This is a genomic window from Streptomyces sp. NPDC003016, from assembly GCF_053591455.1.
This window is the reverse complement of the sequence record NZ_JBSFTV010000002.1, coordinates 260726-303225: the sequence shown is the minus strand read 5'-3', so window position 1 is coordinate 303225 and position 42500 is coordinate 260726. Positions and strand designations below refer to the sequence as shown.

Below are 42500 nucleotides of genomic sequence, written 5' to 3'. Positions count from 1 at the left end.
GTCCGCGCTGCATGAGCCCTTCGCCCCGCTGCTCGCACACGTACAGCGCGGGTTCGGGATCGGCTGCAAGCACACCCTCGACCGGGGAACGGGCCACCGCCGTTGCCGCCTCATCACCGCTGCTGGTGCGGGCCGCGCTCTCAGCCGGTGAGGAAGTTGTGCAGGCCGGGGACCGTGAGAGTGCCGCCGAACTGGCCGGCCTGGGTCACCTTGACGTTCGTGAACATGGCGATCGGGATGTTCAGCGGGGGCGGGGTCTGCGGACTGAACGTGACCGGGATGAGGCCGAAGAGGTTGCCCTTCAGCTCCTCCGTGTACATGGTGACCGTGGAGTCGCGGAGGGTCGACGTGGAACCCTTCGCGGCCTGCGCGTGCATCGTGGTGCCGCCCGGCCCGACGACCTTCTGGTGCAGGTCCTTGATGTCGGTCTCCACCGCGGTGAACTTCAGGACCTTCTTGATCTTGCCGCTGCCGGTCCTGACCTCGACGATGCCCTTGTAGTCGAGCCCGCGCAGGGTGAGCATCGAACTCTCCAGGATCCACGGGTCGTCCGGCAGGGCCGGGATCCCCTGCTCCAGTTCGGCGTTCGCGAGCGCCTCGGGGTCCGCCGTCGGGCAGGGGAAGGGCTCCTTGCCGCCGGCGTCCGCGGCGGGGTCGTCGGCCGCGCCGTCCGTACCGTCCGCATCCTGCGCGCCGTCCGTGCCGCCCTTGGCCTCGTCGCCGAGCTCCTCGACCTGCACGCCCGCCTTGTCCGCCGCGTCCTTGATGGCGTCCTTGGTCCTGTCGGTCCTGTCGGCCGCGTCGCCCACCGGGTTCTCGGCGGCCGGGTCCTTCGGCTCACTCGCCTCCGGCTTGCCGGCGTCGGGCTTGCCGGCGTCGGGCTCGGTGGTCGCACTCTCGTCGGCGGCGGGCTTCGGCCCGGAGGGCTCCGGAGCAGCGGACTCCCTGTCCGGCCCGTCGAGTACGTCCTTGATCGCGTCGCCCACACCCAGCGGGTCGAGCGGGTCCCTGGTTTCGCTCTCCGTCGGCGTCGGCGTCGATGTCGGGGCAGACGTCGGTGTCGGGGCAGACGACGTAGTCCTGCCCGCCTCCGGCTCCTTGGCGGGCCCGGTGGCCGGCACGGTGCTGCTCGCGCTCGCCGACGGTGTCTCACCCGGCTTCGGGGTTTCCGTCTCCGCGGGCTCGTCCGGCGTCGCACCCGGGCCGGGTGTGGCCGTCGGTGACGAGGGCGCGGCCGAGGGGGACGTGGACTCGGAGGCGTCCGGGTCAGAAGCGTCCGACCGGGTTACGCAGGGGCCCGGGGCGAACGGGTTCGTCACCTGGTCGTCGGCGAGGGCCGGCTGGGGGGTGAGCGCCATGCCGACGAACACCGCCGTGGGCATCGCGGCCAGGGCCATCGCCTTGCCCGCGGGTATCTGCAACTTCGTCAGGAGCGACTTCCTGGGGGCCGCGTGGCGCGGCCCCTTCCTCTCACGGGTCCCGTCCCGGTCGGCCGCGGACTGCTCCGTCTCGTCACCCCGCACTGGTCCTCCCGCCATTGGCGTCAACAGATGGGTCGGTCGCGTACGAGCCGTCCTGGCCGGCCCTGAGTCCGGGGTGCACGGGGTCGACCGCTTCGCCGTCCGGGTCCGGCCGCTCGTCGGGCGCCTCGGTCAGCACGGGTTTCGCCGGCTCGCCCGGAGCCCAGGAGACCGACAGTGCTCCACCGGTCAGGGCCAGCAGGAAGCCCACCACCATGCCGCCGAAGTTGGACACCGGAATGGAGACCAGCGCCAGCAGGATCGACGCGATACCGGCGAACACCCGCACGATGTGGTGGAACCACATCGTGAGTCCCAGGGTGATCAGCAGTACGCCGATGATCAGCGAGCCCGCGCCCGCTGTGGTGGCCATCGTCAGCGTGAGATGGCCGAGCGTGACGTGGGCGTAGGGGACGTAGGCGATCGGCACGCCCCCGAGCAGCGTGAGCAGCCCCGCCCAGAACGGCCGGGCCCCCCGCCAGGCGCGGAAGCGGAGCCGCCAGTAGGTGAATCCGCGGGAACCTGTGGACTCAGTGCTCATGAAAACAGCTCCCTGAAACGATGTTGCCATGAAGAGAAGGTGGGAACGGGGCGGGTCGGGCGGCCTCAGCGGGCCGTCCGACCCGCCCCCACCGGAGTGCTCAGCCCTTGTAGCACTCGGCCTTGTCACCCGCGGAGAGCCGCAGGCTCAGACCGTTGAGCGTGAACGTTCCGGCCGTGGTGGCCCACGCCTTCTGCTCCACGTTGTTCAGCACGGCGCGGTCCGCCTGCTGGGCGAAACCGTTCTCCTGGATCCTGTCGCCCGGCTTGATCGCAGGGCCTCGGCCCCCCGCCTCGCCCGGCTTGGCCGTGTCCTTCGCCGCGACGCCGATGTCGATGTTCGTGAACGTCGCATCCGCGTCGAGCTCGGCGATGTCGAGGTACAGCTCCTTGGCGGTAACGGGGTTGCCCCCGCCGCCCGCCTCGAGCCGCATCGTGACCTTGCCGATGAGAGGCACGTCCGTCACGACGGACTGGCACATCTCCGTGATCTTGGCGTTCTTGAACGCCGAGATCGCGACCGGGCGCAGAACCTTCTTGTCGCCCGTCATTTCCGCGTAACCCGAGTCAATGCCGCCGTACTGCGCGAAGCCGGTTCCGTCGACCTGCTTGGCCTTGACCTTGAACTGCTGGCCGGAAACGCTGAACGAAGCCGCCAACGCACCCTGCGCGAGGGCGACGCCTATCGCGGCCGTCGCGGCCACACTCGGCACCATGACGACGGCGAACCGCCTCCATCTGGTACCACCACGAACTACAGACTCCATGACTTTCCTCCTTCTCGGACGTACATCTCCAGTACGGGCAGGGGCCCGCAGGGGGATGGGAGAAGTGCTACGTCCTCGGGAAGGAGAGCGCCCGCGCCGGAAGCGTGAAACGGCATCCGGCACACCGGCGATCACCCCCGAGCGACAACCACTGGCCACGCGTTCGCGCAACCTGCTGGACAGGCCCCGCCGTTGTCCGGCAGAGACCCCCCTGTCCACGGCCGGCGCCATTGCCGCCGGCCGGCTCGGTGGGGACCCACGGAACCGCGGCACCGATTGGCTGTCGGGCGGTGCGGTGTTGGACCGAGCGTGGCCGATCGTGGTGCATTCGCAGCCGGTGCACAAGTGGTTCGTTACTCACTAGTAACGGCCGTATAACCGAAGCGCGACCGCCCGGCATCGACGGGCCACGGACCGTGCCGTCAAGTGACGGGGAAAACGCAGTGATTGCCGCCCAGAACCGGGCAGACCGACGTGATCGACTTACTGCAAGTAACAGCGGCCGCGATTACCAAGTTTCGGTAAAGCGCGGCCGCCTCTTGTCACTGTGTCGGCAAATCAACGAGGGATGCCCCGAGGGCACCGCCGGTCAGAACAGCACCCTCGCCAGGGCCGTCCGCGCCGCCGTCACGCGCGGGTCGTCGCCGCCGATCACCTCGAAGAGTTCCAGCAGCCGCACCCGCGCGGCGTCACGGTCGTCACCGGCCGTACGGCGCACCGTGTCGATCAGACGCCCGAAGGCGTCCTCCACATGGCCGCCGACCAGGTCCAGATCGGCCGCGGCGGTCTGCGCGGCCACGTCGGACGGATTCCCGGCGGCGTTCTTGCGCACCTGCTGCGGGTCGAGGCCCTGGACGCGCGAGAGGAGTTCGGCCTGTGCGAGGCCCAGCTTGGCCTCGGTGTTGGCGGGGTCGTCGACGAGGACGTTCCTGTACGCCTGGGCCGCGCCGGCGAAGTCGTTCGCGTCCAGCGCCCGCACGGCCGCTTCGAGCAGCGCGTCGTACGGGCCGGCAGGCTCCTCGGCCGCTTCGGCCGGACCCTCGCCCTCGCCCGCCGCCGGGTCGACGGGGATGCCGGTCAGGCCGAAGCGCTCCTGGGCGACCTGGACCAGCTGGTCCAGCGTCGCGCGGATCTGCGCCTCGGGGGCCGCGCCCTGGAAGAGCGGCAGCGCCTGCCCGGCGACCACCGCGAAGACAGCCGGGATCCCCTGGATCCCGAACTGCTGCATCAGCATCTGGTTGGCGTCGACGTCCACCTTGGCGAGGACGAAACGGCCGTTGTACTCGAGGGTGAGGCGTTCGAGGAGCGGGCCGAGCTGCTTGCACGGCTCGCACCACTCGGCCCAGAAGTCGATGACGACCGGGACTTCGGTGGAGCGCTGGAGGACATCGCGCTCGAAGCCGGCCTCGTCGACATCGATCACCAGACTCGTCGGGGCGACGCCTCCGCCGCCCCCGCCGCTCCTGGCGGCCTCGGCGCGCGCCTGCTCCGCCTTCTGCCGGGCTTCGCCGGCCGCCTTCACCGCGGCGAGGTCGACGACGCCGCTCATGGACATGTTCCTAGGCTGCATGCGTACATCCTCCCCCTTTCGCGCGCGGTAAAGAAAAACTCGTGGCTGCTGCGCCGTCCGTACGTGCCGGCAAGGCCACCGAAGGGCCGCCGGATGCGCGAACCGCGCCCGTCCGCAGCCCCCCGCCGGATTGCGAGGCGTACGGACGAACACGGCCCGAGGTCCCGAGGAGGACCGGGTTCGGCGCGGGGTCCCCACCCTTGCGCCAGTGGTTGTCGCTCTTTCGCTACAGGTCGTAGCGTAACTCGGAAACCCGGCCGCCTCGTCCCCAGTGCCGGTGATCTCCCTCACGGAGACCCCCCGCCGCCCTGCCTACCGACCGGTATGGTCACGATCATGTCCCCCCGCCACACCCCCCGCACCCCTCCTGCTCCTGCCGCTCCTGCCTCCCGTACGGGCCGCCCGCGCAGCGTCGAGGCGCACGCCGCGATCCTCGACGCGACCAGGGCCGCACTGGTGGAGCTGGGCTGGTCGAAGCTGACGATGGGCGACGTGGCGAGCCGGGCCGGTGTCGCCAAGACGACGCTGTACCGCCGCTGGGCGAACAGGAGCGAGCTGGTCGTGGACGCGGTGGCCGTCCTCTTCGACGAGCTCCGGCTCCCCGACCGCGGCTCCCTGATGGCCGATGTCGAAGGTGTGGTGCTCCAGTTCGCGGCGCTGCTCGACCGGCCCGAGACGAAGACCGCGCTGATGGCGGTGGTCGCGGAGTCGACGCGCGACGAGGCGCTGCGGGAACGCATCCGCTCGGCGATCGTCGACCGCCAGAAGCGCCTCGTGCTGGAGGGCCGGGAACGCGCGCAGGCCCGCGGGGAGCTGCCGTACGAGGACGACCCCGCCCAGGCGGCCCGTAACGCGGACATGATCTTCGACGTCATCGCCGGCGCCGTCGTCCACCGGGCCCTGGTGAGCGCGGAACCGGTGGACGCCCAGTGGGCGCGCAGCTTCTCGCTGCTGCTGGTCAGCGGCCTGACGACGGCCCCGGGGACTCCCCCGCCTCCCCGGGCGCCCAACGGCCCGGCCTGACGGCCGGCAACGGGGTCGTCAGGCCGGGCCGGCGGCACAGCGCCTACCGCTGGGACTCCTGCCGCCAGGCGCAACCGCCCGAGGCCGCCCCGCCCGCCCGGACCAGCCGGCCTCGCGCGCCGGAAGCACGCCACTGCCGGACCGGCCTGCTGATCGCGCTGGTTGCGCGTACGGGCGCCCTCCTCGTACGCCGTGCCGACGAACCCGGGGACCGACTTGACCGGACTGTCGTCGGGGAAGGCCCACCACCTGCGCGGAGCGGTGATGGGCACGCGAACTCACCGACGGGCCGAGGCGCTCGGTCCCGGCCCGGAGCCGCCCCACCCCTCCTGCCACCGGAGTCGGGCGGGGGGCGCAGAGCCTGAACAGACCTGCGGGGCGGTCCCTCGGAAAGGCTTGCCGCCCACCGCCGGGGCGCCGTGAGTCCGACGCCTTTCTTTCCGCGCTCTCAGCCCTGGCTCCGGGAAGGCAGGCAGATCCGGCCGGTCTCGCCGTCGACCTCAAGGATGATGCACACCTCGGGAATCTGAGGGAGCCTCACCGTAACGCTGTGGCGCACTCCCGCTTCGACCGTCTGGCGCCTGGTGGAGAGGGTCTCGCCGTCGATCTCGACGGCGACCCCCACCGTCTTCGTCTCCCGGCAGTCCACCGAGCCCGTCACGGTGTCGGTGGAACTCACGAGCGTCGCCCGGCAAGGCCCTACTTCCACTTTCACCTCCTGCGGGGGCTTGGCCTGCGCAGTGGCGACGCCGCCTGCGCCGAAGACCGGGACGCCTGCAAGGAGTACGGCCCCCGCAAGGGTCGCTGAACGCGTGAACACGAAAGCCTCCAGTTTATCCGTCCAGAGTAATTCCCTGTTTTCCGAAGATAACGATGATCTGCGGAAATGCCCGCCGGGAGAGCCGATCGTGTATGTCGGACGGACGTAACCCCATCCCGTTGGAAAATGATGCGTTCCGCCACGGAAAGCAGAAACCGGAGGATCGGAGGGCCGAGGGCCGAGAGCCTCCACACCCTCCGCCGCCCTCCACGCCCTCCACCGCCCTCAGAACCCCGGCGGCTCCGTGTAGACCCCCCACTCGTCCCGCAGTACGCCGCAGATCTCGCCCAGCGTCGCTTCCGCCCGTACCGCCGTCAGCATCGGCTCGATCATGTTCGAGCCGTCCCGCGCCGCCGCCAGCATCGCGTCCAGCGACCGGCGGACCTTCGCCTCGTCGCGCGCCGCCTTGCGCTCCGCCAGCGTGTTCACCTGCACGCGCTCCACCTCGTGGCTCACCCGCAGGATCTCCAGGTCGCCCGTCACCGAGCCGTGGTGGCAGTTCACGCCCACCACCCGCTTGTCGCCCTTCTCCACCGACCGCTGGTACTGGAACGCCGACTCGGCGATCTCGCCCGTGAACCAGCCGTCCTCGATCCCGCGCAGGATGCCCGACGTGACCGGGCCGATCGGGTGCTGTCCGTCCGGGTGCGCCCGAAGGCCCCGCTCCTTGATCCGGTCGAAGATCTTCTCCGCGTCCGCCTCGATGCGGTCCGTCAGCTGCTCGATGTACCACGAGCCGCCCAGCGGGTCCGCGACGTTGGCCACGCCCGTCTCCTCCATCAGCACCTGCTGCGTGCGCAGCGCGATCTCCGCCGCCTGCTCGCTCGGCAGCGCGAGCGTCTCGTCGAGGGCGTTGGTGTGGAGGGAGTTGGTGCCGCCGAGGACCGCCGCCAGCGCCTCGACCGCCGTACGCACCACGTTGTTGTACGGCTGCTGCGCGGTCAGCGAGACACCGGCCGTCTGCGTGTGGAACCGCAGCCACTGCGCCTTGTCCGTCCGCGCGCCGTACACCTCCTTCATCCACCGCGCCCAGATCCTCCGCGCCGCGCGGAACTTCGCGATCTCCTCGAAGAAGTCGAGGTGCGCGTCGAAGAAGAAGGACAGGCCGGGGGCGAAGTGGTCCACGTCCATGCCCCGGGACAGGCCCAGTTCGACGTAGCCGAAGCCGTCCGCCAGCGTGTACGCCAGCTCCTGCGCGGCCGTCGCGCCCGCCTCGCGGATGTGGTAGCCGGAGACCGACAGCGGCTTGTACGCGGGGATGGAGCGCGCGCAGTGCTCCATCAGGTCGCCGATCAGGCGCAGGTGCGGCTCCGGCTGGAAGAGCCACTCCTTCTGCGCGATGTACTCCTTGAAGATGTCGGTCTGGAGCGTGCCGTTCAGCGCGGCCGGGTCGACGCCCTGGCGCTCCGCCGCGACGAGGTACATGCAGAAGACGGGGACGGCCGGGCCGCTGATCGTCATCGACGTCGTGACGTCGCCGAGCGGGATGTCCTTGAACAGGACCTCCATGTCGGCGGCCGAGTCGATGGCGACACCGCAGTGGCCGACCTCGCCGAGCGACTTCGGCTCGTCGGAGTCGCGGCCCATGAGGGTCGGCATGTCGAAGGCGACGGAGAGGCCGCCGCCGCCGTTGGCCAGGATCATCTTGTAGCGCTCGTTGGTCTGCTCGGCGTTGCCGAAGCCGGCGAACTGGCGGATGGTCCAGGTCCGGCCGCGGTAGCCGGTCGGGTGCAGGCCGCGGGTGAAGGGGTACTCCCCGGGCCAGCCGATCCGCTCGAATCCTTCGTAGGTGTCGCCGGGGCGCGGCCCGTACACGGGGTCGACCGGGTCTCCGGAGAGCGTGGTGAAGTCCGCGTCGCGCTTGCGGGCCTTGTCGTAACGGGCCTGCCAGCGGCGGCGGCCTTCCTCGATCGCTTCAGCGTCCATACCTCGAATTTACTAGGACGTCCTAGTAAATGTCGATGGCTCTACTGCGGGGCGGCAAAATGTCACACCGCCACAAGACGCGCTCGTGACGGTGGAAGAGTCGTGCGCGTTACGCCTTCACCGGCGCCGGGCGCGCGTCCGTGATCAGCGAGCGGGCCTCACGGGTGATCTTCGGCTCGACGAAGAACGAGGCGAAGGGGATGCAGCCGGCCGCCAGCACCCACAGCAGCTTCCCGAACGGCCACTTCGCCTTGGTGCCGAGGTCGAAGGCGAAGACGACGTAGATGATGAACAGCACACCGTGGATCTGCGAGATCAGCATGGTGTCGCCCACCTGGAACCCGTACTTGGCGATGATCGCCACGGTGAACACCAGCAGCCATACGGCGGTGATGTACGCCATCACCCGGTATCGGGACAGCACATTGGACTTCATGGCATCGAGCGTAACCGGACGCAAGGGGAGATCTTCGCGCGGGTCGCCGCCCCGCCGCCGCTCCTACTTCTCCTCGAAGTCGTGCGCCGCCACCCGCAGCGGCCGCAGCATCGCGAAGATCTCCGCGCACTCCTCCGCGTCGTACGCGCCGAGTCCGAAGTCCATCGCCATCAGGTCGCGGGTCGCCGCCTCCACCACCTCGCGGCCCTTCTCGGTGATCGAGGCGAGCGTGCCGCGCCCGTCGTTCGGGTTCGGCCGCTTGGCCACCAGGCCGGACTTCACCAGCCGGTCGACGGTGTTCGTGACGGACGTCGGGTGGACCATCAGCCGCTCGCCGATCTTGGACATCGGCAGCTCTCCCTCCTTGGAGAAGGTGAGCAGTACCAGCGCCTCGTAGCGCGCGAAGGTCAGTCCGTACGGCTTGACGACGGCGTCGACCTCGGCGAGCAGGATCTGGTGCGCGCGCATGATCGAGGTGATCGCGGCCATCGAGGGGACCGGCCCCCAGCGCTGCTGCCAGAGTTCGTCGGCTCTGGCGATGGGGTCGAACGGGAGGCTGAGCGGCTTCGGCACGGCATCGACCTTACCGGCCGGTCACATGGTGAACATCCCCGTCTCGCGCTTCGGTCGTTTCCGGTCCCCTGTGCGCCCCGGTACGCCGGACCTCCGCCAGCAGCACCAGCACGGCCACCGTGCCCACCACCCCGAACCCGGCCACGACCAGGTGCACGGGGAAGAACTCCGCGGCCGCGCCCGCCAACGCCATCCCCACGCCCTGCACCGTCATCATGCCCGCCGTCATCACGGTCATGGCCCGCCCCCGCAGCTCCTGGGGCACGGCGCCGACGAACCACTGGTCCAGGCCGAGCGTGTACGCCGACGCCAGCCCCGTCACCACCAGCGCCGCCACCGCGAGCGCCACCCCGGGGCGTACGGCGTACAGCACCAACGGCAGCAGGCACACCGCCGCCGCCGGTACGACGATCCGCTCCCGGGTGCGGGGGCCGAGCGCGGAGCCGGCCCAGACCTCTCCCGCGATGTGCCCCACCGGCATCGCGCACATCAGCAGTCCGACGGCGGCGGTGCCGGCGCCGAGCCGGTCGGCGTACGGCGCGGCGAGCGCTTCCGGCGCCACGACGAACAGGGGCGGCACCCAGAACATCAGCATCAGCGCGCGGATCCGGCGGTGTGCGAAGACCGCGCGGGCACCGGCGAGCGAGTCGCGCAGCAGGGTGGCGCCCCGGCCGCCGCGGGCGGGGCGGCGCCTGGTCCCGAGCCGGAGCAGTACGGCCGAGCCGAGGAAGGTGACGACGGTGATCCCGATGGCGGCTCGCGCGGGCACCAGCGCGAGCAGCACCCCGCCGGCGCCGAACCCGACGAGCAGCGCGCTCTGCGACACGATGCGCAGGAGCGAGCGCCCGAGGACGAAGAGGTCGCCGTCTCCGAGGATGTCGGCGAGCGTCGCGATGCGCGTCCCGTTGAACACGGGCGAGACGGCGGCGACCGCGCAGCGCAGGACGAGGAGTCCGGCGACGGGGGTGGCGGGCAGCACCATCAGAGCCGTGCAGCCGGCGCAGACGAGGTCGCAGACGACGAGCACGCGCCGGGTGGGGAAGCGGTCGGCGGCCCCGGCGAGGAGCGTCCCGCCGACGAGGTAGGGGAGGAAGCCGACGGCGAAGGCGAGCGCGCTCATGAGCGGGGAGCCGGTGAGCTCGTAGACGAGGACGGTGAGCGAGATCTCGCAGACGACGACGCCGAGGAGGGACATGAGGTGGGCGGCGAAGACGGCCCGGAACTCCCGGACGCGGAAGACGGCGCCGTAGCCGGTCTGTGGTTCGGCCGGCTCGGTCGGCACGGGTGACTCGGTCGGCACGGGTGACTCGGGTGGCACGGGTGGCTCGGGTGACATGGGTGGCTCGGGTGACATGGGTGGCTCGGGTGACATGGGTGGCTCGGGTGACATGGGTGGCTCGGGTGACATGGAGGCAGCCTGGCCGGGGTCCTGCGGCGTCCATAGACTTTCGGCTGCCGCCGAATCTCCGGCCCGTACGGGGGATTCGGCCCGTACGGGGGATTCGGCCCGTACGGGGGATCGGCGAGAGGTCAACGGGCGAGCGCGGGAGGGGCCCATGGCGTACCGGCTGCATTTCGCCGAGGCCGATCTGCTGCGCTGCCGGTTCGCGGTCTCGCCGCTGTGGGAGACGCAGGAGGCCGTACGGACCCTCGCGCGCCCCGAGCGCCACGGCTACCAGTCGCCCTGGCTGCGCCGCATCCGCGAGGCCACCGCCGGTCTCGAGCTCACACCGCTGTGGCTGCTGATGCCGCAGCGCGGGCACACCCCCGACTGCCTGGGACCGCCCCCGATCGGACCCGCCGCCACCTTCGAGGAGGAGATCGCGGCCGTACGGGCGGCCGATCCGGTGGCCGCGCGCGACGACATCGCGCGGTCACTGGCCTGTACTCCGGGGGCGTCGGACAGCGCGGTGGGGCGGGCGATGCTCGCGGACCCGGCGGGCGCCGTGCGCGATACGGCCGCGCTCCTGGAGCGGGCGTGGCGCGCCCTGGTCGAGCCCCACTGGCCCCGGCTGCGCGCCCTGCTGGAGGCGGACGTGGCATTCCACTCCCGGCGGCTGGCGGAGGTCGGTCTGGAGGGGCTGCTGGGGGAACTGAACCCGCGGCTCGCCTGGTCGGGTGACGGCCGCACGCTCACGATCGAACGGCCCGGCGCGCACGAGCGGACGCTCGGCGGCCAGGGGCTGGTCCTGATGCCGAGCGTGTTCTGCTGGCCTGAGGTGGTGAGCGGTTTCGAACCGCCGTGGCAGCCGACCGTCGTGTATCCGGCGCGCGGGATCGGCGGGTTGTGGACGCGGGCGGCCGAGCGTACGCCGGATTCGCTGGCCCGGCTGCTGGGGCGGGGGCGGGCGGATGTGCTGTGCGCGCTGGACGGACCGGCGTCGACCTCGGCGCTGGCGCACCGGCTGGGGCTGGCCCCGTCGTCCGTGTCGGCGCACCTTTCGGTGCTGCGCGGCGCGGGGCTGCTCGTCTCGCGGCGCTACGGCCATCAGGTGCTGTACGAGCGGACACCACTGGGCACCGCGCTGTCCACGGTGCCGTAGGCGCGGCCCGGACGATCGCCCGGACGGCAGAGCCGGAGGAAACCGGAGACAATTCCGAGTCGATCCCGGCTCGGACAGCATCGCGCCCGGCGCCGCACCATGAAAGCAGCGGCCTTTCACAAAAGGGCCGGCGCCCTCCTTTTCGATCACCCGGCTGCCCGTAATCATTCGCTTGCGTACACCGCTGCGATCACCCACGGCCCCTCGTCGGCCCGGCGGCAGCCCGCGCAGCCCTCACGCCGGGGCGCTCTTCTTCCTGCCCCCGGCCCAGCGGTGCAGACACCCCACGGGAAACGAGGAAAGAAAATGGAGCACTCGCGTTCATTCGAAAACGGGGGGACAGCCAATGGATGTCGATGGGCTCATTCCGTTCGGCACAGTAGGGCTGATCGTTATCGTGCTGGCCTGTTTCGTGCCCGCAGTCATCGCCTTCACGCGGGGAGTTCCGAACGCCGGTTCCGTGCTGGTGATCAACGTTTTCCTGGGGTGGACGGTGGTGGGCTGGGTGGTCGCGCTGGCCATGGCCGCCCGCAGCCGACAGCGCCCTTACGCGTAAGCGGACCGGCGCCGGGCGGGGGCGCGCCGTCGCGTGCTCCCGTCCAGCACGCTCGGCCCTTTCCCTGCCCTTTCGCTCCTCCGCCCTTTCATCCTTCCGTCCTTTCCTTCCCGCCGGTGTCGCAACCGAGGGCGTTATGCGCGCTATGCAACGATTGGCCGGTCCGTATCGTCGCCCAGTCGAACCGTTCAAGGGGGCTGGATGTCCGGCCGCAGACCGACCCGTCCGCTCACCGCCGCAGCCATCGCCTTCTTCGCGCTCATCGCCGCCGGCTGCTCCTCCGGCGGCAGTTCCGAGCGGCAGCCGGAGAAGGCCGTCGCAGCGCAGAACCAGGGGCAGAACCGGGACTCGTCCCCGTACTGGGTCGACCCGAAGAGCGACGCCGCCCGCCAGGTCAAGGCGTGGGAAGCCCAGGGCCGCAGCACCGACGCGGACGTTCTGCGGCGCATCTCCGAGCGGCCCGTCGCCGACTGGCCGGACGGGAACGACCCGGCACCCGGCATCAGGCGTGCCGTGCGGGGCGCCGCCGAGGACGGCCGGACCCTCGTACTCGTCGCGTACAACATCCCGCACCGCGACTGCGGCCAGCACTCCGCCGGCGGCGCCGCCGACGCCGACGCCTACCGCCGCTGGATCGGGACGTTCGCCGACAGCATCGGCGCCGCCCCGGCCATCGTGATCCTGGAGCCGGACGCCGTACCGCACATCGTGGACGGCTGCACCCCGGCCGAGGAGCACGACGAGCGCACCGCGCTGCTCTCCGAGGCGGTCGACCGGCTGAAGCGGCAGCCGAAGACCAAGGTCTACCTGGACGCGGGCAACCCGGCCTGGATCGACGACCCCGGCAAGCTGGTCGAGCCCCTCAAGCGGGCCGGCGTGGACCGGGCCGACGGCATCTCCCTCAACGTCTCCAACTTCCAGACGGACGACGCCGCCAAGGCGTTCGGCAACCAGCTGTCCGGCCTGCTCGGCGGCACCCACTTCGTCATCGACAGCAGCCGCAACGGCAACGGCCCGCTGTCCGGCAGCCGCGACGACGCCTGGTGCAACCCGGCGGGCCGCGCCCTCGGCACGCCGCCGACCGACCGCACCGGCGACCCGCTGCTCGACGCGTTCCTGTGGATCAAGCGGCCGGGCGACTCGGACGGCGAGTGCCGGGGCGGCCCGGCGGCGGGCACCTGGTGGCCGGACTACGCCCTGGGGCTGGCCCGCCGCGCGAAGACCTGAGCAGCCTCATGCCCTGAGCAGCCTCATGCCCTGAGCAGCCTCATGCCCTGGACAGCCTCATGTCCTGAACAGTCCTCATGTCCTGAACAGTCCTCGTGCCCCGAGCGGCCCTCGTGTCCCGAACGGCCCTCATGTCACGTGGATCCACTTCGCCTCCGACGGCGTCCCCTCGCCGTCCGTGACGAAGAGCATGTACCAGCCGGGCGGCACCAGCGTCTTGTCGTCCGGCACTTCCACCGTCACCTCGCCCTTCCCCTTCTCCAGGTCCAGTTCGATCGAGCGCTGCTCGACGTCCGTGGTGTGCGTGACCGCGCTCGGCCGCATCAGCCTGGCCCGCTCGATCCGCTCCGGGTGCGCGGTCTTGAACGTCGCCGTCCCGGAGGCGGCCAGCTCACGCGGCCCGGCCCCCAGCACCGGACGCAGCGCCTTGTCCCGGTAGAGGTACGGCGGCGTGTAGACCTCCATCCGCTGTTCGAACTTGCCGAGCTTGGTGTTGTCCTTGTCACCGAAGAGGGAGTCGGAGCCGAAGGTGACGACCCGGCCGTCCGGCAGCAGCAGCGCCTCGGAGTGGTAGTTGCGGCCCACCGTCGGCTCGGCCGCCTCCTTGAAGGCGTTCGCCTTCGGGTCGTAGAACTGCGCCTTGAGGATGTTGCTGGCGCCGCGCCCCCGGTAGTCCCGCGATCCGCCGCTGGTGAAGACGGTGTCGTCCGGCATGATCACGCTGTTCAGGTACCGCGTGCCCTGGGGGAGCCGGGGCCCGGACTCGAAGGCCGGGTTCTCCTCGTTCAGGTCGATGATCGCCGTACGGCCCGTCGCCTTGTCGGACTCGCCTACTCCGCCGCCGCCGAGGATCATCACCCGCTGGTCCTGCGCGGGCGGCAGGACCAGCGAGGCCGCGGTCTCGGTCTGGTCGAGGTCCGTGAGCCCGCCGACCTTCTTGAAGGTGTTCCTCTCCAGGTCCCAGATGCCGGGATCGCGGCCCTTCCCGGCCGGTCCGTACCCGGCGTTCGCGCCGGAGTAGAAGAGCCTGCCGCCCTTGGTGAGGAAGAGCGCGGGGTACGTCGGGAAGTACCGGAAGGGCGCCTTCGACCACTTCTTCGTCTCCGGGTCGTAGTACTCGTTGTCGCCGGACAGGATCGCGCCGACGTCGTCGAGCCCGGAGACGGCGAGCACCCTGCCGTCCTGGAGGGTGACCAGCGTCGGGTACCAGCGGGCCTCCTTCATCGGGTCGACGGGGATGTACTTCTCCGCCTTCGGGTCGAACTCGTACGCCGCCCTGATCCCCTGGAAGTCCTGCTTGTCCATGGTGATCGCCTCGGCGAGGCCGTACGCGTTGTCGGCGTCCTCGCCCTTCAGCCCCTCGATCTCGTACTGCGCGGACTCCTTGGTGACGGCCTGCGGACCCTCCTCCAGGGCCTCGACGAAGACCCGGGCCTCGGCCGCGGTGACCTTGGTCTTCCAGGGCAGCATGCGCCCGCTCTTGGCGTACGAGACCTTGAACTCGCGCTTGGCCTTCGGCACGGTCACGTCGAACTTCGACACGTACACGACCCCCGAGGGCGAGCGGAAGCGGGTGCCCTTCCTGAAGGTGACGGGCTTGTCGGGGTTCTCGTTCTTGACGCGCATTCCGCCGCCGGCCCGCATGACCTCGTCGCCCAGCACCTCGTAGCGCGCGGTACCGCCCGCCACCAGCAGCCGCCCGTCGGGCAGCTGGGCGTGCCCGGCGCAGAAGAAGTCCTCGGGGGTCGGGACCAGCTTGAAGGAGCCGTCCCGGGGGTCCCACAGGACCGTCTCGAAGGTGCCCTCGTCGAACTTCTTCTGCTCGTTGCCCGATCCCGCGATGATCAGCACCTTGCCGGTGTGGAGCAGGGCCGCGTGAATCGCGTTCGTACGGTACTTCTCGGGGATGTCGACGACGGCCCAGGAACCGTACCGCGCCTTGTAGGCGGGCTGGGCGATCTTGTACGCGTGGTACTTCTCCTCCGCGAAGGACAGCGCCGCCGGGGCGTTGAGTCCCGCGAGCACCACGACGGCTCCGCCGCCCATCAGCGTCTTCTTGAACTTCTTCGTGGGCCGGTAGGCCATGGTTTCAGTTCCCTCCGGTCGTCGTGGCGAACGCGGGCTCCGGCTCCTCGCCCGGCACCGTGCCGCTGCCGGCCTCCTTCACGGCCCTGACGCCCTGGAGATCCGCGCGCTCCCGGGCCGAGGTCCAGCACCACACACCGACCGGCGAGAGCGAGACGACCAGCGCCAGTACGGCCCAGGTGCGCATCGCCGCATGGGTGTGGCCGAGGATCACGGACGCGATCAGCGAGCTGACCAGCACCGCCGCCCAGGACAGGTGGATGCGGAAGGTCAGCAGCCGGTCGGGGCTCGCCTCGCCGCCCTTGGGCGTGACCACGAACCTGCCGTGCGTGCGCAGCACCGCCGAACCCAGCGACTTGGCGTAGATCGGCGCGCAGAGGGCGGACATCGCCATGCCGGCCAGGCCGCCGGAGCCCTCGGGCTCGTGCGGCGAGACGTTATGGCGCCGGTTCCACAGGTACAGCCCGATCTGGAGGGCGGCGGCGTCGCTGTAGAGCATCAGCCAGACCGAGGACGAGACCTCGGTGCCGGACGCGCCGAACCACAGGAACAGGACGCAGCTGAGGATGCCGAGCAGCCAGTTGACCGCGGTCATCGGGTAGTAGACGAGCATCAGCGTGTAGGTGAGCAGCCGGCCCGGCGGCACCCTGAAGGGCGCCTTCCAGAACTGCTTGAACAGCGTCTCGTACGTCCCGCGCGACCACCGCAGCTGCTGGGTGAAGAAGTCCGTCCAGGACGACGGGCCCTCCCCGACGGCCAGGACGTCCGGGGTGTAGACGGACCGCCAGAAGCGCCCGGTCTCCGGGTTCCTCCTGCGGTGCAGCTCGAAGCCGGTGGCCATGTCCTCGGTGATCGAGTCGTACAGGCCGCCGACCTGCTTCAGCGCCCCGACGCGCACGACGTTGTTGGTGCCGACGAACATGGGGGCGCCGTAGCGGTTGCCCGCGCGCTGGATCAGGGCGTGGAACAGGAACTGCTGCGACTCCGCCGCCTTGGTGACGCAGGAGGTGTAGTTCCCGTACACCTGCGGCCCGACGACGAAGGCGACGTCCGGGTCGCGGAAGTAGCCGAGCATCCGCTCCAGGAAGTTGGGGAGCGGCACGTGGTCGGTGTCGACGGAGGCGAAGAAGTCGTAGGCGTCGCCGTGCATGGCGAGCCAGGCGTTGTAGTTGCCGTGCTTGGTCCTCGCCCGGTGCGGGCCCTTCCTGGTGTTCCACTCGGGTATGCCGCTGCGGCTGAAGTGCCGTACGCCCAGCCGGGCGCAGAGCGCCTTCGCCTGCTCGTCGTTGCCCTCGTCGAGGAGCCAGATGTCGAGCATCCCCTCGTGCCGGAGCCCGACCGCGCCTTCGAGCGTGGCCCGCACCATGGACAGCGTCTCCTTGCCCGGTACGTACGTCGTGAGGAACGCGATCCGGGTCCCCGGCTCGGGCGCCACCGGCACCGGGTCGCGGGCGACCATCGTGGCGTGCGCGATCGACACCACGTTGACCAGCATGAAGAACATGATCAGGCCGATCGAGACCAGCATCACCGCGTCCAGACGGACCAGCCAGCGGTCACCTCCCTCACGTTCGGTCCAGTGAGTGGGCCAGACGAGGTAGACCAGCAGGAGCGCCGAGAGCAGCGGGGCAAGGGTCATCAGCAGCACCGCTCGTATTCGGTGCGGTTCCTGCGCCATCAGACTTCGGTACTGCACCCGGTACGCGCCGGCACACGGCTCCGTCAGTGGCCCGGCAAGCCTGCTGTGGGTCTCATAGTCGTAGCCTTCCGGCCGCACTGTGCCTCCAGCAGTCGAACGTGTTCGTAACACCACACAAAGGGACGCGGGGCGGTGTGTCGAACCGGGTCGTCCGAGCGGGCGGTTTTATCATCCGGCCGCGCACGGCGGACGGCCGGAACACGCATGACGAAGCCCCCGGCCGCCGCGCGGCGGCCGGGGGCTGTCTGCGGAGCCGGGTCAGGGCGTCCGGACGGGGGTCAGGCACCCAGATGGCGCTCCACCGTTTCGACCTTGGAGGTCAGGCCGTCGGTGACACCGGGCCGGATGTCGGCCTTCAGGACGAGCGACACGCGGGGCGCACGGGCCTCGACGGCGGCGACGGCGCGCTTGACGACGTCCATCACCTCGTCCCACTCCCCCTCGATCGAGGTGAACATCGCGTCGGTGCGGTGGGGCAGACCGGACTCGCGGACCACGCGCACCGCGTCGGCGACGTACTCCCCGACGTCCTCGCCCACACCCAGAGGGCTGACGGAGAAGGCGACGATCATGCGCCGACCACGCCTTCCTTGCGGGCGCGGGTGGCGATGACCGCGTCCTCGGCCTCGCGCTTGAGGCGCTTGTCGGCGAAGAAGCCGCCGGTCGGCAGGACCGACATGACGAAGTAGAAGGCCGCGGTCCCCAGCGACCACCTGGTCCGGTTCCAGGCGTCGGCCCAGAAGAGGACGTACAGGACGAAGAGCAGACCGTGGATCGCGCCCATGACGGGGACCGCGTTGAATTCCGTGGTGCGCTTGAGCACCGAGCAGACGAGCAGCAGCAGGAAGGAGACCGCCTCGGGTGCGGACACCAGGCGGAGGCGGCGGAGTGCGGAAGCGGTCTTGATGTCCACGGAGGGGCAACCTTCGTCGTCGCGGGAACGGGTCGTCGATCTTGTGAATGTGCGCACAAGCTCGTTCCCATTGTGGCAGCCCGCTCTGCCACCTCTTTGTCAGGGTCGGGGACGCGGGTACCGTCGGTCCCGTGGCTCAGTTCCGACTCCAAGGCAGCAAGGTGCTCGCCGTCGACATGACCGGTGATGCCGTCAGAGCGAAGAACGGCTCGATGGTCGCGTACGACGGCCACATGGCCTTCAAGAAGATGTCCGGCGGCGGTGAGGGCATGCGGGGGATGGTGACCCGGCGCCTGACCGGTGAGCAGATGACCGTGATGGAGGTGAAGGGCCACGGCACGTGCTATTTCGCCGACCGCGCGAGCGAGATCAACCTCGTCTCGCTGCGCGGCGAGAAGCTGTACGTCGAATCCAGCAACCTCCTCTGCACGGACGCGGGCCTGCGCACCGGCACCTCCTTCACCGGGCTGCGCGGCGGCGCGACCGGGGGCGGCCTGTTCACCACGACCGTGGAGGGCACCGGGCAGGCGGCGATCATGTCGGACGGCCCGGCGGTCGTCCTGCGCGTCTCCTCCTCGTACCCGCTCCAGGTCGACCCCGGGGCGTACATCGCGCACCAGGGCAACCTCCGGCAGCACTTCCAGTCCGGCGTGAACTTTCGCACGCTCATCGGCGAGGGCTCGGGCGAGGCGTTCCAGATCCGGTTCGAGGGCGAGGGGCTCGTCTACGTCCAGCCCAGCGAGCGCAACACCGTCGGGGGTGACGTCTGATGCCGTTCCGCGAGATCAACTCCCGGATGGTCGAGGCGCGGGTCGCGCCCGGCCAGAAGATGTTCAGCCAGCGCGGCGCGATGCTCGCGTACCAGGGCGACGTCTCCTTCACGCCGAACCTGCAGGGCGGCCAGGGCGGTGTGATGTCCATGATCGGCCGCCGCGTCGCCGACGAAGCCACGCCGCTCATGACGGTCGAGGGCTCGGGCACGGTGCTGTTCGGCCACGGCGGTCACCACATCCAGGTGATCAACCTGGCCGGCGACACCCTCTGCGTGGAGGCGGACCGCCTCCTGGCCTTCGACGGCACCCTCACCCAGGGCACGATGTTCATGGGCTCGCAGGGCGGCGTCATGGGCATGGTGCGCGGCCAGGTGACCGGCCAGGGCCTGTTCACGACGACCCTCAAGGGCCATGGCGCGGTAGCGGTCATGGCGCACGGCGGAGTGATCGAGATCCCCCTCTCGCCCCAGCGGCCGATTCACGTCGACCCGCAGGCGTACGTCGCGCACCACGGCGACGTACGCAACAAGCTCTCCGCCGCACTCGGCTGGCGCGACATGGTGGGCCGCGGTTCGGGCGAGGCGTTCCAGCTGGAGCTGTCCGGCCAGGGCGCGGTGTACGTACAGGCCTCGGAGGAAAAGCTGTGACCACCCCCGCGATCTTCGATCCGCACTCGCTCCCCTCCGACGACAACGTCAACCCGTACACCTTCTGCGTGGAGCTCGAGGGGAGCCAGTGGTTCCTCCAGAAGGGCAAGATGATCGCCTACTACGGGCGCATCGACTTCAACGGCATCGGCCACGGCCGCTTCGACCGCCTCGTGCGCACCAGCTTCCACTCGCCGCTGCACGCGAGCGACTGGGTGGTGGCGGAGGGCCAGGGCAAGATGCTGCTCGCGGACCGCGCGTTCGACGTCAACTCCTTCGACCTCGACAACGGCAACCTCACCATCCGCTCCGGCAACCTCCTGGCGTACGAGCCGACGCTCGCCCTGAAGCAGTCGATCGTCCCGGGCTTCCTCACCCTCATCGGCACCGGCAAGTTCGTGGCGGCCTCCAACGGCCCGGTCGTCTTCATGGAGCCGCCGATCCGGGTGGACCCGCAGGCCCTGGTCGGCTGGGCGGACTGCCCGTCCCCCTGCCACCACTACGACCACGGTTACCTGACCGGCGTGATGGGCGGAATCCGGTCACTGACCGGCATCGGCGGCACATCGGGCGAGGAGCACCAGTTCGAGTTCGTGGGGGCCGGTACGGTCCTGCTCCAGTCCACCGAACTCCTCATGGCCGAGCAGGCCACGGGCGCCGTCCCGTCCGAGCCCGGAGTGCCCGGCGGCCACGGCGCGGGGCAGGGCCAGTCCGGCGGCGCACCGCGCCTTCCCGGTCAGCTGGGGGACCTCCAGCGTCGCTTCGGCCTGTGAGCGGTAGTCTGCGGAGTGTGACGTCGAACGTCTGCGCCCTTGTCGCGTACCGACGTCACGTTCCGTGACTTCGTCCAGAATTCAACTTTTTAGGTAGAATCCATACATGGAGACCGAGACGGCCACCCCCTGGCTGACCGATGCCGAACAGTGCGCCTGGCGTACCTATCTGGACGCCAACCGGCTGCTGACCTACCAGCTCGAAAAGGATCTTCAGCCGTACGGGCTGACCATCAACGACTACGAGATCCTGGTCAACCTCTCCGAGTCCGACGACCGCCGGCTGCGGATGAGCGACCTCGCGACAGCGACCCTCCAGTCCAAGAGCCGGCTCTCCCATCAGATCACCCGCATGGAGAGCGCGGGGCTGGTCCGCAGGGAGAACTGCGAGTCCGACCGTCGCGGGCTGTACGCCGTACTGACCGACCAGGGCAGCGCGACCATGAAGCAGGTCGCTCCGCACCACGTGGACTCCGTGCGCCGGCACTTCATCGACATGCTCTCCCCCGAGGCGCTCGCCCGGATGAAGGACGCGCTGACCCCGGTGGTCGAGCAGTTGCGCGGCCGGCGGGGAAAGATCTAGGCAGCCGGCAGACGCGGCACGAAGAGAACGCCGCCACGCGCCCGGTCCCCGACGCACCACTCGGCCCCAGGGGCCTCACGGGCTTCGGCCCGCTGCGCCGGACTCCGTCCGCCGGCACGGGCGCCGCACCGCTCGGACCGCCGCCGTCAGAAACCCCCCGGAGCAGCCGGCAGACGCAAGGTGAAGAGAGCGCCGCCACGCTCCCCTTCATCCACGGTCAGCGCACCACCGTGCCGCGTCGCGACATCACGCGCGATCGCCAGACCGAGCCCCGCGCCACCGTCGTCGCGGGTGCGCGCGTCGTCCAGCCGTACGAACCGCTCGAAGATCCGCTCGCGCTCCGCCGCCGGAACCCCCGCACCGTCGTCCGCGACCCCGACCACCACCGCGCCACGATCACTGCGCACGGACACCTCGACGGAACTCCTCGCGTGGCGCTGCGCGTTGTCGAGCAGATTGCCGAGCACCCGCGCCAACTGCCCACGTGATCCGGCCACTTCGAACGCGCCCCCGCCCACAACCGTCACCGGCACCCGGTCGGCCCGCTGCGAGACCTCTTCCCTCACCAGTGCCCCCATGTCCACGCGCCCCGGCCCCGGCCGCTCCCCCGCATCCAGCCGGGCCAGCAGCAGCAGGTCGGCGGCCAGCCCCTGAAGCCGTACGGTGTCCCGTACCGCGCCCTCCACATCGAGCAGCTCCGGATGCGCCGCGCCCACCTCCAACTGCGTCCGCAGCGAAGCGATCGGGCTCCGCAGCTCGTGCGACGCATCGGCGACGAACCGCCGCTGCCGCTCCACCGAAGCCTCCAGCGCCGCGAGCGTCTGGTTGGTCGTCACGGCCAGCCGCGCCACCTCGTCGTGCGCGTCGGGCTCCGGCACCCGCCGCGACAGGTCCTCGGAGGCGGTGATCGCGGCCATCTCGCGCCTGATCCCCTCCACGGGCCGCAGGGACCGCCGCGTCACGAGCCAGGTGACCCCGGCCACCACCACGAGCAGCGCCGGCAGGCCGATCAGCATGGCCTCCCGCACCGTGCCGACGGCGTCCTGCTCCGCGGCCAGCGGCGCACCGGCGTACACCGTGACGGTCTCGCCCCGGGGCGTCGTCGCCTCGACGGCGGCGAACCGGTAGTCGGCCCGGTCGCCGTCCACGGTCGCGCTCCCCGACGACAGCCGGGGGTCGTCACCCGAGACCTCTCCCCGTCCGGGGTCGTCGTCGTCGCCGTCACCGTCCCCCGCGCCGCCCCCGACCCTGACCTCGGGGCTACCGGCCCCCTCGATCGCCTCCAGGTCCTCGCTGACGGCCACCACCTTCCCGTTCTCCCCCACCACCTGCACCGGACGGTCGTCGGGCCACTCCACCTCCCCGTACGGACGCCCCACGGCCACCTGCGAGGCCACGTTCTGGGCGTCGACCTCGGCCTGGAGGTCGGCCTGGTCGATCAGATTGGCCCGCAGCACCAGCAGCACGGCCAGCCCGGCGGCCACCAGCGCCACCGCGACGACCACGGTCGCCCCGAGCGCCGCCCTGGCCCGTACGGACCCGAAGAGCCGCCTCATCCCGCCACCAGCCGGTACCCGGCGCCGCGCACCGTCTGGATCCGCCCGGCGCCCAGCTTCCGGCGCAGGGCGCTCACGTACACCTCGACGATGTTCGGATCGCCTTCGTACGCGAAGTCCCACACGTGCTCCAGGATCTGCGCCTTGCTGACGACCTCGCCGGCCCGCACGACGAACTGCTCCAGCACGGCGAACTCCTTGGCGGTGAGCACGACCTCGGCCTCCCCGGCATACACGTGCCGGCCGGCGGTATCCATCCGCAGGTCCCCCACCACGACCACCGGCGAGGCCCCGGCGCTCGCCCGCCGCCGCAGCAGCGCCTTGACCCGGGCGACGAGAACCACGTACGAGAACGGCTTCGTCAGGTAATCGTCGGCGCCCGTGTCGAGCCCCTCCGCCTCGTCGTACTCCCCGTCCTTGGCGGTCAGCATCAGGATCGGCACGTCATTTCCCGCGGTCCGCAACGCCGCGCACACCCGGTAGCCGTTCATGCCGGGCAGCATGATGTCCAGGATGACGAGGTCGTACGAGCCCTCCCCGGCCCGGTGCAGCCCTTCGAGCCCGTCGTGCACCACATCCACGGCGAAGCCCTCGGCGGTGAGCCCCTTGGCCAGGGCCACCGCGAGCCGCCTCTCGTCCTCCACGATCAACAAGCGCATGCGCCAAGGTTCGCAAACCGAACCTGAAGACGCCTTCAGCCGGCTTCAGCTGCCCTTCAGCATCACTCGGCCAGATTGGTCCCCGTAGCAACCGACCACCCTGGAGGAACCCTCATGAAGCGCAAGCTCGTCATCGCCACCGCCGCCACCGCCCTGCTCCTCGGCGGCACCGCGACCGCGTTCGCCACGTCGGACGACGACGCGAAGCCGGCGCCGGCCACGAGCACCATCACCCTCGACGAGGCGACGGCAGCGGCCGTGAAGTCCGCGCCGGGCACGGTCACCGGCGCCGAACTGGACGACGACGACCCGGTCTGGGAGATCGACGTCTTCGGCAAGGACACCCAGTGGCACGACGTGGAGGTGGACACCAAGACCGCGAAGGTGGTCCACGTCCACACCGAGGACGACGACGACCGCGACCCGGCCCCGAAGAACGCGAAGGTCACCATGGACGAGGCCGTGGCGGCGGCCCTCAAGGCCCAGCCGGGCACGCTGACGTCCATCGACCTGGACGACAACGCCTGGGAAGCCGAGGTCCGGTCCAAGGACGGCAGGCAGCACGAGCTGAACGTCGACGCCACCACAGCCAAGGTGACCCCGGACCAGGACGACGCGGACGACGCGGACGACGCGGACGACGCGGACGACGACAACGACTCCGACTGACGCCGGCCACTCCGCAGGCCGCCCACCGGCGTGAGGGGGCGGGACGCGGCGGCGGCGCCCGGGACGTGCTGCGCCCACCCGGGGACAACCCCCGGACCCCCGGCCGAAACCCCCAGGGACGCACGGAGCCCGCACTGCGCCACCCACCGGCACGAAGAGGCGGGACCGCACAGGGCGCCCGGGACGTAAAGCGTGAGGTGGGCGCAGGAAGTCGGCGTCGTACGGAGAACGCCGATCCGCGGCTGAATCATGCGCTCCCGGACGCCGCCTCCGGAACGGCCCGCCCCCGTCCCACGGCACCGGCCGCACCCGCCCGCTTACGCCTCGGTGATCCCCGCCACCAGCTCGTCCGCCGCCGCGTAAGGATCCAGCTCCCCCGCCACGATCCGCTCCGCCAGCGCCCCCAGCCGCCGGTCGCCCCGCAGGTCGCCGATCCGCTCCCGCAGCGCGGTGACCGCGATCGTCTCGACCTCGTGCGCCGCCCGCTTCGCCCGCCGCTCCGTCAGCACCCCGTGCTCCTCCATCCACGCCCGGTGCTTCTCCAGCGCCTCGACGACCTCGTCGACACCCTCGCCCCGCGCCGCCACCGTCTTCACGATCGGCGGCCGCCAGTCCCCGGGCCCCCGGGACTCCCCGAGCCCCAGCATGTGGTTGAGCTCCCGCGCAGTCGCATCGGCCCCGTCCCGGTCGGCCTTGTTCACGACGTACACGTCACCGATCTCCAGGATGCCCGCCTTCGCGGCCTGGATCCCGTCCCCCATCCCCGGCGCCAGCAGCACCACGGACGTGTCCGCCTGGGAGGCGATCTCCACCTCCGACTGCCCGACCCCCACCGTCTCGACCAGCACCACGTCGCAGCCCGCCGCGTCCAGCACCCGAATGGCCTGCGGCGCGGCCCAGGCCAGCCCGCCCAGGTGCCCCCGCGTGGCCATCGACCGGATGTAGACCCCCGGATCCGACGCGTGCTCCGACATCCGCACCCGGTCACCCAGCAGCGCGCCGCCGCTGAACGGCGACGACGGATCCACCGCCAGCACCCCGACCCGCTTGCCGGCCCGCCGGTACGCCGACACGAGCGCCGACGTGGAAGTCGACTTGCCGACTCCCGGTGACCCCGTGAGCCCCACCACATACGCGCCGCCGGCGAGCGGAGCCAGCGCCGCCATCACCTCACGCAGTTGCGGGGACGCCCCCTCGACCAGCGAGATCAGCCGGGCAACGGCCCGAGGCCGGCCCTCTCGCGCCTGAGCCACCAGCCCGGGGACGTCCTGCATCACAATTCCGCTCCTTGAATCGGCGAACCGACGTACCTGCAAAGGCGTACCTGCAAAGGCGCACCCGCGAAGGCGCACCGCAAAAGGGTTACTTGCCCGCGACCTTGATGATCAGCGCATCACCCTGACCACCGCCACCGCACAGCGCGGCCGCACCGACGCCCCCGCCCCGCCGCTTCAGTTCGAGCGCCAGGTGCAGCACGACCCGCGCGCCGGACATTCCGATGGGGTGTCCCAGAGCAATCGCGCCACCGTTGACGTTCACCTTTTCCGGGGAAATTCCGAGGTCCTTCATTGACTGGACCGCAACCGCGGCGAAGGCCTCGTTGATCTCCACGAGGTCAAGATCCTCAACCCCGATCCCCTCCTTGCCGAGCGCGTGCGCGATGGCGTTGGAAGGCTGCGACTGGAGCGAGTTGTCGGGCCCGGCCACGTTCCCGTGGGCCCCGATCTCGGCGATCCACTCCAGTCCGAGCTCCTCCGCCCTGGCCTTGCTCATGACCACCACAGCCGCCGCACCGTCCGAAATCTGCGAAGCGGTCCCGGCGGTGATCGTCCCGTCCTTGGCGAAAGCGGGACGCAGCTTGCCCAGCGACTCGACGGTCGTCTCGGGCCGGATTCCCTCGTCCTTCGAGAAGAGAACCGGCTCGCCCTTGCGCTGCGGAATCTCGACGGGCGTGATCTCCGCCTCGAAGAGGCCGTTCTTCTGCGCGGCGGCGGCCCGCTGGTGCGAAAGCGCCGCGAATTCGTCCTGCGGTCCGCGCGCGATTCCGAGCCGGGTGTTGTGCTTCTCGGTCGACTCCCCCATCGCGATGCCCTCGAAGGAGTCGGTGAGCCCGTCGTGCGCCATCGAGTCGAGCATCTCGATCGCGCCGTACTTGAAGCCCTCACGGGACTTCGGCAGCACGTGCGGGGCGTTCGTCATGGACTCCTGGCCACCGGCGACGACGACGTCGAACTCACCGGCGCGGATCAGCTGGTCGGCCAGCGCGATCGCGTCGAGCCCCGACAGGCAGACCTTGTTGATGGTCAGAGCGGGCACGGCCATCGGAATCCCGGCCTTGACAGCCGCCTGCCGGGCCGGGATCTGCCCCGCCCCGGCCTGCAGCACCTGCCCCATGATCACGTACTGGACCTGGTCCCCGCCGATGCCGGCCCGCTCCAGGGCGGCCTTGATGGCGAACCCGCCGAGGTCCGCGCCGGAGAAGGATTTCAGCGAGCCGAGCAGCCGGCCCATGGGCGTACGGGCACCGGCGACGATGACAGACGTAGTGCGGTTCGTTCCAGGCATGAGGCACGGCCCCTTGGGATGAGGAGTGAACGAGGGTTTACCTCAATGTACTGAGCGGTACGGGCCCGGTCACCGGGCAGCGAGTGTGATCGCGCGCACGTTGCGTAACCACTCCAACCGCGCTGCACTGAACCCATGCTGACGCGAATCGACCACATCGGAATCGCCTGTTTCGACCTCGACAGGACCATCGAGTTCTACCGCTCGACCTATGGCTTCCAGGTGTACCACTCGGAGGTCAACGAGGAGCAGGGCGTGCGTGAGGCCATGCTCAAGATCAACGAAACGTCCGACGGCGGCGCCACGTACCTCCAGCTCCTGGAGCCCACCAGGGAGGACTCCGCGGTGGGAAAGTGGCTGGCCAAGAACGGTGAGGGGGTCCACCACATCGCCTTCGGCACCCCGGACGTGGACGCCGACGCGGCGGACGTCCGCGACAAGGGCGTACGGGTCCTCTACGACGAGCCCCGCATCGGTTCGATGGGGTCCCGCATCACGTTCCTGCACCCCAAGGACTGCCACGGTGTGCTGACAGAACTGGTCACTTCGGCCCCTTCCGCCCCCGAGGAGCACTGACCCCCGGATTCCACGGCCGGTAGAGTGGGCGGTTCCGGTCCGGGGCCGGACCGGGGCCTGTGACTCATGCCTCGCAGTTGATCTGACACCATTCCCCCCGGGGGGCCGCCCGTTCCGGGGTGGCGCTTGTTCGGAGAGTCGGAAGAGTTGCGACCAGGGGACGGATGGGACCGCGCAGTGCGGGGCTACGAACGCCAGGAGAGCCACCAGCGGGGTGAAACCGACCATCTCTCGCGGTTCGAAGCCGAGATGGACCGGCTGAAGACCGAGCGGGAGAAGGCGGTTCAGCACGCCGAGGACCTCGGCTACCAGGTCGAGGTGTTGCGCGCCAAGCTCCACGAGGCGCGCCGCAACCTCGCGTCCCGTCCTGCCTACGACGCGGCGGACATCGGCTACCAGGCCGAGCAGTTGCTGCGTAACGCCCAGGTCCAGGCCGACCAGCTGCGCACCGACGCCGAGCGCGAACTGCGCGACGCCCGGGCGCAGACGCAGCGGATCCTCCAGGAGCACGCCGAGCACCAGGCACGGCTCCAGGCCGAGTTGCACACGGAGGCGGTCACCCGCCGCCAGCGGCTCGACCAGGAGCTCGCCGAGCGCCGGCAGACCGTCGAGGCGCACGTCAACGAGAACGTGGCGTGGGCCGAGCAGCTGCGCGCCCGTACCGAGGCGCAGGCCCGCCGGCTCCTGGAGGAGTCCCGCGCCGAGGCCGAGCAGGCGCTGGCCGCCGCCCGCGCCGAGGCCGAGCGGGTCGCCCAGGAGGCCCGTCGGCGCCTCGGCGCCGAGGCCGAGAACGCCCGCGCCGAGGCGGAAGCGCTTCTGCTGCGCGCCCGCAAGGACGCCGAGCGCCTGCTGAACGCCGCCTCGAACCAGGCGCAGGAGGCGACGGCCCACGCCGAGCAGCTGCGTACCTCGACGACCGCCGAGTCCGACCAGGCGCGCCGCCGGGCCGCCGAGCTGAGCCGCACCGCCGAGCAGCGGATGCAGGAGGCCGAGACGGCGCTGCGCGAGGCGCGCGCCGAGGCCGAGAAGGTCCTGACCGAGGCGAAGGACGCGGCGGCCAAGCAGCTGACGACGGCCGAGTCCGTCAACGAGCAGCGCACCCGTACGGCCAAGACCGAGATCGCCCGGCTGGTCGCGGAGGCCACGAAGGACGCCGAGGCGCTCAAGGCGGAGGCCGAGCAGGCCCGCGCCGACGCCCGCGCCGAGGCGGAGCGGCTGGTGGCCGAGGCCGCCGAGAAGGCCCGTACGGCCGCCGCCGAGGATTCGGCGGCCCAGCTCGCCAAGGCCGCCCGTACCGCCGAAGAGGTCCTGACCAAGGCGTCCGAGGACGCCAGGGAGACCACCCGCAAGGCGTCCGAGGAGGCCGAGCGGATCCGCCGCGAGGCCGAGGCGGAGATCGAGCGGCTGCGCAGTGAGGCGGCGGCCCAGGCCGACCAGCTCAAGGGCGCGGCCAAGGACGACACCAAGGAGTACCGGGCCAAGACGGTCGAGCTGCAGGAGGAGGCGCGCAGGCTGCGCGGCGAGGCCGAGCAGCTGCGGGCCGAGGCGGTCGCCGAGGGCGAGCGGATCCGCGGCGAGGCCCGCCGCGAGGCCGTCCAGCAGATCGAGGAGGCGGCCAGGACCGCCGAGGAGCTGCTGACCAAGGCGCGGGGCGACGCGGACGAGCTGCGCACGTCCGCCGCCGCCGAGAGCGAGCGCGTGCGCGGCGAGGCCGTCGAGCGCGCCACGGCGCTGCGCAAGCAGGCCGAGGAGACCCTGGAGCGCGCCCGCGCCGAGGCCGATCAGCTGCGCACCGAGGCCGAGGAGCAGGCGGCGTCCGCCACCGCCGACGCCGAGGAGGCCGCCCGCGCGCTGCGCGAGGAGGCCGAGCGCGCCGTCGCCGCCCGCCAGGCCGAGGCCGCCGAGGAGCTGGCCCGGCTGCACGCCGAGGCCGAGCAGCGCGTCGCCGCCGCCGAGCAGGCGCTGGGCGAGGCCAGGACCGAGGCCGGGCGGCTGCGCCGGGAGGCCGGCGAGGAGATCGAGCGGCTGCGCACCGAAGCGGCGGAGCGGGTACGCATGCTCCAGGCACAGGCCGAGACGGAGGCGGAGCGGCTGCGCACCGAGGCGGCCGCCGACGCCTCGCGCTCGCGCGCCGAGGGCGAGGCCGTCGCCGTACGGCTGCGCAGTGAGGCGTCGAACGAGGCGGAGCGGCTCAAGGCGGAGACACAGGAGAGCGCGGACCGGATGCGCGCGGAAGCCGCGTCCGCCGCCGAACGTGTCGCCACCGAGGCCGCCGAGGCGCTGGCCGCCGCCCAGGAGGAGGCCGCGAGGCGCCGCCGGGAGGCCGAGGAGACGCTGGCCGGCGCCCGCGAGGAGGCCGAGCGGGAGCGTACGCAGGCCCGCGAGCAGAGCGAGGAGCTGCTGGCGTCCGCCCGCAAGCGGGTCGAGGACGCGCAGACCGAGGCGCAGCGCCTGGTCCAGGAGGCGGACTACCGGGCGACCGAGCTGGTCGCCGCCGCCGAGCAGACCGCGCAGCAGGTACGGGACGCGGTGGCCGGGCTGCACGAGCAGGCCGAGGAGGAGATCGCCGGGCTGCGCAGCGCCGCCGAGCACGTGGCGGAGCGTACGAGGACCGAGGCGCAGGAGGAGGCGGACCGGCTCCGCGCCGAGGCGTACGAGGAGCGGGAGCGGGCCACCGAGGACGCGATCGGGATGCGCCGGCGGGCGCAGGAGGAGACGGACGCCGCGAAGGCGCTCGCGGAGCGCACGGTCGGGGACGCGATCGCGGAGGCGGAGCGGCTGCGTTCCGACTCCTCCGAGTACGCCCAGAGGCTCCGTACGGAGGCGTCCGACGCGCTGGCTTCGGCCGAGCAGGACGCGGCCCGTTCGCGCGCCGAGGCCCGCGAGGACGCCAACCGCATCCGCAACGAGGCGGCGGCGCAGGCGGACCGGCTGATCGGCGAGGCGACGGGCGAGGCCGAGCGCATGGCGGCCGAGGCCGTGCAGTCGCTGACGGCCGCCGGGCAGGACGCGGCCCGGATGCGGGCCGAGGCCGAGCAGATCAAGGCGGACGGCGAGGCCGGGGCCGAGCGGCTGCGGACCGAGGCGCGCGAGGAGGGCGAGCGCGTTCTCGACGAGGCGCGCAAGGCCGCCGACAAGCGGCGCGGCGACGCCGCGTCCCAGGCCGACAAACTCGTCTCCGAGGCGAGCGGCGAGGCCGAGCGGATCCTCTCCGACGCGAACGGCGAGGCCGAGCGGCTGCGCGCGGAGGCCGAGCGGGTGCGCGGCGAGGCGCGCCAGGAGGCCGAGCGGATGCTCGACGAGGCGCGCAAGGCCGCCGACAAGCGGCGCGGCGACGCCGCGTCCCAGGCCGACAAACTCGTCTCCGAGGCGAGCGGCGAGGCCGAGCGGATCCTCTCCGACGCGAACGGCGAGGCCGAGCGGCTGCGCGCGGAGGCCGCCGAGATGGTGGGCTCCGCCCAGCGGGCGGCGGAGCGCATCAGGTCCGACGCCGAGAAGGCCAAGGCGGACGCCGAGGGGGCGGCGGAGCGGATGCGCGGCGACGCGCGCGCCGAGGCCGACCGGCTGCTCGACGAGGCGCGCCAGGCGGCGGCCAAGCGCCGCTCGGACGCGGCCGAGCAGGCCGACCAGCTGATCGCGAAGGCCCAGGAGGAGGCGCTGCTCACCGCGACACGGGCCGAGGAGCAGGCCGACACGATGGTCGGCGCGGCCCGCAAGGAGGCCGAGCGGCTGGTGGCGGAGTCGACGATCGAGGGCAACTCCCTGGTGGAGAAGGCCCGTACGGACGCCGACGAGCTGCTGGTCGGGGCCCGCAGGGACGCGACCGCCATACGGGAGCGTGCGGAGGAGCTGCGCTCCCGTACGGAGAGCGAGATCGAGGAGCTGCACGACCGGGCCCGCCGGGAGACGTCCGAGCAGATGCGGACGGCGGGCGAGCGTGTCGACAAGCTGGTGAAGGCCGCGACGGAGCAGCAGGCCGAGGCCGAGGCGAAGGCGAAGGCGATGATCTCCGAGGCGAGTTCGGAGGCGGGCAAGGTCCGTATCGCCGCGGTGAAGAAGGCCGAGGCGCTGCTCAAGGAGGCCGAGCAGAAGAAGGCCGAGCTGGTACGGGAGGCCGAGCGGATGCACGCGGAGGCCGAGGCCGAGGCGGAGCGCATGGTCGAGGAGGGCCGGCGCGAGCTCGATGTGCTCGTACGCCGCCGCGAGGACATCCAGACCGAGATTTCTCGTGTCCAGGACGTGCTGGAGGCGTTGGAGTCTTTCGAGACTCCCACGGGGGGTGGCAAGACGGCCTCGAACAGCGGCTCCGCCGCAGGTGGAGTCAGAGCGGGGGCAGCGTCGGGCAGCACTCGTTCGGGTGGCAAGACTTCCGACAGTTAGCCACTCGAAAGAGGTGTCATTCTCCGGACCAAACCTGCATTGGCTCGGTGACACGCCGTCCGGGCCCCTAGGATTCCCCCTAACACCCCACCGGTCTCATTCGACAGGAACCCAGGAACCCCATGAGCGACACTTCCTCCCCCTTCGGCTTCGAGCTCGTGCGGCGTGGTTACGACCGCGGTCAGGTGGACGACCGCATTACCAAACTCGTCGCCGACCGTGACAGCGCTCTGGCCCGAATCACTGCTCTGGAAAAGCGCATCGAGGAGCTCCACCTCGAGACGCAGAACGCCCAGGCCCAGGTCAGCGACGCCGAGCCGTCGTACGCCGGTCTCGGTGCGCGTGTCGAGAAGATCCTCCGTCTCGCCGAGGAGGAGGCGAAGGACCTGCGTGAGGAGGCCCGCCGCGCCGCCGAGCAGCACCGCGAGCTCGCCGAGTCCGCCGCGCAGCAGGTGCGCAACGACGCCGAGTCGTTCGCCGCCGAGCGCAAGGCGAAGGCCGAGGACGAGGGCGTCCGTATCGTCGAGAAGGCCAAGGGTGACGCCTCGACGCTGCGCAGCGAGGCACAGAAGGACGCACAGCAGAAGCGCGAGGAGGCGGACGCCCTCTTCGAGGAGACCCGCGCCAAGGCCGCCCAGGCCGCCGCGGACTTCGAGACGAACCTGGCCAAGCGCCGCGAGCAGTCCGAGCGCGACCTGGCTTCGCGCCAGGCCAAGGCCGAGAAGCGGCTGGCCGAGATCGAGCACCGCGCCGAGCAGCTGCGCCTGGAGGCCGAGAAGCTGCGTACGGACGCGGAGCGCCGGGCCCGTCAGACGGTGGAGACCGCGCAGCGCCAGGCCGAGGACATCGTCGCCGACGCCAACGCCAAGGCCGACCGGATCCGCAGCGAATCGGAGCGCGAGCTGGCGGCGCTCACCAACCGCCGCGACTCGATCAACGCGCAGCTGACCAACGTCCGCGAGATGCTGGCGACGCTGACCGGTGCGGCCGTCGCCGCCGCCGGCGCGCCGGCCGACGACGAGCCGATCACCCGCGGCGTCCCGGCCCAGCAGACCCGCTAGTCCGAAGCGGAAGCAAGCAGGCCGTAAAAGCCTCGAAAGCCCCCTGCCATTCCGGTGGCGGGGGGCTTGGTGCGCCCTTAGCGTGGCGGGCATGATTGAGCTGACGGGGCTGACGAAGCGTTACGGCGAGAAGGTGGCCGTCGACCATCTGACCTTCACCGTACGGCCGGGCCTCGTGACCGGCTTCCTGGGCCCGAACGGGGCGGGCAAGTCGACGACCATGCGGATGCTGCTGGGACTGGACAACCCGACGGCGGGTGACGTCCGCATCGACGGGAAGCGTTACGCCGGACTCAAGGATCCCCTGAAGTACATCGGCGCGCTCCTCGACGCCAAGGCGATGCACGGCGGCCGCAGCGCGTACAACCACCTGCTGTGCCTGGCCCAGAGCAACGGCATACCCCGCCGCCGGGTCTCCGAGGTCCTCGAAACGGTGGGCCTGACGGCCGTCGCCAAGAAGCGCGCGAAGGGCTTCTCGCTCGGCATGGGCCAGCGGCTCGGCATCGCGGGCGCGCTGCTGGGCGATCCCGAGATCCTCATGTTCGACGAGCCGGTGAACGGGCTCGACCCCGAGGGCATCCACTGGATCCGCAATCTGATGAAGTCGCTGGCGGGCCAGGGCCGTACGGTCTTCGTCTCCTCCCACCTGATGAGCGAGATGGCGCTCACCGCCGACCACCTGGTCGTCATCGGCCAGGGCAGGCTGCTCGCCGACACGTCCATGGCCGACTTCATCCGGGAGAACTCACGCAGTTACGTGCGGCTGCGCTCCCCGCAGCAGGAACGGCTGCGCGATGTCCTGCACGAGGCCGGGATCACGGTGGCCGGCAGGGGTGACGGGGCGCTGGAGGTGGACGGCGCGACCTCGGAGCAGCTCGGCGAGCTCGCCGCCCGCCACCAGCTCGTACTCCACGAACTGAGCCCCCAGCAGGCCTCGCTGGAAGAGGCGTTCATGCAGCTGACCGCGGAGTCCGTGGAGTACCACGCGCATACGGACGGCGGGGGGCCGCAGGCGCCCGGGACCGGCTGGGGTGCCGGCGTGCGGCAGCAGAAGAAGGGGGTCTGAGCCATGACGGTCGCGCAGGTGCTCACGTCGGAGTGGACAAAGATCACATCAGTGCGGTCCACGGTGTGGACGCTCGGCCTCGCCGCGGTGGTCACGACCGGCCTCGGCGTGCTGATCAGCATTCTCTCGAAGAACGAATTCAAGAACCTGGACGCACAGGACAAGCTCGCCTTCGATCCCACTTTCGTGAGTTTCGCCGGAACGAGCCTCGGCCAGCTCGCAATGATCGTTTTCGGCGTACTCGTCGTGTCGAACGAATACAGCACCGGAATGATCCGCATGTCGCTCTCCGCGGTCCCGCAGCGCGGCACCTTTCTCTTCGGCAAGATCACCGTCGCCACGGCGCTCGCCCTGGCCGTCGCGATGGTCACGAGTTTCGCCTCCTTCTTCCTCGGCCAGGCGATGCTGGGCGGCCTGAAAGCGGACATCGGCGACCCGGGCGTCCTGCGCGCGGTGATCGGCGGCGGGCTCTACATGACCCTGATCGCGCTGTTCTCGATGGGCGTCGCCACCATGCTGCGCAGCCCGATGCTCGCGCTCGGCATCCTGATGCCGGTCTTCTTCCTCCTCGCGCCGATCCTGGGCAACGTCTCCGCGACCAAGAAAATCGGCCAGTACCTTCCCGACCAGGCGGGCAGCAAGATCATGCAGGTGGTACCGCCGCTCGACGGCGACGCGCCGTACGGCCCGTGGGGCGGACTGCTGATCATGGCGGCGTGGGTCGCCGCGGCCCTGGCGGGCGGATACGTCCTGCTGAAGAAGCGGGACGCGTGAACCCGGCGGCAGCATCCCCGGCTTAGCAGGAACCGTCAACGGCTGGTTATCCTCCTAACCCTTACGGGGGCGCGTTCGGCCATGCGGTCACAGCCCCGACGACCCGACCTGTCGATGGGGCTGCACACACATGATCGAGGCAGTCGGCCTGACGAAGCGCTACGGCGCCAAGACAGCCGTGCACAACCTTTCCTTCCAGGTGCGCCCGGGCACGGTGACGGGCTTCCTCGGCCCCAACGGCTCCGGCAAGTCCACGACGATGCGCATGATCCTGGGGCTCGACGAGCCCACCGCGGGCCATGTCACCATCGGCGGCCACCCCTTCCGCAAGCTGCCCAACGCCCCCCGGCAGGTCGGCGCCCTGCTCGACGCCAAGGCCGTGCACGGCGGGCGCAGCGCCCGCAACCACCTGCTGTCGCTGGCGCAGCTCTCCGGCATCCCCGCCCAGCGGGTCGACGAGGTGCTGGGGGTCGTCGGCCTCCAGGACGTCGCCAGGCGGCGCTCCAACGGCTTCTCGCTCGGCATGGGGCAGCGCCTGGGCATCGCGGCGGCGCTGCTCGGCGACCCGCAGGTGCTGCTCTTCGACGAGCCGGTCAACGGCCTCGACCCCGAGGGCATCCTGTGGGTCCGCAACCTCATGAAGACGCTGGCCTCCGAGGGCCGTACGGTCTTCGTCTCCAGCCACCTCATGAGCGAAATGGCGCTCACCGCCGACCACTTGATCGTGATCGGGCGCGGGCAGCTGCTCGCCGACATGAGCGTCAAGGACTTCATCTCCGCCAACTCCGCGGACTTCGCCCGGGTGCGTACGCCGCAGGCCGAGCCGCAGCAGCGCGAGAAGCTGTCCTCGGTACTGACCGAGGCCGGCGGGCACGTCATGACCGAACAGGACGGTGCGATGCGCGTCACCGGGCTGCCGCTGCCGCGGATCAGCGACCTCGCGCACGGCGCCGACGTACGGCTGTGGGAGCTCTCGCCGCACCAGGCCTCGCTGGAGGAGGCGTACATGCGGATGACCCAGGGCGCGGTGGACTACCGCTCGACGGCCGACCAGCTGGCCGGCTTCCAGCCGCCCCAGTCCGGCGGTTACGCCCCGTCCGCGCCGCCCGTGCCGCAGCAGGGCTGGTACGCCCCGCCGCCGCCCCAGGCCGGCGGGCAGCAGCCCTTCGCGGGCGCCCCCCTGCCGCCCGGCCGGGCACCCGCGCCCGGTTACGCGCCCGCTCCGGGCCAGAACCCGTACGCGGCGCCTCCCGCCCCGGCGGCGCCCCCCGCGCCCGCTCCGGCGCCAGCCGCCCCCCACCCGACCAAGAGCGACAGCGACAGCCCCGAGGACGCCCGATGACGACCCCGTACCAGCAGCAGGCCCCGCAGCAGTACCCGCCGCAGGGCGTCGCGTCGTACGTCTCGCCGATCCCGGTGCGCAGGGCGACGCTCGGGGACGCCCTCGCCTCCGAGTGGACGAAGATCCGGTCGGTGCGCTCCACGGTGTGGACGCTCGGCGTGATGATCCTGCTCGTCCTCGGCATCGGACTGCTCTCGACGCTGCTCATCTCCTCGTCCGGCGCCGATCTCGACGGAACCCCGGTCCTGAGCCTCGGCTTCTTCGGCGTACTGCTCGGTTCCATCCCGGTGATCACGCTCGGCGTGATGACCGTCGCGTCCGAGTACGGCACGGGCATGATCCGCACGACCCTCACGGCGTGCCCCAGCCGCGCCCGGGTGCTGACCGCCAAGTCGATCGTCTTCTTCGCACTGGCCTTCGTCATCACGCTGGTGACCACCGCCGTCGTCGGAGCGCTCCAGACCGCGATGCTGGACGGCGCCACGGCCACCGGCGAGGACTGGTTGCGCGCGACGGTCGGCGTCAGCCTCTACATCGCGACGCTCGGCCTGCTCTCGCTCGCCGTCGGCTCGCTCATCCGCCACTCGGCGGGCGCGATCACCATCATGATCGGTGTGGTGCTGCTGCCGCTGGTGCTGGCGATGTTCATGTTCTCCGAGTCGCTGTCCGACCTTCAGCAGGCGCTCTTCGAGTACTCGATCCCCAACCAGCTCGGTGTCTTCTACGACGCCTCGGTCACCCCGTCGGGACCGTCGGGGTGGGACCCGCTGTGGATTCTGGCGGGCGTGACCGCCGTGACGCTCGGCGGCGCCTTCCTGGCCCTGGAGAAGCGCGACGTGTGAGCCGACGCCTGACCGCGCCCGCCGCGCCGGTCAGTAGCGCGGCGCGTTGCGGGACCGCTGCACCTTCGAGGTGCGGCGGTCCTTCGCGTTCCAGCACGCCTTGTGCCAGTGCCTGCGGTCGTCGACGCCGCCGTACTCGGACCAGGCCACCAGGTGCGGCACCCCGGACGGGATCTCCTGGTCGCAGCCCGGGCAGCGGTAACGCTTGCCGGCCGCGCTCGCGCCGGCGACCTGGCGCACCGACCACTCCTCGCCCTGCCACCACTCGGTGCTCTGGAGCCCGAACCTGTCTCCTGCCATGCCGCTCCGGGGCTCGGTCGGGTTCTCGCCGCCCCTGGGGCGGTTGCGACGCGGGGACACCTGAAACCTCACGGGTCGGAAGGAAGTGGTTCTCCCAAGCCTAGGGCCATTCGGCCGGGGCACCCGTACCGCACCGCGTGCGGGCCCGCCGCCCGCGGGTTCCGGTTTACCGGAAAATCGCAACAACTTCTCCCGTGGCCGTGCCTTTGGCACGTGTCAGGCGTTGTTGCCGGTGAAGGGGGATGCCGCGTCGGCCGCAAGGAGGCAGAAGGCGATGCGTGTCGGAACGTTTGTACTGGCAGCCCAGTTCCCGGGCCAGGGCCAGGAAGAAGCGCTGCACCGGGCGGTGAGGTCGGCCGAGGTCGCCGAGGAGTGCGGGCTGGACTCGGTCTGGCTCGCGGAGCACCACTTCGTGCCGTACGGCGTGTGCCCCTCCGCGGTGACCCTCGCCGCACTGCTGCTCGGCCGCACCCGGCGGATCCGCGTGGGCACGGCGGTCAGCGTCCTGCCGACCGTCCATCCGGTCGCTCTGGGCGAGCAGGCCGCGCTGCTGCACCTCACCTCCGGCGGGCGCTTCACGCTCGGCGTCGGGCGGGGCGGGCCGTGGGTGGACCTGGAGGTGTTCGGACAAGGACTGGCGGCGTACGAGCACGGGTTCCCCGAATCGCTGGACCTGCTGCTGCGGTGGTTGCGCGAGCCGCGCGTCGAGGCGCGGGGAGAGCGGTTCGACTTCCGCGAGGTCGCCGTCGTACCCCGGCCGGACGAGCTGCTGCCGACGGGTCCCGAAGGGCCTGAAGCACCCGGGGGCCCCGAGGTCGTGGTCGCCTGCACCTCGCCCAAGAGCGTGCGGCTGGCGGCCGAACGCGGGCTGCCGATACTGCTCGGCATGCACTGCGGCGACGAGGACAAGGCGGAAATGGTCACGCTGTGGCGCAGGCACGCGCTCGCCGCGGGGCACGAGCCGGAAACGGTCGCGCGGGCGGGTCATGTCTCGGCCGGAGTGGCGCAGATCGCGGGCAGCGCGGCCGACGCCACGGAGACGCTGACGAAGGCGATGCCCGGCTGGCTCAAGCAGGGGCTCGACGCCCATGTGACGGTGGACGGGCGGCACCGCGCGATGCGGGACCCCGTCGCCTACACGGAGATGCTGTGCCGGCTGCACCCGGTGGGTCCGCCGCAGCTGGCCGCCGACCGGCTGGCGGCCACTGCGGAACGGACCGGCATCACACGCTTCGCGCTGCTCGTCGAAGGGTCGGGTGACCTCGCGGCCACCGAGGAGAACGTACGGCTGCTGGGGTCCGAGGTGCTTCCCCTGCTGTCCTGACCCCGTCGGCCCGGACCAGGTCCGGCCCGGCGGGCACTGCCGCTCCGCATCAGTCGTGCGACTCCCACGACGCGGAGCGGCAGCGTTGTCTCAGCAGTCCCGCAGTTCCGGTGACTGGTTGAGCAGCTGGCCCCTGATCGAGGTGAAGCGGGCGAGCCGCTCGTCCGAAGAGGAGTCCAGCGGGAACACCGCTACGCGGTGGCAGTTCTGGAAAGCAAGACGTACGCCGAAGTGCCGCTGGAGCGCACCGCGAATCGCGTCACTCGCGAGTGCGCGCAGCAGCTGACCACGAGCCTGCTCGTTTGGCGGAGGCGTCTGGTTGTCGGCGAACGCTCCACCGTCGACCTTCAGCTGTGCCACCAGAGAGCTGATCATCTCCCATGCGTAAGGCAGGGAGGTCCGGACGCAGTCGACGAAGGCGGCTTCGTCGACATCGCCTCGCTCGGCCTGTTCCAACAGTGCCGGTGAGACGTCGAGCGACATGGGTTCTCCTCTCGCGACCCCGGGCCGGGGTCTTACGGGCAGGGAAGGCGGACGACGACGCAGGGTGCACGTACGACGACCTCCTGCATCCAAGTTAAGCGTGCGATCCGGACCGCACCAGGAGATTGGGAACACAACCGGCCAACAACGAACGGGGGCTTACTGGGCGAATCGCGTGGAGCACGGATAGTCGAGTAGCGTTGCGCCCCATGCGTCTCGTCATTGCCCGCTGCTCCGTGGACTACGCGGGCCGGCTCACCGCCCACTTGCCCTCCGCTCCCCGTCTGATCCTGGTGAAGGCGGACGGCAGCGTCTCGATCCACGCCGACGACAGGGCGTACAAACCGCTCAACTGGATGTCGCCGCCGTGCACCCTCAAGGAAGGCACCGGAGACGACGCCGGCACCTGGACGGTGATCAACAAGGCGGGCGAGAAACTGATCATCACGATGGAGGAAGTCCTCCACGACTCGTCCCACGAGCTGGGCGTGGACCCCGGTCTCATCAAGGACGGCGTCGAAGCGCACCTCCAGGAGCTGCTCGCCGACCGCATCGAGACCCTCGGCGAGGGCTACACCCTGATCCGGCGCGAATATCCCACCGCCATCGGCCCGGTGGACATCCTGTGCCGCGATGCGGACGGGGCGACGGTGGCGGTGGAGCTGAAGCGGCGCGGTGACATCGACGGCGTCGAGCAGCTCACCCGCTACCTCGAACTGCTCAACCGGGACCCGCACCTGGCTCCGGTGAGGGGCGTCTTCGCGGCCCAGGAGATCAAGCCGCAGGCGCGCGTACTGGCGACGGACCGCGGGATCGGCTGCGTCGTACTGGACTACAACGCGATGCGCGGCATCGAGGACGACAAGCTCCGCCTGTTCTGACCTGCTCCCGGCCTACGGCGCTTGCGGCTTGCGGCCTTCGGGAAGGGGCGGGGGCGGAGCCCTCCCCGCCCCCGCCCCGCGCCCTACACCGGGTTGGCGGGGTCCTGCGCGCCGGACGAGACCGGGGCGCTGTTGCTGGCACTGCCGCCCGTGGTGGTGGTGCCGTCCGTGGTGGTGCCGTCGGTGGTCCCGCCGCTGGTCGTGTCGCCGGTGGTCCCGCCCTCGGTGGTCCCGCCCTCGGAAGCGCCTCCGTCGGCGCCGCCTTCGGTGGTACCGCCCTCGGAGGTCCCACCCGTCGTGGTGGGGCCTCCGGTGGTCGGGCCGCCCGTCGTGGGACCGCCCGTCGTCGGACCGCCGGTCGTGGGACCGCCCGTGGTCGGGCCTCCGGTGGTCGGGCCGCCCGTCGTGGGACCGCCCGTGGTCGGACCGCCGGTCGTCGGGCCGTCCGTCGTGGGATCGTCCGAAGTCGGCGGCTTGCTGCCCGGCGACGAGGAATCGTCGTCCGTCGGTTCGCCGCTCTTGGACGGACTGCTGCCGGGAGCCCCGCTGTCGCCGCTCTCGCCCGGCTGCGGCTGTCCCGGTGTACCGGGTCCGACGGGGTGACCCGGGTCGCCCGAGTCGCCCGGGCGCTCGGTCGAGCCCTGGGTCGGCTCGTCGGCCGGCAGACCGTCCTGTCCGTCGTCCTCGCTGACCGACTGCTCGGTCCTGACCTTGTTGTCCGGCGTCTCGTCACGGTCCGAGGCCGCGCCCAGGGTCACCACGGTGCCGAGTACGGCCACGAGCAGTGCGCCCGCGCCCGCCGCGACCACGTTGCGCCGCGCGCCGCTGAGCAGGGCGAGACGGCCGCCGCCGCCCGGGGCCTGGGCCGGACGGTGGGTGATCAGCGTGCTGTCCTCGTCCGGCCGTTCGGGCCTGGGCGGCAGCGACAGGGGTACGACCGCCGCCGGTACGCCGCCGGGGGGCGACGCCGACTCCTCGTACCGCGCCGCGGGCACCTCCTCGCCCGCGGGCGTGTGTCCGCCCGGCACGAGCCCGCCGACGCCCGCGCCGGAGCGGTCCCCGACCAGCGCCAGCGCCCTGCGTCCGGCGACGGTGCCGCTCTTGTCGGCCACGGCGCCACGCATCGCGATGGACGCCTCCAGCTCGGCCCGGGCCCGGTCCAGGTTGCCCGTGCAGAGCGCGAGGACACCCAACTCGTGGTGGAAGTAAGCCTCTTCGGCGACCTCACCCGCGAGGCGCGCGGCTTCGAGCCCGGTCCGCAGGGCCCGCTCCCACGCCCCCCAGCACAGCCCGGCGGCGAAGGCGGGCGCCGCCGTACGGGCGAGCAGGACGGCGGCGCTCGGATGCCCCGCCTCGGTGCCCGGCACCAGCGCGGCCATCGCGGCGAGGACCGCGTCGGCCTCCGCGGCCGCCCGCTCGGGCGTGACCGAGGGGTGCCCGACCCACCAGGCGTAGTGCTGGGCGGCGCTGTGCGCCCGCTCCGTCATGTCGTCCGCGAACCCCGCGGCCTCCAGCTGCGGGGCCACACCGGCCGCCAGCCGGTAGTGCGCGCCGGCCGGCGAGAGCAGGCCGCAGCTCATCAGCTCGCCGAGCGCGGCGTCCGCGTGGGTGTCCCCCACGAGGGCCGGCAGGTGGGCCTGGTGCGGGATCTCGCCACCGAGCGCGAGGGCGAAGCGCAGGGTGGCGCGGGCGGACTCGCTCAGCCGGGACGTGAGCAGCGCCACGGGCATCGCTCCCTCGGCGAGCGAGGGCAGCGGCACGTCGTGGCCGCCGTCCGCGCCGAAGGGCGCGTCGAACGGCTGCTCGTTGAAGTACCCGTACTCGTCGAAGGCGTTGGGGTCGGCGCGCAGCTGGTCGCGCTGGCGCAGCAGCGCACCCGCCTGCACGAAGCGCAGCGGCAGCCCCTCGGACTCGAACCACAGGTCGCCCGCCCAGTTCGCCTCGTCGTCGGTGAGCGGCCGGTCCACGGCCCGTTCGAGGAGTTCCAGACTGGCGCCGCGGCCGAGACCGCCGAGGAAGACCTCCTCGACGTGCGACTCGGGCGAGGGCGGGGCGACATCCGGCGTCGTGGCGAGCAGGAAGGCGCACTCGGGCGTGGCCTCCAGCAGCTCGTCCAGCGCCGCCCCGCCGAACTCCAGGTCGTCGAGGACGACGACGGCACCGATCTCGTGGACGAGACCGAGCAGCCCCGCCCGGTCCGGGCGGTGCAGCGGCGCGCTGTACACGGCGGCGAACAGGTCGTGGAGCAGCTCTTCGGGCGTGCGGTGGTTTCCGCAGAGCCGTACGACGCCGTCGGGCGCGAGGTCCGCGCACTCTTCGGCGACGGCGTCGAGCAGCGCCGTACGGCCGGATCCCGACGGTCCCGTCAGCCGCACCGAACGCCCGCGCGCGAGCAGCCGCACGAGCCTCTCGCGCTCCTCCTGGCGCTCCAGGAGCGGGCGGTCGGGAACGGCCGGCCCCGGCGGTACGGGCGGCGCGGCCGTCCGCAGCAGCTCGGCTCGGTCGTCGGCGCCGTGCCGGACCGGCCGCGCGGGGCGCTCGCCGGGCGGGCAGACTTCGATCTCGCTGCCGTCGACGGGGTTGACGGTGAGCAGGAAGTCGCCCACGACGACCTGCACGGTGCGGGCGGGCACGGGCGAGGACGGTCCGCCCCCCTTGGCCTGGCTGTTCTGCGCGAGAACCGGCGGCAGCGCGTCCCGCGGCGGCCGGCGCGTTCCGTCACCGGTGCCGCTCCCGCCGGAACGGTCGTCGTCGTGGCCGTACTCTTCCGGCCCTCGGTTCATCGGGTCCATGGTGAAAGCCCCCCAGATGCGTTGCGTGCGGTGGTCCCTCCCGGCCTTTCACACGCTCGCTGTCGCTTCTGGTCCGGTGCCCGCCGTACTCGGGTTCGTCAATCGGCAGGCGACCGAACCCTAGACCTTCGCACAGTATCCGGGAACAAGAGGGGTGCCGCCCCGCCCGGGACGTCACAGTCTCGTGAGGATTGTGCGCCGTCCCGCTCAGACCCTCGGCAGCGATTCGGCCGCGAGGCCGCCCTCGATGGCGAGG

The 42500-nt window shown here is 71.3% G+C and carries 39 protein-coding genes (1 of these 39 cut by a window edge); 18 read left to right on the top strand and 21 right to left on the bottom strand.

Annotated features, from left to right (window positions below):
• Positions 1 to 140 precede the first annotated feature (140 nt).
• From ACWDZ4_RS02825 to ACWDZ4_RS02810, 4 genes are all read right to left on the bottom strand, one after another.
• Positions 141 to 1523 carry a hypothetical protein gene (locus ACWDZ4_RS02825; RefSeq protein ID WP_451506674.1) on the bottom strand — a complete coding sequence of 461 codons (1383 nt, stop codon included), beginning with the start codon at positions 1521 to 1523 and terminating at the stop codon, positions 141 to 143.
• The gene (locus ACWDZ4_RS02820; RefSeq protein WP_451506661.1) at positions 1513 to 2061 is read right to left on the bottom strand and encodes a DUF6114 domain-containing protein; all 549 of its coding nucleotides are present in this window, start codon (positions 2059 to 2061) and stop codon (positions 1513 to 1515) included. The genes ACWDZ4_RS02825 and ACWDZ4_RS02820 overlap by 11 nt, the downstream gene beginning before the upstream one ends.
• 100 nt (positions 2062 to 2161) lie before the next feature.
• Positions 2162 to 2827 carry a DUF6230 family protein gene (locus ACWDZ4_RS02815; RefSeq protein WP_451506660.1) on the bottom strand — a complete coding sequence of 222 codons (666 nt, stop codon included), beginning with the start codon at positions 2825 to 2827 and terminating at the stop codon, positions 2162 to 2164.
• 589 nt (positions 2828 to 3416) lie between these two features.
• Complete coding sequence (locus ACWDZ4_RS02810) at positions 3417 to 4397, bottom strand: tetratricopeptide repeat protein (RefSeq protein WP_451506659.1); 981 nt, start codon at positions 4395 to 4397, stop codon at positions 3417 to 3419.
• Positions 4398 to 4733: 336 nt separating this feature from the next.
• Between ACWDZ4_RS02810 and ACWDZ4_RS02805 the strand changes: the two genes are divergently transcribed.
• On the top strand, positions 4734 to 5420 hold the full coding sequence (locus ACWDZ4_RS02805) for a TetR/AcrR family transcriptional regulator (RefSeq protein WP_451506658.1): 687 nt from the start codon (positions 4734 to 4736) through the stop codon (positions 5418 to 5420).
• Positions 5421 to 5868: 448 nt separating this feature from the next.
• On the opposite strand, the gene ACWDZ4_RS02800 is transcribed toward ACWDZ4_RS02805, so the two are convergent.
• The 5 genes from ACWDZ4_RS02800 to ACWDZ4_RS02780 form a co-directional block, all read right to left on the bottom strand.
• On the bottom strand, positions 5869 to 6099 hold the full coding sequence (locus tag ACWDZ4_RS02800; RefSeq protein ID WP_451506657.1) for a hypothetical protein: 231 nt from the start codon (positions 6097 to 6099) through the stop codon (positions 5869 to 5871).
• Between the two features lie 366 nt (positions 6100 to 6465).
• Positions 6466 to 8166: an acyl-CoA mutase large subunit family protein gene (locus tag ACWDZ4_RS02795; RefSeq protein ID WP_451506656.1), complete on the bottom strand. Its 1701-nt coding sequence runs from the start codon at positions 8164 to 8166 to the stop codon at positions 6466 to 6468.
• A gap of 109 nt (positions 8167 to 8275) precedes the next feature.
• Positions 8276 to 8602, bottom strand: coding sequence for a DUF3817 domain-containing protein (locus tag ACWDZ4_RS02790; RefSeq protein WP_451506655.1), 327 nt, complete (start codon positions 8600 to 8602; stop codon positions 8276 to 8278).
• Positions 8603 to 8665: 63 nt separating this feature from the next.
• Positions 8666 to 9175 (bottom strand): MarR family winged helix-turn-helix transcriptional regulator, encoded by a 510-nt coding sequence (locus ACWDZ4_RS02785; RefSeq protein WP_451506654.1) that lies wholly within the window; start codon positions 9173 to 9175, stop codon positions 8666 to 8668.
• 10 nt (positions 9176 to 9185) lie between these two features.
• On the bottom strand, positions 9186 to 10583 hold the full coding sequence (locus ACWDZ4_RS02780; RefSeq protein WP_451506653.1) for an MFS transporter: 1398 nt from the start codon (positions 10581 to 10583) through the stop codon (positions 9186 to 9188).
• A gap of 148 nt (positions 10584 to 10731) precedes the next feature.
• On the opposite strand from ACWDZ4_RS02780, the gene ACWDZ4_RS02775 reads away from it, so the two are divergent.
• The 3 genes from ACWDZ4_RS02775 (at position 10732) to ACWDZ4_RS02765 (ending at position 13501) form a co-directional block, all read left to right on the top strand.
• Positions 10732 to 11718 (top strand): DUF5937 family protein, encoded by a 987-nt coding sequence (locus ACWDZ4_RS02775; protein WP_451506652.1) that lies wholly within the window; start codon positions 10732 to 10734, stop codon positions 11716 to 11718.
• Between the two features lie 346 nt (positions 11719 to 12064).
• The gene (locus tag ACWDZ4_RS02770; protein ID WP_451506651.1) at positions 12065 to 12274 is read left to right on the top strand and encodes a superinfection immunity protein; all 210 of its coding nucleotides are present in this window, start codon (positions 12065 to 12067) and stop codon (positions 12272 to 12274) included.
• Between the two features lie 201 nt (positions 12275 to 12475).
• Positions 12476 to 13501 (top strand): glycoside hydrolase family 6 protein, encoded by a 1026-nt coding sequence (locus tag ACWDZ4_RS02765; RefSeq protein ID WP_451506650.1) that lies wholly within the window; start codon positions 12476 to 12478, stop codon positions 13499 to 13501.
• Between the two features lie 129 nt (positions 13502 to 13630).
• On the opposite strand, the gene ACWDZ4_RS02760 is transcribed toward ACWDZ4_RS02765, so the two are convergent.
• From ACWDZ4_RS02760 to ACWDZ4_RS02745, 4 genes are all read right to left on the bottom strand, one after another.
• Positions 13631 to 15586 (bottom strand): galactose oxidase-like domain-containing protein, encoded by a 1956-nt coding sequence (locus ACWDZ4_RS02760; RefSeq protein ID WP_451506649.1) that lies wholly within the window; start codon positions 15584 to 15586, stop codon positions 13631 to 13633.
• 4 nt (positions 15587 to 15590) lie between these two features.
• Positions 15591 to 17363 (bottom strand): glycosyltransferase family 2 protein, encoded by a 1773-nt coding sequence (locus ACWDZ4_RS02755; RefSeq protein ID WP_451506648.1) that lies wholly within the window; start codon positions 17361 to 17363, stop codon positions 15591 to 15593.
• Positions 17364 to 17563: 200 nt separating this feature from the next.
• Entirely contained in the window at positions 17564 to 17857 is a 294-nt protein-coding gene (locus tag ACWDZ4_RS02750) for an MTH1187 family thiamine-binding protein (RefSeq protein ID WP_451506647.1), read from the bottom strand.
• Positions 17854 to 18198 (bottom strand): DUF3817 domain-containing protein, encoded by a 345-nt coding sequence (locus ACWDZ4_RS02745; protein WP_451506646.1) that lies wholly within the window; start codon positions 18196 to 18198, stop codon positions 17854 to 17856. The genes ACWDZ4_RS02750 and ACWDZ4_RS02745 overlap by 4 nt, the downstream gene beginning before the upstream one ends.
• 131 nt (positions 18199 to 18329) lie before the next feature.
• On the opposite strand from ACWDZ4_RS02745, the gene ACWDZ4_RS02740 reads away from it, so the two are divergent.
• From ACWDZ4_RS02740 to ACWDZ4_RS02725, 4 genes are all read left to right on the top strand, one after another.
• A complete protein-coding gene (locus ACWDZ4_RS02740) occupies positions 18330 to 18968 on the top strand; it encodes an AIM24 family protein (protein WP_451506645.1) in 639 nt (212 codons plus the stop codon).
• The gene (locus ACWDZ4_RS02735) at positions 18968 to 19618 is read left to right on the top strand and encodes an AIM24 family protein (RefSeq protein ID WP_451506644.1); all 651 of its coding nucleotides are present in this window, start codon (positions 18968 to 18970) and stop codon (positions 19616 to 19618) included. The genes ACWDZ4_RS02740 and ACWDZ4_RS02735 overlap by 1 nt, the downstream gene beginning before the upstream one ends.
• The gene (locus ACWDZ4_RS02730; RefSeq protein WP_451506643.1) at positions 19615 to 20391 is read left to right on the top strand and encodes an AIM24 family protein; all 777 of its coding nucleotides are present in this window, start codon (positions 19615 to 19617) and stop codon (positions 20389 to 20391) included. Before ACWDZ4_RS02735 ends, ACWDZ4_RS02730 begins: the two co-directional genes overlap by 4 nt.
• Positions 20392 to 20497: 106 nt before the next feature.
• Complete coding sequence (locus ACWDZ4_RS02725; RefSeq protein WP_451506642.1) at positions 20498 to 20974, top strand: MarR family winged helix-turn-helix transcriptional regulator; 477 nt, start codon at positions 20498 to 20500, stop codon at positions 20972 to 20974.
• A gap of 146 nt (positions 20975 to 21120) precedes the next feature.
• On the opposite strand, the gene ACWDZ4_RS02720 is transcribed toward ACWDZ4_RS02725, so the two are convergent.
• Positions 21121 to 22530: an ATP-binding protein gene (locus ACWDZ4_RS02720; protein WP_451506641.1), complete on the bottom strand. Its 1410-nt coding sequence runs from the start codon at positions 22528 to 22530 to the stop codon at positions 21121 to 21123.
• Positions 22527 to 23189 (bottom strand): response regulator transcription factor, encoded by a 663-nt coding sequence (locus ACWDZ4_RS02715; RefSeq protein ID WP_451506640.1) that lies wholly within the window; start codon positions 23187 to 23189, stop codon positions 22527 to 22529. Before ACWDZ4_RS02715 ends, ACWDZ4_RS02720 begins: the two co-directional genes overlap by 4 nt.
• A 114-nt stretch (positions 23190 to 23303) precedes the next feature.
• Here ACWDZ4_RS02715 and ACWDZ4_RS02710 point away from each other — a divergent pair, with 114 nt between their 5' ends.
• Entirely contained in the window at positions 23304 to 23858 is a 555-nt protein-coding gene (locus tag ACWDZ4_RS02710; protein ID WP_451506639.1) for a PepSY domain-containing protein, read from the top strand.
• Positions 23859 to 24175: 317 nt separating this feature from the next.
• On the opposite strand, the gene meaB is transcribed toward ACWDZ4_RS02710, so the two are convergent.
• Both meaB and ACWDZ4_RS02700 read right to left on the bottom strand, forming a co-directional pair.
• Positions 24176 to 25132: a methylmalonyl Co-A mutase-associated GTPase MeaB gene (gene meaB / locus ACWDZ4_RS02705; protein ID WP_451506638.1), complete on the bottom strand. Its 957-nt coding sequence runs from the start codon at positions 25130 to 25132 to the stop codon at positions 24176 to 24178.
• Between the two features lie 88 nt (positions 25133 to 25220).
• Positions 25221 to 26423, bottom strand: a complete 1203-nt coding sequence (locus ACWDZ4_RS02700; RefSeq protein ID WP_450262389.1) for an acetyl-CoA C-acetyltransferase — start codon at positions 26421 to 26423, stop codon at positions 25221 to 25223.
• A 135-nt stretch (positions 26424 to 26558) separates the two neighbouring features.
• On the opposite strand from ACWDZ4_RS02700, the gene mce reads away from it, so the two are divergent.
• The 7 genes from mce (at position 26559) to ACWDZ4_RS02665 (ending at position 36464) form a co-directional block, all read left to right on the top strand.
• Positions 26559 to 26999 (top strand): methylmalonyl-CoA epimerase, encoded by a 441-nt coding sequence (mce, locus tag ACWDZ4_RS02695; RefSeq protein ID WP_451506637.1) that lies wholly within the window; start codon positions 26559 to 26561, stop codon positions 26997 to 26999.
• 177 nt (positions 27000 to 27176) lie between these two features.
• Positions 27177 to 31379, top strand: a complete 4203-nt coding sequence (gene scy / locus ACWDZ4_RS02690) for a polarized growth protein Scy (RefSeq protein WP_451506636.1) — start codon at positions 27177 to 27179, stop codon at positions 31377 to 31379.
• Positions 31380 to 31501: 122 nt separating this feature from the next.
• Positions 31502 to 32440, top strand: coding sequence for a coiled-coil domain-containing protein (locus ACWDZ4_RS02685; RefSeq protein WP_138896371.1), 939 nt, complete (start codon positions 31502 to 31504; stop codon positions 32438 to 32440).
• Between the two features lie 91 nt (positions 32441 to 32531).
• On the top strand, positions 32532 to 33506 hold the full coding sequence (locus tag ACWDZ4_RS02680) for an ABC transporter ATP-binding protein (protein ID WP_451506635.1): 975 nt from the start codon (positions 32532 to 32534) through the stop codon (positions 33504 to 33506).
• Between the two features lie 3 nt (positions 33507 to 33509).
• Positions 33510 to 34280: an ABC transporter permease subunit gene (locus ACWDZ4_RS02675; protein ID WP_451506634.1), complete on the top strand. Its 771-nt coding sequence runs from the start codon at positions 33510 to 33512 to the stop codon at positions 34278 to 34280.
• Between the two features lie 130 nt (positions 34281 to 34410).
• On the top strand, positions 34411 to 35622 hold the full coding sequence (locus tag ACWDZ4_RS02670) for an ATP-binding cassette domain-containing protein (RefSeq protein ID WP_451506633.1): 1212 nt from the start codon (positions 34411 to 34413) through the stop codon (positions 35620 to 35622).
• Positions 35619 to 36464, top strand: coding sequence for an ABC transporter permease subunit (locus ACWDZ4_RS02665; RefSeq protein ID WP_451506632.1), 846 nt, complete (start codon positions 35619 to 35621; stop codon positions 36462 to 36464). Before ACWDZ4_RS02670 ends, ACWDZ4_RS02665 begins: the two co-directional genes overlap by 4 nt.
• A gap of 30 nt (positions 36465 to 36494) precedes the next feature.
• Here ACWDZ4_RS02665 and ACWDZ4_RS02660 read toward each other — a convergent pair whose 3' ends face one another.
• The gene (locus ACWDZ4_RS02660; RefSeq protein WP_451506673.1) at positions 36495 to 36824 is read right to left on the bottom strand and encodes an ATP/GTP-binding protein; all 330 of its coding nucleotides are present in this window, start codon (positions 36822 to 36824) and stop codon (positions 36495 to 36497) included.
• 214 nt (positions 36825 to 37038) lie between these two features.
• On the opposite strand from ACWDZ4_RS02660, the gene ACWDZ4_RS02655 reads away from it, so the two are divergent.
• The gene (locus tag ACWDZ4_RS02655) at positions 37039 to 38088 is read left to right on the top strand and encodes an LLM class flavin-dependent oxidoreductase (RefSeq protein ID WP_451506631.1); all 1050 of its coding nucleotides are present in this window, start codon (positions 37039 to 37041) and stop codon (positions 38086 to 38088) included.
• A 90-nt stretch (positions 38089 to 38178) separates the two neighbouring features.
• Here the strand turns inward: ACWDZ4_RS02655 and ACWDZ4_RS02650 are convergent, their stop codons facing one another.
• A complete protein-coding gene (locus ACWDZ4_RS02650) occupies positions 38179 to 38571 on the bottom strand; it encodes an SCO5389 family protein (RefSeq protein WP_451506630.1) in 393 nt (130 codons plus the stop codon).
• Positions 38572 to 38780: 209 nt separating this feature from the next.
• Between ACWDZ4_RS02650 and nucS the strand changes: the two genes are divergently transcribed.
• Positions 38781 to 39452: an endonuclease NucS gene (gene nucS / locus ACWDZ4_RS02645; RefSeq protein WP_344492831.1), complete on the top strand. Its 672-nt coding sequence runs from the start codon at positions 38781 to 38783 to the stop codon at positions 39450 to 39452.
• An 83-nt stretch (positions 39453 to 39535) separates the two neighbouring features.
• Here the strand turns inward: nucS and ACWDZ4_RS02640 are convergent, their stop codons facing one another.
• Together ACWDZ4_RS02640 and ACWDZ4_RS02635 are read right to left on the bottom strand one after the other, a co-directional pair.
• Positions 39536 to 42244, bottom strand: a complete 2709-nt coding sequence (locus ACWDZ4_RS02640; protein WP_451506629.1) for an ATP-binding protein — start codon at positions 42242 to 42244, stop codon at positions 39536 to 39538.
• 207 nt (positions 42245 to 42451) lie between these two features.
• Positions 42452 to 42500 carry the final stretch of an STAS domain-containing protein gene (locus tag ACWDZ4_RS02635; RefSeq protein WP_093799010.1) on the bottom strand. The gene runs 275 nt beyond the window's last position, so only the last 49 of its 324 coding nucleotides appear in the window; its start codon lies off the right edge, out of view — the gene reads right to left on this strand; it ends in the stop codon at positions 42452 to 42454.

Coding starts and splice junctions, on each gene's coding strand:
- ACWDZ4_RS02815 (WP_451506660.1), bottom strand. CDS start 2,827: ATGGAGTCTGTAGTTCGTGGTGGTACCAGATGGAGGCGGTTCGCCGTC.
- ACWDZ4_RS02720 (WP_451506641.1), bottom strand. CDS start 22,530: ATGAGGCGGCTCTTCGGGTCCGTACGGGCCAGGGCGGCGCTCGGGGCG.
- ACWDZ4_RS02710 (WP_451506639.1), top strand. CDS start 23,304: ATGAAGCGCAAGCTCGTCATCGCCACCGCCGCCACCGCCCTGCTCCTC.
- ACWDZ4_RS02675 (WP_451506634.1), top strand. CDS start 33,510: ATGACGGTCGCGCAGGTGCTCACGTCGGAGTGGACAAAGATCACATCA.
- ACWDZ4_RS02685 (WP_138896371.1), top strand. CDS start 31,502: ATGAGCGACACTTCCTCCCCCTTCGGCTTCGAGCTCGTGCGGCGTGGT.
- mce (WP_451506637.1), top strand. CDS start 26,559: ATGCTGACGCGAATCGACCACATCGGAATCGCCTGTTTCGACCTCGAC.
- ACWDZ4_RS02680 (WP_451506635.1), top strand. CDS start 32,532: ATGATTGAGCTGACGGGGCTGACGAAGCGTTACGGCGAGAAGGTGGCC.
- ACWDZ4_RS02725 (WP_451506642.1), top strand. CDS start 20,498: ATGGAGACCGAGACGGCCACCCCCTGGCTGACCGATGCCGAACAGTGC.
- ACWDZ4_RS02760 (WP_451506649.1), bottom strand. CDS start 15,586: ATGGCCTACCGGCCCACGAAGAAGTTCAAGAAGACGCTGATGGGCGGC.
- ACWDZ4_RS02670 (WP_451506633.1), top strand. CDS start 34,411: ATGATCGAGGCAGTCGGCCTGACGAAGCGCTACGGCGCCAAGACAGCC.
- ACWDZ4_RS02810 (WP_451506659.1), bottom strand. CDS start 4,397: ATGCAGCCTAGGAACATGTCCATGAGCGGCGTCGTCGACCTCGCCGCG.
- ACWDZ4_RS02650 (WP_451506630.1), bottom strand. CDS start 38,571: ATGTCGCTCGACGTCTCACCGGCACTGTTGGAACAGGCCGAGCGAGGC.
- ACWDZ4_RS02820 (WP_451506661.1), bottom strand. CDS start 2,061: ATGAGCACTGAGTCCACAGGTTCCCGCGGATTCACCTACTGGCGGCTC.
- ACWDZ4_RS02795 (WP_451506656.1), bottom strand. CDS start 8,166: ATGGACGCTGAAGCGATCGAGGAAGGCCGCCGCCGCTGGCAGGCCCGT.
- ACWDZ4_RS02665 (WP_451506632.1), top strand. CDS start 35,619: ATGACGACCCCGTACCAGCAGCAGGCCCCGCAGCAGTACCCGCCGCAG.
- ACWDZ4_RS02655 (WP_451506631.1), top strand. CDS start 37,039: ATGCGTGTCGGAACGTTTGTACTGGCAGCCCAGTTCCCGGGCCAGGGC.
- ACWDZ4_RS02765 (WP_451506650.1), top strand. CDS start 12,476: ATGTCCGGCCGCAGACCGACCCGTCCGCTCACCGCCGCAGCCATCGCC.
- ACWDZ4_RS02700 (WP_450262389.1), bottom strand. CDS start 26,423: ATGCCTGGAACGAACCGCACTACGTCTGTCATCGTCGCCGGTGCCCGT.
- ACWDZ4_RS02775 (WP_451506652.1), top strand. CDS start 10,732: ATGGCGTACCGGCTGCATTTCGCCGAGGCCGATCTGCTGCGCTGCCGG.
- ACWDZ4_RS02715 (WP_451506640.1), bottom strand. CDS start 23,189: ATGCGCTTGTTGATCGTGGAGGACGAGAGGCGGCTCGCGGTGGCCCTG.
- ACWDZ4_RS02780 (WP_451506653.1), bottom strand. CDS start 10,583: ATGTCACCCGAGCCACCCATGTCACCCGAGCCACCCATGTCACCCGAG.
- ACWDZ4_RS02770 (WP_451506651.1), top strand. CDS start 12,065: ATGGATGTCGATGGGCTCATTCCGTTCGGCACAGTAGGGCTGATCGTT.
- ACWDZ4_RS02750 (WP_451506647.1), bottom strand. CDS start 17,857: ATGATCGTCGCCTTCTCCGTCAGCCCTCTGGGTGTGGGCGAGGACGTC.
- ACWDZ4_RS02735 (WP_451506644.1), top strand. CDS start 18,968: ATGCCGTTCCGCGAGATCAACTCCCGGATGGTCGAGGCGCGGGTCGCG.
- nucS (WP_344492831.1), top strand. CDS start 38,781: ATGCGTCTCGTCATTGCCCGCTGCTCCGTGGACTACGCGGGCCGGCTC.
- ACWDZ4_RS02790 (WP_451506655.1), bottom strand. CDS start 8,602: ATGAAGTCCAATGTGCTGTCCCGATACCGGGTGATGGCGTACATCACC.
- ACWDZ4_RS02805 (WP_451506658.1), top strand. CDS start 4,734: ATGTCCCCCCGCCACACCCCCCGCACCCCTCCTGCTCCTGCCGCTCCT.
- ACWDZ4_RS02640 (WP_451506629.1), bottom strand. CDS start 42,244: ATGGACCCGATGAACCGAGGGCCGGAAGAGTACGGCCACGACGACGAC.
- meaB (WP_451506638.1), bottom strand. CDS start 25,132: ATGCAGGACGTCCCCGGGCTGGTGGCTCAGGCGCGAGAGGGCCGGCCT.